Origin of the sequence: Inquilinus ginsengisoli (assembly GCF_050434925.1) — a bacterium.
Taxonomy (GTDB): Bacteria; Pseudomonadota; Alphaproteobacteria; order DSM-16000; family Inquilinaceae; genus Inquilinus; species Inquilinus ginsengisoli_B.
Genome location: NZ_JBNDJK010000001.1, coordinates 6,663,868 through 6,721,538, shown reverse-complemented (window position 1 = coordinate 6,721,538; position 57,671 = coordinate 6,663,868). Strand labels below are relative to the sequence as shown.

Annotated in this window: 42 protein-coding genes and 1 pseudogene (2 of these 43 only partly in view); 17 read left to right on the top strand and 26 right to left on the bottom strand. The window is 70.9% G+C overall.

The window, feature by feature from the left end:
• Window positions 1-482, top strand: partial view of a creatininase family protein gene (locus QFZ27_RS31745; RefSeq protein WP_429230456.1) — the 3' portion only. The gene continues 256 nt to the left of window position 1, outside the view; only the last 482 of its 738 coding nucleotides appear in the window; its start codon lies off the left edge, out of view; its stop codon occupies window positions 480-482.
• On the opposite strand, the gene QFZ27_RS31740 is transcribed toward QFZ27_RS31745, so the two are convergent.
• Complete coding sequence (locus QFZ27_RS31740; protein ID WP_429230455.1) at window positions 455-2,215, bottom strand: VanW family protein; 1,761 nt, start codon at window positions 2,213-2,215, stop codon at window positions 455-457. The genes QFZ27_RS31745 and QFZ27_RS31740 overlap by 28 nt on opposite strands.
• A 148-nt stretch (window positions 2,216-2,363) precedes the next feature.
• Between QFZ27_RS31740 and QFZ27_RS31735 the strand changes: the two genes are divergently transcribed.
• The 3 genes from QFZ27_RS31735 to QFZ27_RS31725 all read left to right on the top strand — a co-directional run bounded on the left by QFZ27_RS31735 (window position 2,364) and on the right by QFZ27_RS31725 (window position 5,318).
• The gene (locus QFZ27_RS31735; RefSeq protein ID WP_429230454.1) at window positions 2,364-3,320 is read left to right on the top strand and encodes a GlxA family transcriptional regulator; all 957 of its coding nucleotides are present in this window, start codon (window positions 2,364-2,366) and stop codon (window positions 3,318-3,320) included.
• Between the two features lie 107 nt (window positions 3,321-3,427).
• Window positions 3,428-4,351 (top strand): 3-dehydrocarnitine:acetyl-CoA trimethylamine transferase CdhC, encoded by a 924-nt coding sequence (gene cdhC / locus QFZ27_RS31730; protein ID WP_429230453.1) that lies wholly within the window; start codon window positions 3,428-3,430, stop codon window positions 4,349-4,351.
• Window positions 4,341-5,318, top strand: coding sequence for an L-carnitine dehydrogenase (locus QFZ27_RS31725; protein ID WP_429230452.1), 978 nt, complete (start codon window positions 4,341-4,343; stop codon window positions 5,316-5,318). Before cdhC ends, QFZ27_RS31725 begins: the two co-directional genes overlap by 11 nt.
• 51 nt (window positions 5,319-5,369) lie before the next feature.
• Here the strand turns inward: QFZ27_RS31725 and QFZ27_RS31720 are convergent, their stop codons facing one another.
• Complete coding sequence (locus QFZ27_RS31720; protein ID WP_429230451.1) at window positions 5,370-6,476, bottom strand: lipase family protein; 1,107 nt, start codon at window positions 6,474-6,476, stop codon at window positions 5,370-5,372.
• Window positions 6,477-6,553: 77 nt separating this feature from the next.
• A complete protein-coding gene (locus QFZ27_RS31715; RefSeq protein WP_429230450.1) occupies window positions 6,554-7,486 on the bottom strand; it encodes a DMT family transporter in 933 nt (310 codons plus the stop codon).
• A 250-nt stretch (window positions 7,487-7,736) separates the two neighbouring features.
• Here QFZ27_RS31715 and QFZ27_RS31710 point away from each other — a divergent pair, with 250 nt between their 5' ends.
• The 7 genes and pseudogenes from QFZ27_RS31710 (at window position 7,737) to QFZ27_RS31680 (ending at window position 16,824) form a co-directional block, all read left to right on the top strand.
• On the top strand, window positions 7,737-8,144 hold the full coding sequence (locus tag QFZ27_RS31710) for a DUF4259 domain-containing protein (protein ID WP_429230449.1): 408 nt from the start codon (window positions 7,737-7,739) through the stop codon (window positions 8,142-8,144).
• Between the two features lie 104 nt (window positions 8,145-8,248).
• Complete coding sequence (locus tag QFZ27_RS31705; RefSeq protein ID WP_429230448.1) at window positions 8,249-9,346, top strand: hypothetical protein; 1,098 nt, start codon at window positions 8,249-8,251, stop codon at window positions 9,344-9,346.
• Between the two features lie 181 nt (window positions 9,347-9,527).
• Window positions 9,528-10,016: pseudogene (locus QFZ27_RS31700) on the top strand (calcium-binding protein); the annotation flags it as partial.
• A gap of 117 nt (window positions 10,017-10,133) precedes the next feature.
• Window positions 10,134-11,021, top strand: coding sequence for a M10 family metallopeptidase C-terminal domain-containing protein (locus QFZ27_RS31695; RefSeq protein ID WP_429232515.1), 888 nt, complete (start codon window positions 10,134-10,136; stop codon window positions 11,019-11,021).
• Window positions 11,022-11,299: 278 nt separating this feature from the next.
• On the top strand, window positions 11,300-12,544 hold the full coding sequence (locus QFZ27_RS31690; RefSeq protein ID WP_429230447.1) for a glycerate kinase type-2 family protein: 1,245 nt from the start codon (window positions 11,300-11,302) through the stop codon (window positions 12,542-12,544).
• Window positions 12,545-12,822: 278 nt separating this feature from the next.
• A complete protein-coding gene (locus QFZ27_RS31685; protein WP_429230446.1) occupies window positions 12,823-15,474 on the top strand; it encodes a beta strand repeat-containing protein in 2,652 nt (883 codons plus the stop codon).
• Between the two features lie 138 nt (window positions 15,475-15,612).
• Window positions 15,613-16,824, top strand: coding sequence for a CHRD domain-containing protein (locus tag QFZ27_RS31680; RefSeq protein ID WP_429230445.1), 1,212 nt, complete (start codon window positions 15,613-15,615; stop codon window positions 16,822-16,824).
• A gap of 54 nt (window positions 16,825-16,878) precedes the next feature.
• Here the strand turns inward: QFZ27_RS31680 and QFZ27_RS31675 are convergent, their stop codons facing one another.
• The gene (locus tag QFZ27_RS31675; RefSeq protein ID WP_429230444.1) at window positions 16,879-18,903 is read right to left on the bottom strand and encodes a tetratricopeptide repeat protein; all 2,025 of its coding nucleotides are present in this window, start codon (window positions 18,901-18,903) and stop codon (window positions 16,879-16,881) included.
• Window positions 18,904-19,055: 152 nt separating this feature from the next.
• Here QFZ27_RS31675 and QFZ27_RS31670 point away from each other — a divergent pair, with 152 nt between their 5' ends.
• The gene (locus QFZ27_RS31670; RefSeq protein WP_429230443.1) at window positions 19,056-19,841 is read left to right on the top strand and encodes a class I SAM-dependent methyltransferase; all 786 of its coding nucleotides are present in this window, start codon (window positions 19,056-19,058) and stop codon (window positions 19,839-19,841) included.
• A 2-nt stretch (window positions 19,842-19,843) separates the two neighbouring features.
• Here the strand turns inward: QFZ27_RS31670 and QFZ27_RS31665 are convergent, their stop codons facing one another.
• Both QFZ27_RS31665 and QFZ27_RS31660 read right to left on the bottom strand, forming a co-directional pair.
• Complete coding sequence (locus QFZ27_RS31665; RefSeq protein ID WP_429230442.1) at window positions 19,844-20,611, bottom strand: alpha/beta fold hydrolase; 768 nt, start codon at window positions 20,609-20,611, stop codon at window positions 19,844-19,846.
• A gap of 4 nt (window positions 20,612-20,615) precedes the next feature.
• The gene (locus tag QFZ27_RS31660; protein ID WP_429230441.1) at window positions 20,616-21,035 is read right to left on the bottom strand and encodes a GNAT family N-acetyltransferase; all 420 of its coding nucleotides are present in this window, start codon (window positions 21,033-21,035) and stop codon (window positions 20,616-20,618) included.
• Between the two features lie 99 nt (window positions 21,036-21,134).
• Here QFZ27_RS31660 and QFZ27_RS31655 point away from each other — a divergent pair, with 99 nt between their 5' ends.
• Both QFZ27_RS31655 and QFZ27_RS31650 read left to right on the top strand, forming a co-directional pair.
• A complete protein-coding gene (locus QFZ27_RS31655; RefSeq protein WP_429230440.1) occupies window positions 21,135-21,698 on the top strand; it encodes a GNAT family N-acetyltransferase in 564 nt (187 codons plus the stop codon).
• A gap of 13 nt (window positions 21,699-21,711) precedes the next feature.
• Window positions 21,712-22,530 (top strand): TylF/MycF/NovP-related O-methyltransferase, encoded by an 819-nt coding sequence (locus QFZ27_RS31650; RefSeq protein WP_429230439.1) that lies wholly within the window; start codon window positions 21,712-21,714, stop codon window positions 22,528-22,530.
• A gap of 12 nt (window positions 22,531-22,542) precedes the next feature.
• Here QFZ27_RS31650 and QFZ27_RS31645 read toward each other — a convergent pair whose 3' ends face one another.
• The 16 genes from QFZ27_RS31645 to QFZ27_RS31570 form a co-directional block, all read right to left on the bottom strand.
• The gene (locus tag QFZ27_RS31645) at window positions 22,543-23,322 is read right to left on the bottom strand and encodes an SDR family oxidoreductase (RefSeq protein ID WP_429230438.1); all 780 of its coding nucleotides are present in this window, start codon (window positions 23,320-23,322) and stop codon (window positions 22,543-22,545) included.
• Between the two features lie 90 nt (window positions 23,323-23,412).
• Window positions 23,413-24,261, bottom strand: coding sequence for a TIGR01459 family HAD-type hydrolase (locus QFZ27_RS31640; RefSeq protein ID WP_429230437.1), 849 nt, complete (start codon window positions 24,259-24,261; stop codon window positions 23,413-23,415).
• Between the two features lie 2 nt (window positions 24,262-24,263).
• Window positions 24,264-25,523 (bottom strand): FGGY-family carbohydrate kinase, encoded by a 1,260-nt coding sequence (locus QFZ27_RS31635; RefSeq protein ID WP_429230436.1) that lies wholly within the window; start codon window positions 25,521-25,523, stop codon window positions 24,264-24,266.
• Window positions 25,524-25,525: 2 nt separating this feature from the next.
• Window positions 25,526-26,578, bottom strand: a complete 1,053-nt coding sequence (locus QFZ27_RS31630; RefSeq protein ID WP_429230435.1) for a class II aldolase/adducin family protein — start codon at window positions 26,576-26,578, stop codon at window positions 25,526-25,528.
• 220 nt (window positions 26,579-26,798) lie between these two features.
• Entirely contained in the window at window positions 26,799-28,349 is a 1,551-nt protein-coding gene (locus tag QFZ27_RS31625) for a glycerol-3-phosphate dehydrogenase (RefSeq protein ID WP_429230434.1), read from the bottom strand.
• Window positions 28,350-28,355: 6 nt separating this feature from the next.
• Window positions 28,356-29,012, bottom strand: coding sequence for a class II aldolase/adducin family protein (locus QFZ27_RS31620; protein ID WP_429230433.1), 657 nt, complete (start codon window positions 29,010-29,012; stop codon window positions 28,356-28,358).
• Between the two features lie 17 nt (window positions 29,013-29,029).
• Window positions 29,030-30,067, bottom strand: a complete 1,038-nt coding sequence (locus QFZ27_RS31615) for a 2-hydroxyacid dehydrogenase (RefSeq protein ID WP_429230432.1) — start codon at window positions 30,065-30,067, stop codon at window positions 29,030-29,032.
• Window positions 30,064-31,623 (bottom strand): FGGY-family carbohydrate kinase, encoded by a 1,560-nt coding sequence (locus QFZ27_RS31610; protein WP_429230431.1) that lies wholly within the window; start codon window positions 31,621-31,623, stop codon window positions 30,064-30,066. Before QFZ27_RS31610 ends, QFZ27_RS31615 begins: the two co-directional genes overlap by 4 nt.
• 280 nt (window positions 31,624-31,903) lie before the next feature.
• Complete coding sequence (locus tag QFZ27_RS31605) at window positions 31,904-33,046, bottom strand: ABC transporter ATP-binding protein (RefSeq protein ID WP_429230430.1); 1,143 nt, start codon at window positions 33,044-33,046, stop codon at window positions 31,904-31,906.
• Window positions 33,047-33,054: 8 nt separating this feature from the next.
• On the bottom strand, window positions 33,055-34,137 hold the full coding sequence (locus QFZ27_RS31600) for an ABC transporter ATP-binding protein (RefSeq protein WP_429230429.1): 1,083 nt from the start codon (window positions 34,135-34,137) through the stop codon (window positions 33,055-33,057).
• A 5-nt stretch (window positions 34,138-34,142) separates the two neighbouring features.
• On the bottom strand, window positions 34,143-35,003 hold the full coding sequence (locus QFZ27_RS31595; protein ID WP_429230428.1) for a carbohydrate ABC transporter permease: 861 nt from the start codon (window positions 35,001-35,003) through the stop codon (window positions 34,143-34,145).
• Between the two features lie 337 nt (window positions 35,004-35,340).
• Window positions 35,341-36,264: a carbohydrate ABC transporter permease gene (locus QFZ27_RS31590; protein WP_429230427.1), complete on the bottom strand. Its 924-nt coding sequence runs from the start codon at window positions 36,262-36,264 to the stop codon at window positions 35,341-35,343.
• 118 nt (window positions 36,265-36,382) lie between these two features.
• Window positions 36,383-37,819, bottom strand: a complete 1,437-nt coding sequence (locus QFZ27_RS31585) for an extracellular solute-binding protein (RefSeq protein WP_429230426.1) — start codon at window positions 37,817-37,819, stop codon at window positions 36,383-36,385.
• 30 nt (window positions 37,820-37,849) lie between these two features.
• Window positions 37,850-38,833: a sugar-binding transcriptional regulator gene (locus tag QFZ27_RS31580; protein ID WP_429230425.1), complete on the bottom strand. Its 984-nt coding sequence runs from the start codon at window positions 38,831-38,833 to the stop codon at window positions 37,850-37,852.
• A gap of 143 nt (window positions 38,834-38,976) precedes the next feature.
• Entirely contained in the window at window positions 38,977-42,450 is a 3,474-nt protein-coding gene (locus QFZ27_RS31575) for an AAA family ATPase (protein WP_429230424.1), read from the bottom strand.
• Window positions 42,451-42,453: 3 nt separating this feature from the next.
• Window positions 42,454-43,695: a metallophosphoesterase family protein gene (locus QFZ27_RS31570; RefSeq protein ID WP_429230423.1), complete on the bottom strand. Its 1,242-nt coding sequence runs from the start codon at window positions 43,693-43,695 to the stop codon at window positions 42,454-42,456.
• A gap of 120 nt (window positions 43,696-43,815) precedes the next feature.
• On the opposite strand from QFZ27_RS31570, the gene argG reads away from it, so the two are divergent.
• Window positions 43,816-45,159: an argininosuccinate synthase gene (argG, locus tag QFZ27_RS31565; RefSeq protein ID WP_429230422.1), complete on the top strand. Its 1,344-nt coding sequence runs from the start codon at window positions 43,816-43,818 to the stop codon at window positions 45,157-45,159.
• Between the two features lie 73 nt (window positions 45,160-45,232).
• Here the strand turns inward: argG and QFZ27_RS31560 are convergent, their stop codons facing one another.
• Together QFZ27_RS31560 and QFZ27_RS31555 are read right to left on the bottom strand one after the other, a co-directional pair.
• On the bottom strand, window positions 45,233-46,465 hold the full coding sequence (locus tag QFZ27_RS31560; RefSeq protein ID WP_429230421.1) for an MFS transporter: 1,233 nt from the start codon (window positions 46,463-46,465) through the stop codon (window positions 45,233-45,235).
• Window positions 46,462-49,449 carry a hypothetical protein gene (locus QFZ27_RS31555; protein ID WP_429230420.1) on the bottom strand — a complete coding sequence of 996 codons (2,988 nt, stop codon included), beginning with the start codon at window positions 49,447-49,449 and terminating at the stop codon, window positions 46,462-46,464. The genes QFZ27_RS31560 and QFZ27_RS31555 overlap by 4 nt, the downstream gene beginning before the upstream one ends.
• 170 nt (window positions 49,450-49,619) lie before the next feature.
• On the opposite strand from QFZ27_RS31555, the gene QFZ27_RS31550 reads away from it, so the two are divergent.
• Together QFZ27_RS31550 and QFZ27_RS31545 are read left to right on the top strand one after the other, a co-directional pair.
• Window positions 49,620-51,881: a calcium-binding protein gene (locus QFZ27_RS31550; RefSeq protein WP_429230419.1), complete on the top strand. Its 2,262-nt coding sequence runs from the start codon at window positions 49,620-49,622 to the stop codon at window positions 51,879-51,881.
• A 35-nt stretch (window positions 51,882-51,916) separates the two neighbouring features.
• Window positions 51,917-54,433, top strand: a complete 2,517-nt coding sequence (locus tag QFZ27_RS31545; protein WP_429230418.1) for a beta strand repeat-containing protein — start codon at window positions 51,917-51,919, stop codon at window positions 54,431-54,433.
• A 6-nt stretch (window positions 54,434-54,439) separates the two neighbouring features.
• Here QFZ27_RS31545 and glgB read toward each other — a convergent pair whose 3' ends face one another.
• Together glgB and treS are read right to left on the bottom strand one after the other, a co-directional pair.
• A complete protein-coding gene (gene glgB / locus QFZ27_RS31540; protein WP_429230417.1) occupies window positions 54,440-56,632 on the bottom strand; it encodes a 1,4-alpha-glucan branching protein GlgB in 2,193 nt (730 codons plus the stop codon).
• Window positions 56,625-57,671, bottom strand: partial view of a maltose alpha-D-glucosyltransferase gene (treS, locus tag QFZ27_RS31535; protein WP_429230416.1) — the 3' portion only. It continues 2,244 nt past the right edge of the window; only the last 1,047 of its 3,291 coding nucleotides appear in the window; the start codon falls outside the window, past its right edge — the gene reads right to left on this strand; the stop codon is at window positions 56,625-56,627. The genes glgB and treS overlap by 8 nt, the downstream gene beginning before the upstream one ends.

The following is a 57,671-nucleotide window of genomic DNA, read 5'->3' as shown; positions in this document are numbered from 1 at the left end:
TGCTGGTGATCCGCGACTACGTGATGGCGCTGGCCGAGCACGGCTTCGACCATTTCCTGTTCGTCAACGGGCATGGCGGCAACATCGCCACCATCCAGGCCGCCTTCTACGAGATCTACTCCGAGCGGCGCGCGCTCGGCAGCCCGTCGATCCGCTGCCGCCTGGTGAACTGGTGGGACAATGCCGGGGTGCAGCGCCTGTCGAAGGAGCTGTACGGCGTGGCCGAGGGCAGCCACGCCACCGCCAGCGAGGTGGCGGTCACCCAATACCTGTTCCCCGACCACATCAAGTCGGCCGAGCTGGACCCGCCGATCGCGCCCACGGGCCGGTTCTACGACGCCGTCGATTACCGCCGCCGCTTCCCGGACGGCCGCATCGGCTCCAACCCCGGCCTGGCGACGCCGGAGCATGGCAAGCAGTTCTACGACGCAGCGGTGGCGGCGATCTCCGGCACCTATGCGGAGTTCCTGGCCGAGACCTGATGCTGCCGTGACACGTCGCCAAGGGCCTGCAGCAGGGCTTCGCGCAGGGCCGCGGCATCGTCTTCCGGGACCAGGGTGACGCCCGGCCCCGCGTCGATGCCGCAGGCGGCGGTGGCGATCACCGGGATGCCCAGCGCCATGGCGCGCAGCAGCGCCCGCGGCTGGTGCTCGACGATCGCCGGCAGCACCACCGCGGCGACCGGGTCGGGCCAGGCGCCGGCGGGCAGGGGCCGCGCCGCGACATTGCGCCAGAACGGGCCGGCCTGCTCGCGCGCCCGGCCGGTCACGGCCAGGTCGATGTCCAGCCCCTCGACCGCGTCGCGCAGGGCATAGGCGCCCTTGCGGCCCAAGGCCGAGGCCGGGAACAGGATGGTGCGGCCGCCGATCGCGGGCCGTGGCGCCGCGGCGACGTCCGGCAGCGCCCAATCCAGATGCACCGCCCGGTCCCCGAAGCGCCCGGCGATGCCGCCATGCGGGGTGTAGAGACGCGCGGCCGCAGCCAGCGCCTCGGTCTCCGCCGCGACGATCTCTTCCGGCGCCCGGAAATCGCCCAGCGTCGGGCTCTCCGGATAGCGGGCCAGCGCCCGGTCCAGCCGGGCCTGCAGCGCCGCCAGCGGCCAGCGCTCCATCAGCACGTCGAAGCTGCGGCCCTGCAGGCAGCCGAGGCGCCAGAGATGCGGCAGTAGCCCCTGGCCGACCACCAGATGGGTGTGGCGATAGGACAGGCAGCTTGCATAGGCCTCGGCCAGCCGCCGGTCGAAGCCCAGCATCGCCCGGGGCAGCGCTCCGCCCGCCGCCGGCAGGCGGCGCAGCGCCCGGGAACGGGCCAGCGCGACCAGGGTGGCGCGGCTCTCGCTGCCTGGCAGCTCCGGCCAGGCATAGCGGGCGCGCCAGCGCATCGGCAGGAACAGCCGATCCTCCGGCCCGGCCTGGGCGCGCAGCAGCGCCGTGAATTCCGGCCAGCTTCCATCGACCAGCCAGGCGGTCGGCCGCCGCGTGATCTCCGGACCCTGCGGCAGGTGATGGCTGCACTCCTCACGGACGCAGCCGACGCAGTCAGCGGCGGCCCCGCGCGGGACGGGGAAGGGGACCACGATGCCGGCAGCGGGGGCGGCGGTGCTGCGGAAGCGGATCTCCAGCTCCGCCCCGCTCATCCGCGCCTCGATGCGGAAGGCAGCGCGGCTGCGGAAGCGCAGGTCGACATAGTTCCAGAACACGGTGGCGTCGCGCCCGGCGGCGGCGCGCGAGCCCGGCACCAGCCGGCTGTGGGCGTGGCGCTCGACGATCTCGAAGCCGGCGGCCAGCGCCGCCTCATACAGGCCGTTCGACAGCTGGCACAGCCCGCCCCCGGTGCTGGCGACCAGGCAGCCTTCGCGCAGCTCGCGACCGGCGACGAAGCCGCGCCGGCGCGTGGCCCGGCCGATCTGGCGCCAGAAGCTGAACACGGCGCCGGCCGGCACCTCGACACCATCGAGGGCGGGCAGGGCCAGGCGCAGATTGTGGATCTTGCCGGCGGTCAGCCCGTGCTCGGCGGCCCCGCCCGGCCCGGACCACAGCGGCGAGCGGATCTCGGCGACGATGGCGGCCTCGCGCAGCCCGTCCGCGCGCGAATGGCGCGCCGGCCGGCGGCGGATCTCGCGCAGGGCCCGCCCGCGGCGCAGCAGCGCCGCCTTGATCCCGAAGACCAGCGCGTCCCAACGCGACGGGACCTTGTGATCCGCTGGCGCTGTCATTCTGGCTGCTGCTCCCGACACCGGCGACAGGGGCAGTGAAGCAGCGGAAGATGGCCGGACGATGTCGGGCCGATGGCGACTGCACGCATGGCCTTGACCTCTGGCCCCGCCGGCTTGATGAAAGGCGACGCTTCCGATCGGGCCCGCCATGACCGACGCCCCCCGCCGCATCGGCATCCTGCTGCTGCCGCAGTTCTCGATGATGGCCTTCGCCTCGGCGCTGGAGCCGCTGCGCGTCGCCAACCGGCTGTCGCGGCGTCAGGTCTATCACTGGACCATCTTCTCCGCCGACGGCCTGCCGGTGCCGGCCTCGAACGGCCTGCCGCTGCCGGCCGATGCCGTTGCCGGCAGTGTCGACGACCTGCCGATGCTGATCGTCTGCGCCGCCTTCGAGCCGCTGGCCGCTGTCACCCCGGCGCTGATCCGCTGGTTCCGCCGGCTCGACCGCGCCGGCGCGGTGCTGGGCGGCATCGACACCGGCTGCTTCGCGCTGGCCGCCGCCGGTCTGCTCGACGGCTATCGCGCCACCGCGCATTGGGAGGCGCTGGACGGCTTCGCCGAGCAGTTCCCGCGGGTCGAGGCGCGCGCCTGCCTGTTCGAGACCGACCGCCGCCGCCTGACCTGCGCCGGCGGCACTGCCGCGCTGGACCTGATGCTGCAGATCATCCGCATGGACCATGGCGCCCGGCTGGCGGCGGCGGTGTCGGAGCAGTTCATCTACAACACCCTGCGCCATGCCGAGGACCGGCAGCGCCTGTCGGTGCCGCGGCAGCTCGACATCCGCGACAGCCGCCTGGCCCGGATGGTGGAGATCATGGAGCGCAACGTCGCCAATCCGATCGCGGTCACCGCCCTGGCCCGCACCGTCGACATGTCGCCGCGCCAGGTCGAGCGGCTGTTCGCCCACCATCTCGGCAAGGGGCCACAGGGCTTCTACCAGTCGCTGCGGCTGCAGCGGGCGCGGTCGATGGTGCAGTATTCCGACGACCCGCTGCTGGAGGTCGCGGTCGCCTGCGGCTTCGGCAGCTACGAGCATTTCTGCCGCTGCTACCGCCGCGAATTCGGCGTGCCGCCCAGCCGCGACCGAAGGGCCTCGGCCGCCTAGCGGAAAGCGTCAAGCCGGCGTCGCTCCCGATCAAGGTCCCGATGGTCGCTCGGGCGTAGCCTCGTCCCAGCGGCCGGTGCGCCGGCGATTCGGGGAGGCGGTGGGCCATGGCCCTGCAGACTGACATCAACCGGCGCGTGATCGTGACCTGCGCCGTCACCGGCGCCGGCGACACGGTGGGCAAGCATCCGGCGATCCCGGTGACGCCGCAGCAGATCGCCGATGCGGCGCTGGAGGCGGCGAAGGCCGGCGCCACCGTGGCCCATATCCATGTCCGCAACCCCGAGACCGGCAAGCCCAGCCGCGACCCGGCGCTGTACCGCGAGGTGGTGGACCGCATCCGCTCCTCCGGCGTCGACATCATCATCAACCTGACCGCCGGCATGGGCGGCGACCTGGTGATCGGGCCGCAGGACAACCCGACGAAGTTCGGCGCCGACACCGACCTTGTCGGCGGCATCGACCGGCTGCCGCATGTCGAGCAGTTGCTGCCGGAGATCTGCACCCTCGACTGCGGCTCGCTGAACTTCGGCGATGGCTCGCTGGTCTATGTCTCCACCCCCGACATCCTGCGCAAGCAGGCGAAACGGATCCAGGAGCTCGGGGTGAAGCCGGAGCTCGAGATCTTCGACACCGGCAACCTCTGGTTCGCGCGGAAGATGGTGGAGGAGGGGCTGCTCGACGCGCCGCCCTTGTTCCAGCTCTGCCTCGGCATTCCCTGGGGCACGCCGCCCGACCCGCGGATGATGCTGGCGATGCGCGACATGCTGCCGGACGGCGCGGTCTGGGCCGGCTTCGCCATCGGCCGGCTGCAGATGCCCTTCGTCGCCCAGGCGGTGCTGCTGGGCGGCCATGTCCGGGTCGGGCTCGAGGACAACCTCTATCTCGACAAGGGTGTCTACGCCTCCAACGGCAGCCTGGTCGAGCGGGCGCGGACCATCATCGAGGCGATGGGGTCGAAGGTGATGAGTCCGGCCGAGGCGCGCTGCCATCTCGGCCTCAAGCTGAAGGGGCAGGCCCATGCCGCGTGAGATCCGCACCCTCGGCATCGTCGGCGGCGGCGTCATCGGCAGCGGCTGGGCCGCCCGGGCGCTGGCCCGTGGCCTGGCCGTCGTCGCCTGGGACCCGTCCCCGACCGGCGAGCAGGCGCTGCGCGACGCCGTCGCCAATGCCTGGCCGGCGCTGACCCGGATCGGCCTGGCCGAAGGCGCGAGCCCTGACCGGCTGCGCGTGGTCGGCTCGGCCGAGGCGGTCGCCGCCGAATCCGATTTCGTGCAGGAGAGCGCGCCGGAGCGGATCGAGCTGAAGCGCAAGCTGCACCATGCGATGGCGGAGGCCGCGCCGACGGACGTCATCCTCGGCTCCTCCTCCTCCGGCCTGCTGCCCAGCGAGATCCAGGACGGCGCCCGGCATCCGGAGCGGATCGTCATCGGCCATCCGTTCAACCCGGTCTACCTGCTGCCGCTGGTCGAGGTGGTGGGCGGCAGGCAGACGGCGCCTGAGACGATCAAGGCGGCGTCGGCCTTCTACGCCTCGCTCGGCATGAAGCCGCTGCATGTCCGCAACGAGATCGACGGCTACATCGCCGACCGCCTGCTGGAGGCGCTGTGGCGCGAGGCGCTGCACCTGGTCGCCGACGGCATCGCCACGACCAAGGAGATCGACGAGGCGATCTGCTTCGGCGCCGGCATCCGCTGGGCCTTCATGGGCACCAACCTGACCTATCACCTCGCCGGTGGCGAGGGCGGCATGCGGCATATGCTGGAGCAGTTCGGCCCGGCGCTCGAGCTGCCCTGGACCAAGCTGGTGGCGCCGAAGCTGACCGACACCCTGATCGACCGCATGGTCGAAGGCACGCAGGAGCAGGCCGGCGGCTGGCCGATCAAGAAGATCGAGCGCTGGCGCGACGAGCGCATCATCCGGATCCTGCAGGCGCTGGAGTCGGCCGACCGCGACACCGGCCACCCGACCTATGATCCGCGGCCGGGCCAAGCCTGAGCCGCCGCCCGGCCGGGTCCTCCCTCGGCCGGGCGGCCTTTCAGCCGGGGATCAGCGTGTGCCGCCCGGCGTCGTCTGCCGCAGTTTGGTGAACGCTGCCTTCAGCCGCGCCGCATAGGCCGGATCGCCGGACAGGGTGCGCTGCCGCGGCCGGCGCTCGGCCGCCACCGCGGTCGCCAGCGCCCGCACCCGCACCGATTCGCCCTCCGTCACCGAGGTGCCGCCGAGCAGCTTCATATAGGTCTTGGTGTCGTGCTGCTGCAGCACCTCGTCGAGCCAGGGGCCCAGCGGGGAATCGGGAACGGGCGTCAGCCAGTCGCCCGGCAGCGGCCGGCTGTCCGGAATGTCGGCATAGGAGGCGCCGCAATCCCACAGCCAGAGCGCGTAGCCGAGGATCGCGGTGGCGATGCTGACCGGCGCCAGCAGGCCGGGGCCGGCATTCGCGTAGATCAGCGGGATCTCGGCCAGGTCGGCCATCGCCATGGGCACGATGTCGAGCGTGTTGCGGTAGCAGCTCGCCGTCGGGAAGGCGCTGCGGAAGGCGTCGGCGAAGGCCTGGTTGCCGGCGGTCGGCCCGGCATAGGTGGTCGGCACGATGGCGGGCGACAGGCCCTGCTGCCCCAGCTGCGCCTGCAGCCACGGGGCCAGCACGGTGGCGACGCAGCCGCCCAGGCTGTGCCCGGTCACCTGCAGCGGCACCTGCCGGTTCGCGGCGGCATCGTAGAATCCGGCCAGGAAGCCGACCAGGGACTGCCCGCCCGAGGTCAGGCCGGCGATCCGGGACAGCGCGGCGGCGGTGCCGTCGGCGATGAGGACGCCGGTCGGGGCTGTCCAGGGCGGCGCCTGCTGGGTGTCGGCGTCGAGATCCTCGACGATCTGGTTCCACAGCCCCATCAGCGGCACGTCCCAATCGGTGCCGCGCACGACCACGGCCAGGGACAGGGCCTGTCCGGCCGAGCTGCGGACCGCGGCATAGACCAGATTGGCCTGGGACGGGTCCTGCGCCGGCCCCCAGGCCAGCGACCAGCTGCCGCCGCCCGGCGCCGGCCAGGCCAGCGGGAAGCTGCCGGGAATGGCGGCGGGGTCGAGATAGGAGATCTGGCACAGTTGGAGCAGGCCGATGCTGGCGGCATCGGCCGTTGCAGTCGCAATGGTCATGATGAATTCCTCGAATTAATAATAAAATTAAAGAAACTGACAAATATTATTATAGCAGAGAGATAATATTCTGAAAGCTACTTCACATGCGCCCGCAGGGTCCGGCCGCGGATGCGCTCGCGGTGCATGATGTACAGGCTGGAGGCGATGACGATGGCGGCGCCCAGCACGACGAAGGGCTCGACGGCGTTGCCGAAGAACAGGCTGCCATAGGCCAGGGCCCAGACGATCATGGTGTACTGCATCGGCGCGATGGTGCTGGCCGGGGCCAGCGACAGCGCCCTCACCACCAGGAACTGGGCCGATCCCATCAGCAGGCCGGCGGCGCCGACCCGCAGCAGGTCGAACCAGCTCGGCAGCTTGAACACGAACAGCGCGACCGGCAGGCTGGTGACCAGCAGCCCCAGCATCACCGCCGTCACCATCACGGCGCGCTGCTCGTCCCGGCTGATCTTGCGCATGATCAGCACCACCCCGGCGCCGGTAAAGACCGAGCCCAGGGCCGAGAGGTGCCCCAGCGTCAGCGACTCGAAGCCCGGCCGCACCATCACCAGGATGCCCAGGAAGCCGACCACCACCGCGGCCCAGCGATGGGCGCGCACCTGCTCGCCCAGGATCGGGATGGACAGGATGGTCACCACCATCGGGGTGCAGAAGGCGATGGCGTAGACATCGGCCAGGGGCAGGGCGGAGAAGGCATAGAAGCCGAAGATGGTGCCGATCCCGGCCAGCAGGCCGCGCGCCACGATCAGCCGCGGATGCGCCGCCCGCATCCGGCCGAGGCCGCCGTCGCGGCGCAGCATGATCAGGATCGGGATGCAGGCGAAGGCGACCTGCATGGGGATGATCTGGAAGATCGAATAGCTGGCCGTCAGCCCCTTCACCAGCGCGTCGCTGGACGCGAACATCAGGTTGGCCAGCAGCGAGCACAGCAGGCCGAGCAGCGGGGTCTCGACGCCGGTGATGGTCGCGGGGGCAGGGGGCGCCGTCGGCGCGTGCAAAGGGGCCATCGGGACAGTCTCGTCGCCGCGCCGCCAGAGTCGCATGGTCGTCTCGATCCCCTCCGGGGCGGTGGGTTGCCCGTCCTGCCCCGAATGTCAGACATACGCCTGCTGGCGGAAAACGGGTGGCGAAAGCCGGAAAGGCTGGCATGCGCGCCGGGCGCGGTGCGGGCAAAGAGCGATCCCGGCCCGTGCGAAACCGTTGTCGACGCTGCCCGCGCATCCGAGACTGACGGCCTGCACAAATGAGGACGTTTCGATGGGCACCTGGGGAACCGGAGCATTCGAGAACGACAGCGCCTTGGATTTTGTCCAGGCGATTCAGGACCAGGGGCTGCAGCTCTTGGTTGCGGCATTCGACGACCTGCCCCCTGAGGACGAGTGGCTCGACGTCCAGGGAGAGGATGCCGTCGCGGCCGCGGAGATCGTTGCCGCCGCCTACGGCCAGGGAAAGCCGGGCCTGCCACCGCAGGTGCGGCAACTGGTGGCGCAGCACGGGACGGCGATCCGGGCGATGCCCGGGCTGCCGGCCAAGGCCCTCCAAGCCCTGTCCCGTGTGACGGCCGACAATTCCGAGCTCAAGGAGCTTTGGGCAGAGGTCGGTGACGACCAGGCCTGGATCGCGGCGATAAAGGACCTGGAGCGCCGGCTGGACGCAATCCCCTGAGCGGCCGCTTGGCGTTACTGCCGTGCCGCATGCGCCGGGAAGGGTGGCGAAGTTCGGCGGCATCGCCTATGCCGTCGCTGGCGGGTCGAGGGAAGGATGCTGCGATGATCGAGTTCGCGGTCGATGCGGTGCAGGTCGTGTTCAACCCGGCGGGCGGGCATCTGCACGATGTCGTGATGCGCTGGAACGGGCGGGAGATCCGGCCGCTGCACCGGGCGCCCTGGATCGACAGCGGCGAGGCGCTGCCGGCCGACATCCCGCTCGGCCTGCGCAACCTGGCCGGCGACTTCTTCTGCGCCCCCTTCGCCGACAGCGATCTGGACGGCGCGCCCGGCCATGGCTGGACCGGCAACGGCCATTGGAACCTCGACGGCATCGACCGGGAGGCCGGCGGCGTCACCGCGCGCTTCACGCTGCGGGAAAAGGTGTTCGGCGCCACCGTGCGCAAGGCGGTGACGCTGCGGCACGGCCAGCCGATCGTCTATCAGCGCCATGTCTTCGAGGGCGGCGCCGGGGCGCTGCCGATGGCGCATCACGCCATGATCCGGGCGCCCGGCGGGGCGGCGCTCAGCTTTTCGCCCAAGGCCTTCGGCACCACCCCGCCGACCCCGGTCGAGCCCGATGCCGCGCGGGGGCGCTCGGTGCTGGCCTACCCGCAGCGCTTCGTCGGGCTCGACGCGCTGCGCCTGGCCGACGGGCGCACGGTCGACGCCTCGCGCTACCCCTTCGCCGACAGCCATGAGGACATCGTGCTGCTGGCCGAGACGCCGGGCTCGCCGCTCGGCTGGTCGGCGGCGCTGGCGGCGCGCGAGGGCTTCCTGTTCTTCGGGCTGAAGAACCCGCGCCGGCTGCCCTTCACCATGCTGTGGATGAGCAATGGCGGCCGCGACTATCCGCCCTTCTCCAGCCGGCACCGCCATGTGCTGGGGATCGAGGAGGGCTGCATGTACCTGCATCTCGGCCACCGCGCCTCGATGCAACCGAACCCGCTGACCGCCGAGGGCTATCCGACCGCGATCGCGCTGGACCCGGCCGGGCGGGTCGAGATCGCCTACGCCTTTGGGGCGGTGCCGGCCGAGCCGGGCTGGGACCGGGTCGAGGCGATCAGCCACGGCCCCGCCGGTCTAGACCTGCGCATCGCCGGCGGCCCGGGCGCGACGGCCCTGACGCTGCCCTTCGAGGCGGAACGGATCGGGCTGTAGGGGTTAAAGATCGGCTAGATTTTCTGATGAATTTTCACCAATCTGCAAGAAAATATGCCTGGAGGGTATTGTGCCGTTAACGCCATTGATTTCTGGAACCGACGCTAACGAATTCTTTCATGTACCCGGCGACGGTTTTGTTGCTCCCGCCGGCTACGTCGATCGCGCCGTTGCCACGGCGATGGATGATATGATTCTGGCCGGGGGCGGAAATGATATAGTCTATGGTGGGAATGGTTCTGATTACGTGTGGGGTCAGGCCGGAAACGACAAGGTGTTCGGCGGGGCTGGCGATGATCAGATCGCGGGTTTCGCCGGCTCGGACGAGCTCTATGGCGGATCCGGCGATGACATATATTCCGTCGGTAATGATGATGATTACGTCCCTGATGATATAGATTTGATCGTCGAAGGCGTAGGGCAGGGAATCGACCGCGTCTATGTACATGTCCCAAACTATACGCTCACGGCCAATGTCGAAAATGGATCGATGTCATTTCTTCATGGCGCATTGAAAGGCAATGCCCTCGACAATGATCTATTCGCAGGAGGTGGAGATCTCAGCAACAATCATCTCTTCGGTCTTGCCGGCGCTGACACCCTGAATGGCGGCTATGGCGATGACGTGTTGGACGGGGGAGCCGGAGCTGACACTCTTTACGGCAGTCCTGGCTTCGACACGGCAGACTATTCTGCTTCGGCGATTGGCGTGTGGGTCAGCCTGCTTGCGAATGCAGGTCTTCATGGTGATGCCGAGGGTGATACATTGCTCGGAGTCGAAGCCCTGGTGGGATCCGCCAATGCTGACACGCTGATCGGGGATAAGGCGGTAAACCGCCTTGATGGCGGTAGCGGCGACGACGTGCTCCGAGGTGAGGCGGGTGTCGACACGCTCGACGGCGGCATCGGCAGCGACACCGCCAGCTACCACACCAGCGCGGCCGGGGTGATGGTCAACCTTGCAACCGGTGCCGTCAGCGGCGGCGACGCCCAGGGCGATACGCTGATCGGCATCGAGAGCCTCACCGGCAGCAACCAGGGCAATGACAGCCTGGTCGGGAGCGCCGACGCCAACACCCTGTCCGGTTGGGGCGGAGACGATGTGCTCCGCGGCGGGGCCGGGGCCGACCACCTCGACGGCGGCGCCGGTGCCGACACTGCCAGCTACTACACCGGCACGGTCGGGGTGACGGTCAACCTCTCGACCAGCATCGGGTCGGGTGGCGACGCTCAAGGCGACGTCTTGATCGGCATCGAGAATGTCAACGGCTCGACCGCGGCCGACCAGGTCACCGGCAGCGCCGTGGTCAACGCGCTGAACGGCTGGGCTGGGCAAGATGTGCTGCGCGGCGGTGGCGGCGCCGACCGCTTCGTCTTCTCCGCCGCCTCCCACAGCGTCGTCGGGGCGGCCGACCGGATCACCGATTTCAGCCACGCCCAGGGCGATCGCATCGACCTGTCGGCGATCGACGCCAACACCGGCGCCGCCGGCAATCAAGCCTTCAGCTTCGTCGGCACCGGCCTCTACACCCATCATGCCGGCGAGTTGCGTTCCGCTGTCACCAGCCCGGGGGTCACCACCATCGCCGGCGACGTCAACGGCGACGGCGTCTCCGACTTCCACATCCAGCTCACCGGCGCCATCGGCCTCGTCGCTGCCGACTTCGTGCTGTAGCAGCCGGCTTTAGGCCATCCGGGTCGAAGCAATGAAGCGTCACCTCTCCCGCGTACGGCAGGAGAGGTGACGCGAAGATGCTCGACGTCCTGTCAGACCCTGACTCGGCCCAATGCACTTCGCTCTGAGGTTCCGGAACCAGAATTTCGTAGTGAGCCCCAACTTTTCCGCCGCGTGGAACGACATCTAGCAGGCCGGATACGATTCGCTCTTGATCGGCCGCGGGTCCTCGCCTTCGATGGGCCGCCCGCAGCCGCGTCCATAGCAAAGAGACATCCATGTCCGCGTCCGATCGCGCCGTCCTCGAGGCCCTGTTCCAGGCCGCGCTCAGCGCCGCCTATCCGGAGACGCGGATGCAGCATCTGCTGCCGGAGCCGCCGACGGGCCGCACCATCGTGCTCGGCGCCGGCAAGGGCGCGGCGCGGATGGCGCGGGCCTTCGAGACGCTGTGGCCGCATCCCTGTGAGGGGCTGGTCGTCACCCGCTATGGCCACGGCACGCCGACCGAGCGGATCGAGGTGGTCGAGGCCGCGCATCCGGTGCCGGACGCCGCCGGCCGCGCCGCCGCCCAGCGCATCCTCGACCTCGCCCGTACCGCCGGTCCGGACGACCTGGTGGTCTGCCTGGTCTCGGGCGGCGCCTCGGCCTTGCTGTCGCTGCCGGCCGAGGGGCTGACCCTCGAGGACAAGCAGGCGGTGAACAAGGCGCTGCTGCGCTCCGGCGCGCCGATCCAGGAGATGAACGCGGTGCGCAAGGCGATGTCCGCGATCAAGGGCGGGCGCCTGGCCGCGGCGGCGGCGCCGGCGCGGGTCGTCACCTATCTGATCTCCGACGTGCCGGGCGACGAGCCTGGCGTGATCGGCTCCGGCCCCACCGTCGCCGGCGGCGCCGACCCGGAGACGGCGCTGGCGATCCTGCGCCGTTACGAGATCTCCATCCCAGAGACGGTCCAGCGGGCGATCCGCGCCAATGCCGCGCCGGCCGCGCTGCCGGCCGCCGATCTGCACATGCTGGCGACGCCGCAGATGGCGCTGGAGGCGGCTGCGGCGAAGGCGCGGGAGCTCGGCCTGACGCCGGTGATCCTCGGCGACGCGCTGGAGGGCGAGGCGCGTGAGGTCGGCCGGGTCCTGGCCGGCATCGCCGAGCAGGCGCTGCGGCATGGCCAGCCTGCGGCGCGGCCCTGCGTGCTGCTGTCCGGCGGCGAGACCACGGTGACGGTGAAGGGGCAGGGGCGGGGCGGCCGCAATGTCGAGTTCCTGCTGGCACTGACGCTCCAGCTGCAGGGCCGGCCCGGGGTTGCCGCCATCGCCTGCGACACCGATGGCATCGACGGGTCGGAGGACAATGCCGGCGCCTGGGCCGATGCGGCCACGCTGGCGCAGGGCAAGGCGCAGGGGCTCGCGGCAGCCGAGTTCCTGGCGAACAACGACGCCTACAGCTATTTCGCGGCGCTCGACCGGCTGGTGGTGACCGGGCCGACCCTGACCAACGTCAACGATTTCCGCGCCATCCTGGTGCGGTAACTGACGCAGGGGGCTCCTGGACCCGAGGCAGGATAAGCTGCCTCCGGGATGCACTTCGCTCCAAACCGCATTACCGGAGTATGTCGGCTTTGAGATAAGTGCTGTGCGATTGCCGAGGCGGGGCGGGGCGTGTAAAACCCTGAAGCCCGGCATGTGAACCCACGTCCATTATTCGTACAACTCCTATTCGTATGACTTTGTTTTGCTTCTGATTTTCCCGACGGCGTTTCGCCGATCAGGCTGCCGTCGCCAGCAGAATCGATGGGGAGGCTTTCCGTATGACCGTCAATGCCAGTTCGCTCACCCGGATTTCAGTCGACACCGGAGGCACCAGCGCCAACAACATCGCCACCGGCGGCGTGATGTCGGCCGATGGCCGCTATGTCGTGTTCCAGAGCACCGCGACCAACCTGGTCGGCGGCGATGCCAATGGCTTCTTCGACGTCTTCCTGCGCGACACGCAGACCGGCACCACCACGCTGATCTCGACCGCGACCGGCGGGGTCCAGGGCAACAACGTCTCCAGCGTGGCTTCCGTCACCGATGACGGCCGCTACGTGTTCTTCAACAGCACCTCGACCAACCTGGTCGGCGGTGACACCAACGCCGTTCTCGACGTCTTCATGCGGGACACGCAGACGGGCGTCACCACCCGGGTCTCGACCACCTCCGTCGGCGGCGAGGCGAACGGCGCGTCGCAGAATGTCGACGTCACCGGCAACGGCGCCTTCATCGGCTTCCAGAGCACCGCGACCAATCTGGTGGGCAGCGACAGCAACGGCTTCAGCGACGCCTTCGTCAAGAACCTGTCGACCGGCGCGGTCACCCGCGTCTCGGTGGCGGATGACGAGTCGCAGGCCAACGGCAACTCCCTGGTGGCCCGGCTGTCCGACGACGGCAACCGGGCGTCTTTCGTCAGCACTGCCAGCAACCTGACGGCGAATGACAGCAACGGCGCCATCACCGACATCTTCGTCCGCGACATCGCCGCCGGCACCACCACCCTGGTCTCGGTCTCCACCGGCGGCGGGGCGGGTGACTTTGCGTCCTCCGGCGCTTCGATCTCCGGCAACGGCCGCTACGTCGTGTTCCAGAGCGACGCGACCAACCTGGTGGCCGGCGACACCAACGGCACCACCGACATCTTCGTCCGCGACCTGCAGACCAACACCACCACCCGGGTCTCCACCGCCGGCGACGGCAGCCAGTCCACCGATCTCTCGGGCCAGGCGGTGATCTCCGCCGACGGGCGCTACGTCGTGTTCTTCAGCCTCGCCAGCAACCTGGTGCAGGGCGACACCAATGGCCTCCGCGACATCTTCCTGAAGGACATGGTGACCGGGAATGTGACGCGCCTGTCCGTCGCCGCCGACGGGACCGAGCTGAACGACCTCTCGAACACGCCGCAGATCTCGGCCGACGGGCACTATGTCACCTTCCAGACGCAGGCCACCGATACCGGCGTGGGCGCCGAAGGCAACGGCACCGGCTTCGACGTGTTCAGGGTCTCGCTGGTGGCCGGGGCCGGGGCCGACCGCATGCTCGGCTCCGACGGCAACGACACCATCGACGGGCTGGCCGGCGACGACATCCTCCTCGGTGGCTTCGGCAACGACATGCTCATCGGAAGTGCCGGAGCGGACCAGATCTCCGGCGCCGCCGGCACCGACACGGCGGACTACTCGGCCTCTGCCGCGGGTGTCACCGTCGATCTCATCGCGGGAACCGGCACGGGCGGCGATGCCCAGGGCGACACGCTGTCCGGCATCGAGAACCTGGTCGGCTCGGCCCAGTCGGACCATCTGTATGGCGACAGCACCACCAATGTGCTGACCGGCGGCGATGGCGACGACTCGCTCCGTGGCGGCGGGGGCGCCGACACGCTGGACGGCGGCAACGGCTCGGATTTCGCCAATTATCAGGGCTCGACGGCCGGAGTCGTGGTCAACCTGCTGACCGACACCGCCTCCGGTGGCGACGCCGCGGGCGACCAGCTCAACAACATCGAGCACCTGTACGGATCGAGCCATGACGACCAGCTCACCGGCAGCAACGCCCGCAACATCATCGGCGGTGAGCTCGGCAACGACACCATCGTCGGCAATGGCGGCGACGACGCGCTCTCCGGCGAGGCAGGCAACGACAATCTCAGCGGTGGAGACGGTGCGGACCGACTGGTCGGCGGGGCCGGCATCGACATCCTCCATGGCGGCAACAACGATGACTCGATCGATGCCGGCAGCGAGAACGACCAGGTTTTCGGCGATGCCGGGAACGACGTGCTCCTGGGCGGTACCGGCGACGACAGCCTCGACGGCGGCGACGGCAACGACCTCCTCGAAGGCGCGGCCGGGGCCGATGTGCTCACCGGCGGGATTGGCATCGACACGGCCAGCTACTCCAGCTCCGCCGCCGGGGTGACGGTGAACCTGGCCGCCGACACGGCCTCGGGTGGCGACGCCGCGGGCGACACGTTCAGCAGCATCGAGCAGGTGGTGGGTTCGGGCCAGCAGGACGTGCTGACCGGCGACGGCAACGCCAACACGCTGTGGGGCATGGCCGGCAACGACGTGCTTGCGGGCGGCGGCGGCGCCGATCTGCTGAAGGGCGGTGCCGGCGACGACACCTTCACTTACAATGCCTTATCCGACAGCACGGTCTCAGGCGCCGGCAAGGACATCGTCTTCGACTTCACCGCCGGAGACCAGATCGACCTGTCGGCGATCGACGCCGACGGCAATTCGGGCAACGGCGACACCGCCTTCACCTTCGGCACCGGCGCCTTCACCGGCACGGCCGGCGAGCTGCGGGTGGTGACGGCCGGCGCGATCCAGGTGGTCTATGTCGACGCGACCGGCGACAAGCTGCCGGACTTCGCCATCAACGTCGTTTCCGACCACGCCCTCACCGTGTCGGATTTCGTGCTCTGAGCCTGGCAGGAGGCGCCGCCGGCTGAGCGGCGCCTCCCTCCCCATCCTGCCCGAACCTCGTGGCGTGTCCGAAGCGAAACGGATATGCCCGCGCCGCCGAACAGTGTTCGGGCAACCATGGGAACGGGGAGATTCGCCATGACCACGACCTTCACCGCGATCCTCAACTCCAGCCAGGAAGTCGGGACCGGCAGCACCGAGACCGCGACCGGCACGGCAACGCTCAGCCTGAACACCGCCGGCACGGCTCTGACCTACTCGGTCACGATCTCCGCCGGCATCGATTTCGGCGAACTGATCGACGGCACCCCGCGCACCGCGGACCCGCTCGACGACGCCGTCCTGATGCACATCCACGCCGCGGCGCGCGGCGTCAATGGCGGCATCGTGTTCGATATCCTGCCGACGGCCATGACCGACGATGACGACGACCTGACCATCGTCGAGAACGGCGACGGTTCGGTCACCATCAGCGGTGTCTGGGAAACCACCGACAGCGATCCGCTGGCCGCCGGCGTCGTCACCGGGCTGCAGGGCGGGACCGGGCCGAACGACGTCTCGTTCTACTTCAACATCCACACCGCCCAGTTCGGCGGCGGCGCGATCCGCGGCCAGCTGGTCACCCGCGCCAGCGAGAACGCCGACACCTTCAACGGCACCGCCACCGCCGACGTCATCGACGCCTTCGGCGGCGCCGACAAGCTGCGCGGGGCCGGCGGCGCCGACAGCCTGACCGGCGGGGCCGGCAACGATAACCTGGTCGGTGGGACCGGCGGCGACACCCTCGCCGGCGGCGCCGGCACCGACACGGCGTATTACACCGGCAGCGCGGCCGGGGTGACGGTCAATCTCGGCGCCGGGACGGCCTCCGGCGGCGATGCGGCCGGCGATATCCTGACCGGGGTCGAGCAGCTGGTCGGCTCGAGCCTCGCCGACCAGCTGACCGGCAATGCCGGCGTGAACGGGCTCTGGGGCGATGGCGGCAACGACGTGCTCACCGGGGGCGCAGGGGCCGACGCCCTGAAGGGCGGCGCCGGCGCCGACAGCTTCGCCTACACCAGCACGGCCGACAGCACGGTGGCGGCCGCGGGGCGGGACACGATCAACGACTTCACGACCGGCGACAGGATCAACCTGTCGGCGATCGACGCCAACGGCGCGGGGGCGGGCAGCACCGCCTTCGTCTTCGGCACCGGCAACTTCACCGGCACGGCCGGGGAATTGCGGGTGGTGGCCATTCCCGGCGGCTACCAGGCGGTCTATGGCGACACCAACGGCGACAAGACGGCCGACATCGCCATCGTTGTCCTGTCCGACCACGCTCTGGCGGCGGGCGACTTCGTGCTGTAGCCCTCGGCGGCCCCGCCGACGAGGCGGGACTGTCCTCCATGGCGGGCGGCGAGGTCAGTCAAGCCCGACGCGCTTCGCCGCCTCGCGGAACAGACGCTGGTCCCCGGGCGCGAACTGCATGGCAGTGAGGAAGTCGTCGACCCGGTAATGCGGCTGCGCCCGGCGGATCGCGGCGGCATGGCCGCGAGCCTCGTCCAGGCGGCCGGCCAGCGCCAGGGAGAAGGCCGCGATCGCGCGGATCTGCGCATGCGCGTTCGGGCGCGCGGCGGCCTTCACGCCCCAGTCGGCCGCCTCGTCGAACCGGCCGAGGCGCACCAGCGCCATGGCGCGGGCGCCGAGGAACCCGAACAGCAGGGGGTCGAAGGGGCTGAGCCGGCGCGATCGTTCGGAGGCGGCGATCGCGGTGCCCGGATCGCCGCTCTGGGAGTGCACGAAGGCGAGGGTGTAGTGGCCCTGGGCGAAGTTCGGGCTCAGCTCGACCGCCTGCTCCAGCTCGGCGATCGACCGGTCGTGGTCGCCGCGCAGCCACAATGCCCGGCCCATGGCCCAATGCGCGGTGGGGTCGCGGTCGTCGGCGATCAGGCTTTGCCCGGCGGCTTCGAAGGCCCGCTCGACCTCCGGTCCACGCGGGGCCCAGCCCTGGAAGGCGCTCTGGAAATGGGTGAAGGACAGGCCGGCATGGGCCCGGGCGAAGGTCGGATCCTGCCGCAGCGCGGCCTCGAAGAAGTGCCGGGCCTGTTCGTTGTCGGCCTGGGTGAAGCGGTACATGTGCCACAGGCCGCGGTGATGCGCTTCCCAGGCATCGAGGGAGTTTGGCGGCCGCAGGATGGCGCGGTTGCGCTCGATCGTCTCGATCTCGCTGTCGATCGCCGCGACGATCCGGTTGCCGATCTCCTCGAGCACCAGGAACGCATCGTCCAACGTCTGGTTGAACATCTCCGCCCAGACGATCCGGGCGCTGCGGGCCTCGGTCAGCTCGACCGTCACGGTCAGGCGCCGGTCCTGCCGCCGGGCAAAGCCGCTGACGACATAGTCGACATTCAGCATCCGCCCGGCGTCCTCGGCCCCGATGCGCCGGTCGCGCAGAGCGAACACGGTGCCCTGCGCGATGACGAACAGGCTGCGCAGCTTGGCCAGGCGGGTGGTGACGTCGTGGGCCAGGGCATCCGCCACGCCGTTGTGAGCGCCGGCCGCCGCCGGGTCGGCAAAGGGCATGACCGCGATCGAGGCGCGGCGCGGGGCGGCGGGGGCAACGTCGCCAGGGCTGTTGCCTGAGGCGGCCGCGGCGGGCGGCGAGCGGATGTCGGCGTCGCTGTGCGACCGCGCGGCCTGCCAGGCCTGGCGCAGGATGGCGCCGTCCAGGCCCTCGGCCTCGAACCGGCGGATCGCAGCTGCCAGATGGGATTCGCCCTCGCGGATCCGACCGCGCCGGGCGAGGTCACTTAGCACCAGACGGTGCACGCGCGGATCGAAGGGTGCAAGCTCCAGCCAGGCCTCGAGATGACCGAGCCGCAGCGCGTCCGGGGCGCTGGTGGCGAGCTGCTCCAGCAGGGCGATGCGGCAGCCGTGGAAGCGGCGGCGCTGCGCCGTCAGCCAGCCGGTGAAGGCCGGGCTGCGCTCGATCTCCAGCCCGTCGAGAAACTCCCCGGCGAACCGGGCGGCGAGCGCCTGCAACCGCTCCGGCGCGATCGTGGCGATGCCCTGCTGCACCGCCAGGGCGACCTCGGCGGCATCGATGAAACCGTCCGCCAGGTCGAGCCGGACCGTGTCCCCCGAGGTCTCCAGCCGGGGGCGGCCGGGCTCGTCGACCAAGGTTCGGATCTTGCTGAGGCACCAGCGCAACTCGCCGCGCGGGTCGCTGGGGCCGTCCCACAGCAGCTCGCACAGTTGGCCGCGCCCGACCGGATGGGGCGCCAGGGCCAGATAGGCCAGGAGGGCGCGCACCTTGCGCGACGCCGGCAGCGCGACGGCGACGCCGTTCCGGTGCACCGCCAGCGGCCCGAGCAGCCGCAGTTCGACCGGCGGGCCGCTTTGGGCCGCTCCCGCGGATTCCTCGGGAATTCCCACGCCGCCACCCACGCTCGCCTCCACGGGCGGCGGCTACGCTCCTCGGCATGGCAGAGGCCGTGCGACATGGGGTCGACTGCCGTCACCAACGGAGAACGATCATGGCCGCGCCCACCGCAAGCATGACTCAGAACCCACCTGCTGCTCAACCTGACCTCTCGGCTGTGAAGACACGTCAACAGGGGGCGTGGTCGTCCGGCGACTACGCCGTGGTCGGCACCACTCTGCAGATTGTCGGCGAGGAGCTGTGCGAGGCGCTCGACCTCCGCGCCGGCCAGTCGGTGCTCGACGTCGCCGCCGGCAACGGCAATGTCGCCCTGGCCGCCGCCCGGCGCTGGTGCGATGTGACCGCCACGGACTATGTGCCGGCGCTGCTGGACCGCGCCCGCGAGCGTGCCGGCGCCGAGCGGCTGGCGATCCGGTTCCAGGAGGCCGATGCCGAGGCCCTGCCGTTCGCCGATGACAGCTTCGACGTCGTCGTGTCGACCTTCGGCGTGATGTTCACTCCGGACCAGGACCGCGCCGCGGCCGAGCTGCTGCGCGTGTGCCGGCACGGCGGCAAGATCGGCCTCGCCAACTGGACGCCGGACGGCTTCATCGGCCAGCTGTTCAAGACCATCGGCCGGCACCTGCCGCCGCCGGCCGGAATCCGGTCCCCGGCGCTGTGGGGCACGCGCGAGCGGCTGGCGGAGCTGTTCGCGCCCGAGGCGGCGTCGATCGCCTCGGCGCAGCGGCACTTTGTGTTCCGCTACCGTTCGCCGGCGCATTGGCTGGAGGTCTTTCGGGGGTATTACGGCCCGCTGCTGAAGGCCTTCGCGGCGCTGCCGCCGGCCGGACAGGACGCGCTGGAGGCCGATCTCGTTGCCTTGATCGCCCGGTTCAACCGCAGCGGCGACGGCGCCGTGGTCGTGCCCAGCGAATACCTCGAAGTCGTCGTCACCAAGGCCTGAGGTCAGCGCCGCGGCGCATCCCCCAGGAACTCGGCGATGGCGAGGCCCAGCTCCGGCTTCGCCACCGCGCTCATATGGTTGCCGGGGATCTCGGCGTGGCGGCCCTGCGGCAGGGCGGCGGCGAGATCCGCGGCCGAGCCGTTGTCGTCGTCCTCGGCGCCGGCCGCCACCAGGGTCGGCACCGTGATCCGCGCCAGCGCCTCGCGCGGCGTGTCGACCGAGGTGCCGAGCACCTGCAGCAGCGCCTCCGGGTCGCCGCCGACGGTCTTCAGGAAGGCCTCGGCCATCCATTCCGGCGTGCCGCGCTGGAAGCTGCCGAGATTGGTGAGGATCCGGCGGAAATGAGCGTTGCGGCCGCCGGCGCTGACGATGCCGTCGAGGCCCATCCCGGCCACGATCGTCCGTCCCGGCGCGGCGCCGCGCAGCAGCATCCGCACCACCGTCCGCCCGCCCAGCGAATAGCCGCCGAGATCGTAGTCGGCGAGCCCGAGCTGCTCGACCAGCGCCAGCCCGTCATCGGCCAGGATGTCGGGCGGATAAGCAGCGGGGTCGTGCGGCCTGGCGCTGTCGCCATGGCCGCGCAGGTCCGGCATGATCACGCGGTAGCCCCGCGCCGCGATCGCCTCGGCATGGCCGTAGCGCAGCCAGTTGACCGTGGCGGTCGAAAAGAAGCCGTGGATCAGCACCAGCGGCCGGCCCTCGCCGAGCTCGCGATAGGCCAGGTCGACTCCGTCGCGGCCATGGAACGGATGGACGGGAAGCTCGGTCATGATGTCAGCATTCGCGCTTGTAGGAGAAGGCGTCGGCGATCCGCGTCATTCCGGCCCGCTCGTAGAAGCCGACCGCGTCGGGCACCGAGGCCAGGTACAGGCTGACCTGCGGCCCGAGCTGCCGGCGCGCCTCGTCCAGCAGGCCTTTGCCGACGCCGAGCCCCTGGGCGGAGGGCGAGACGGCGAGATCTGACAGATAGCAGCACCAGACCGAATCGGTGACGCCGCGCCCGACCCCGACCAGCGGTCGGCCGGGCTGCTCCAGCCGGGCGGTCACGATCAGGTTGGCGCCCGTGATCATGGCCTGCAGCCGCGGCTCGTCGTCGACCGGTCGGATGCGGCCGAGGCCGGACTCGACCAGCACGCGCCGGAACTCGGCGACGTCCAGATCCTGCTCGCGGCCGTAGCGGATGCGTTCGCTCATGGCTGGGAGACTGCACCATCCCCGCCGGAATTCGGAAGCGGTTTCCGGAGCCGGACCGGCCGCCCGGGTGTTGATCGGACGGCAACCGGGAGAACCGGCATGAACTTCGCCATCCATCCGCTGACGCCGGACCGGTGGCCGGCGCTGGAGGACCTGTTCGGGCCGGCCGGCGCGGTCAATGGCTGCTGGTGCATGCATGGCCGCATCGGCGCCGCCTATCGCCGCCGGCCGCGGCACGAGAACAAGGCCGATTTCCGAGCGGCGGTGCGGCAGGGACCGCCGCCCGGGCTGCTCGCCTTCGCCGAGGACCTGGCGGTCGGCTGGTGCCAGCTCACCCCGCGCGCGGCGCTGCCGGAGCTCGACCGCAACTGGCGCCTCAGGGCCGTCGACGCCATGCCGGTCTGGGCGCTGTCCTGCCTGTATATCCGCAAGGGCTGGCGCCGGCGCGGCGTCAGCGCCGCCTTGATTGAGGGAGCGCTGCGGGCGGCGAAGCGGGCCGGGGCTCCGGCGTTGGAGGCCTATCCCTTCGACGCCACGGTGTCGCCGAGCGCCTCGGGCTCCGGCTACGCCTCGACCTTCGCCCGCCTCGGCTTCCAGATCGTGGCCCGCCGCATCCCGGCCCGGCCGATCATGCGGCACGACCTGGCCGGGATCGGGGGTTGAGCCAGCCATATGCATGGCCAACCAGGTCCGGTCCGGAATTCCGCTTGTCCAGTGGGGGTGCGCACGGCAGCATGCGCGCCTGATCAAGAGTGGGGGTAAGCGGGTGAGCAACTCAGTCATAAGCCGCGTGGTCCGGCGCGCCGAAGGCATGATCGCGTCGGCGCGGCTGTCGTCGCTGACCCGGAATGTGGTGAAGCAGAAGCTGACCTATCTTACGCCGCAGAAGCTGGCGCGGCTGGAGTCGGCCGGATCCACCGTGATCGAAAAGCGGATCCCCGGCGATATCCTCGAATTCGGCGTTGCCCTCGGCGGCAGCGCCATCATCCTCGCCGATTTCGCGAAGAAGGGCGGACGGCAGTTTCACGGCTTCGACGTGTTCGGCATGATCCCGCCGCCCTCCGACAAGGACGATTCCGACGCCAAGTCCCGTTACGAGACGATCGCCAGCGGCGCCTCGGTCGGCATCGACGGCGACAGCTATTACGGCTACCGGCCGGATCTCTTCGGCGATGTCTGCAAGGCCATGGCAGGCCACGGCGTCCCCGTCGACGGGAAGGCCGTGACCCTGCACAAGGGGCTGTTCGAGGATACGCTGCCCCATGCGCCGGTGCAGCAGGTCGCCTTGGCCCATGTCGACTGCGACTGGTACGACCCGGTCAAGCTCTGCCTTGACTATCTCGGGCCGCGGCTGCCGCCGGGCGGAATGGTCGTGATCGACGACTATCACGCCTTTGCCGCATGCCGTAAGGCCACCGACGAGTTCCTGCGCAGCCGGCCCGATTTCGTGCTGGACGACGGCGACAACCCGATCCTGCGCCGGCGCGGAGCCTGACTCCGGCCGGGATCAGAGCGTGCCGGGGAAGGCGCCGCCGTCGATCAGGATGTTCTGGCCGGTGATGTAGCCGGCATGGATGCTGCACAGGAAGGCGCAGGTCGCGCCGAACTCGTCCGGCTGGCCGAAGCGGCCGGCCGGGATCGCGGCGCGGCGCCGGTCCGCCACCGCCTCTGAACTCTGCCCCGCGCGCTGGGCCGCCGCATTGATGCCGCCGCGCAGCCGGTCGGTGTCGAAGGAGCCGGGCAGCAGGCCGTTGATGGTGACGCCCTTGCCGGCCATCTGCCGGGCGACCCCGGCGATGAAGCCGGTCAGGCCGGAGCGGGCGCCGTTCGACAGGCCCAGCTCCGGGATCGGCGCCTTCACCGCGCTCGAGGTGATGTTGACGATACGGCCGAAGCCGCGCGCCGCCATGCCGTCGACCACTGCCTTGGTCAGGAAGATCGGGGTCAGCATGTTGGCGTCGACCGCCTTGATCCAGGCGTCGCGGTCCCAGTCGCGGAAGTCGCCGGGCGGCGGGCCGCCGGCATTGTTGACCAGGATGTCCGGTTCCGGGCAGGCGGCCAGCGCGGCCTCGCGGCCCGCCTCGGTGGTGATGTCGCCGGCGATCGCCGTCACTATGGCGCCGGTGGCGCGGCGGATCTCCTCGGCCGTTGCCTCCAGCGCCTCGGCGCCGCGGGCGGTGATGATCAGCTCCACGCCCTCGCGCGCCAGCGCCAGGGCGCAGCCCTTGCCGAGGCCCTTGCTCGCGGCGCACACCAGGGCCTTGCGGCCCGCCAGTCCCAGATCCATGGTCCGTCTCCTCCCGCCTCTGCGGCGGGTCGTGCTTCGTGCGGGGTGGGCAGGGTGCGACGTCCGGCGGCGGCTGTCACCCCTGATGCGTCACCAGCGGAACGACGGCAGCAGGATGTCGGGAGCGCAGCCGGCGGCGGCGAATTCCCGCGCCATCTCATCCTCTTCCATGCCGGCGTGGATGCCGGTGCGCACCAGTGCGGCGGCGGCGCCGAAGCCGCGGGCGCCGGCGACGTCGTGCTCGACGCTGTCGCCGACACAGACCACGTCGCCGGGCTGCTCCACCCCGGCGGTCGCGGCGGCGTGGCGGTACATCAGCGGATGCGGCTTGCCGACCCAGGTGACGGTGCCGCCCAGCCCTTCGTACATCTCGGCGATGCGCCCGGCGCCGAAGGCGGGGCCCAGCGGGGTCAGCATGATCTTGTCCGGGTTGGTGCACAGCGCCGGCACCCCGCGCGCCGCCGCCGGAGCGAGGAGCGCGCTGTAGTGCTCCAGGGGAACAAGGTGCCCCCGGCTGCCGGCGATCAGCACCAGGTCGGCGGCGTCACCGGTCTCGGCCTCGGCGAAGCCCAGCGTCTCGGCGAAGCCGCGATCCTCGCCGCTGGAGATGACGAGGCAGCGGGCGCCGCTGCCGGGCGAGACCGGCAGGGCGCCGCTCTGCAGCAGGGCCAGGGCGACGTCGCCGGAGGTGACGAAATGGTCGTAGCTGTCGCGGGCGAAGCCTAGCGTCTCCATCCGCCGGGCGTTGTAGGCGGCGGACCGGCCGGAATTGGACAGGAGCACGATGTGCCGGCCGGCATCCTTCAGCCGGCGCAGCGCCTCGATCGCGCCGGGATAGGGGTGGCGGCCGTCATGCAGCACGCCGTACTGGTCGATGAAGAAGGTGCCGAAGCGGTCGACCAGCGCGCCGATGCCGTCCACCCGTTCGATTTCCGGCATCGCTATCCTCCGAGTCCAGCCAAGGCCAGCCGGGCTGTACCCTCTGCCACGTCCTCCGACAAGGCCGGCAGGAAGGGCACGCCCAGCTGCCGGCGGCGGATCTCGGTCCAGCCGGCATTGGCGGCGCCGCCGCCGACGCTGCGCAGCGAGGTCATGGCGGGCGCGCCGAGATCCGCCAGCAGGCGATAGGCCCGGCCCTCGATCCCGGCGATGCCTTCCAGCACGGCCTGGAAGAAGACCGCCTCGTCCTCCGGCCGCGGCTCCAGCACCGGCGCCAGCGCGGGATCGGCCACCGGGAAGCGCTCGCCCGGGCGCGGCAGGGGGTAATAGGACAGGCCGGTCGGGCGGTCCGGCCGCAGCGAAGCGGTCAGCGCCGGCAGCCGGTCGCGGCCGAACAGCTGGGCGATCACCGCCCCGCCGCTGTTGGAGGCGCCGCCGACCAGCCAGCGGTCGCCCATGCGGTGGCTGTAGACGCCATGCTGCGGAGAATCGACCGGTCGATCGGACAATAATTTGATCACCAGCGTCGATCCCAGTGCGGTGACCGCGTCGCCCACGGCATCCGCCCCGGTGGCGAGGAAGGAGGCGCAGCCATCGGTGGTGCCGGCCACGACCAGCGCGCCGGCCGGCAGGCCGAGGGCGACGGCGTCGGCATCCACCTTGCCTGTCGGCGTGCCGGGCGCCACCGCTTGCGGCAGGGCGGTTGGGTCGACACCGAGCCCAGAAATCCAGTCCGGCCAGCGCCGCGCCACCGGGTCGTAGCCGGTCTTCAGCGCGTTGTTCTCGTCGGTGACGTCGAAGCGGCCGGACAGGCGGCCGGCGATCCAGTCGGCCTGGTGCAGCACCCGCACCGCGCCCGGCCGGCGCAGCAGGACCAGGGCGCGGGCGAGGGCGGAGCTGCGGCCGCGGGCGGCACTGCCGGCCGGCGCGGCGGCATCGATCCGCGCGACCACCGCCTCGTCCGGGCAGGGGTCGTTGTACATCAGCGCCGTCCCGACCGGCCGGCCCGCCGCATCGGTCACCAGCACGGTGCCGGAGGTGCCGTCGACCGACAGGGCGCCGACCTGGGACAGGTCGGCCTCCGCCGCCAGCCGGCGCAGCGCCGCGACGGTGGCCAGCCACCACATCTCCGGGTCGCGCGGTTCGAGGCCGGGACCGTCGGTCGCCATGGTGCCGCGGCCGACAGGGCGGCCGGCGGCATCCACCGCCACCGCCCGCACGCCGGAGGTCCCGACATCGATGCCGATCGCGCGCGCCGTCATGCTCACCCCTCCCGCCGGCTCAGCGACTGCCGGTATTGCTCCGCATCCCACTGGGTCAGCTCGTCGATCTGCGGCTGGGTGAAGGCCCGCACCGAAGTGCCGGCCGGCACCCGCCCGGCGACGTCGGCCAGGCAGCGCGCCATCTCATCCGCCCCGCGCAGCACGCCCTGGTGCAGCACCACACCACGGCCCGGCACGCCGACGATCGCCGGCGCGCGCGGCCCTTCGCCCAGCGCCGCCAGCTCGGCCGGCGTGCGGGCGGTGGCCAGGGCTGCGCCCAGGAAGATGACATGATCGGGATAGAAGGCGCCGGCGGTGGCCAGCGCCAGGCTGGCGGAATCGGTTGCCGCGTCATGCGCCACCGGGTCCTGCGGCAGCCGGTAGGGTGTGCCGCGGACGAACTCGGCCAGTGCCTCCGACTGCGCTGCGGGGGAGTGGCGGCGGGGCATGGCCAGGGCGGCGCAGACCCGGTCCAGCAATTCGCCCGCCGCGGCAACGCCGTCCGCCGCCACCACGAGGCCGTGATTGCCCAGAACCACGACATTGGTGGCGGGCTTGAGCCGCGCCGCGATCGCCTGCGACAGGGTCAGTCCCGGCTTGCAGTAAGGCACGAAGGCCCAGTCCACGCCCGGCACACCGTCCAGCCGCTCGGCCAGCCGCGCCTCGGCGTCGCTGCGGATGGCCAGGGCGATGGTCGAGACGCAATGGACGTGCAGCACGACGGTGAAGGGCAACACCGCATGCACCGTGGTCTCGATCGACGGCCGCAGCCCGCGCGGATTGTGCTCCGCCACCACGAAGTCGCGGGCGGTCTCGGCGGCAGGGTCGCCGTCGCGCATCGCCTGCAGCAGCGGGTCCAGCCGCACCGGCACCAGGATCTCCTCGTCCTCGGCCCGGGCCAGCCAGGTACCGGACGCCTTGATCCACATCGTGCCGTCGCGCTTCAGCGAGGTGTTGCCGCCCGCCGCCTGCACCCGCTCCGGGTCGCGGCCGAGCCTGGCGGACAAGGTGCGCAGGGCGCGGAGATCGGGATCGGTGGCAGGGTCGAGGGTCATGGGCGGGGCTCCCGCAAAATCCACTCTCCCCCTCCCCTCGCGGGAGGGGGTAGGGGGAGGGGGTTGTTTCGGCTCGTGCCGATTTCGGGGTATCGAGAGGGGGATGTGGGTGCGGAAGTTCTGATCACTCGCGCGCGGACGCGCGCAGACCCCTCCCCCAACCCCCTCCCGCAAGGGGAGGGGGAGATTCTTAAGCTGGGTCTGAGAAGCTTTGCGTCCTTCATTGCCCCGCCGCCTGCGCGGCTGGAGCCGCAGCGGCCTCGAGCCATTCGATCAAGGCCGCGGTCTCGGCCGGCGACAGGTGCAGCCCATGCTTAGTGCGGCGCCACAGGATGTCCTCGGCGTCCCCGGCCCATTCCTGGGCCCGCAGCCAAGCCACCTCGCGCTCGTAGAGGAGGGCACCGAAGGAACGGCCGAGATCGGCCAGCGACCGGGCGCCCTCCAGCAGCGCATCGGCCCGGGTGCCGTAGAGCCGGCCGTAATGCAGCGCGAGACCCTCCGGCAGCCACGGATGCCGCCGGCGGAACTCCGCCAGCCAGCGCTCGAAGTCGGCGCCGGGCATGTCGCCGCCGGGCAGCGGCGCCGCCGCGGTCCAGGCCGGGCCCATCGCCGGGAAGAACGGGCGCAGGCGGTCCAGCGCGTGCTCGGCCAGCTTGCGGAAGGTGGTGATCTTGCCGCCGAACACCGACAGGATCGGCGCCCGGCCGCCCTCGTCGTCGACATCGAAGACATAGTCGCGGGTGACGGCCGAGGGGTTGGCGGCGTCGTCGTCGAACAGCGGCCGCACCCCGGCGAAGGAATGCACCACGTCCTGCGGCCCGATCTGGCGCTGGAACGCCCGGTTCAGCACGCCGCAGAGATACTCGATCTCCGCCGGGTCGACCGCCACCCGGTCGGGGTCACCGGTCTGCGGGATGTCGGTGGTGCCGATCAGCAGGTAGCCGCGCTCATAGGGGTTGATGAAGATCACCCGCTTGTCGGTGTTCTGCACCAGATAGGCCTGCGACCCCTCATAGAACTTCGGCACCACGATGTGGCTGCCGCGCACCAGCCGGATCTTCTTGCCGGATTTGAGGCCGGCGGCGCCGGTCAGCACCTTGTCGACCCAGGGGCCGGCGGCATTGGCCACGGCGCGGGCGACGACCTGCCGCTCGGCCCCGCCGCTGGCCGGGCGCAGCACCGCGTGCCACAGCCCGTCGTGCCGCCGCAGCGACACGCATTCGGTCCGGGTCAGGATCTCGGCGCCGCGCTCGGCCGCGCCGAGTGCGTTCAGCACCACCAGCCGGGCGTCGTCGACCCAGCAGTCGGAATATTCGAAGCCGCGGCGGAAGCGGTCCTGCAGCGGCTTGCCCTCGGGGGCGCGGTGCAGGTCTAGGCCGCGGCTGGCCGGCAGCCTCTTGCGGCCGCCGAGATGGTCGTACAGGAACAGCCCCGTCCGCAGCAGCCAGGCCGGGCGCAGGAAGCTGTCATGCGGCAGCACGAAGCGCATCGGCCAGATGATGTGCGGTGCCGCCGCCAGCAGCACCTCGCGCTCGATCAGCGCCTCGCGCACCAGCCGGAACTCGTAGTATTCGAGATAGCGCAGGCCGCCATGCACCAGCTTGCCGCTGCGGCTCGACGTGCCCTCGGCCAGATCGCCCTTCTCGCACAGCAGCACCGACAGGCCGCGACCCACCGCATCGCGGGCGATGCCGGCGCCGTTGACGCCGCCGCCGACCACCAGCAGGTCGACGACGGCTCCGTTCTCCGTCCTTTGCTCCGCTCCCGCCATCGCCGCTCAGGCCGCCTGCTTCGGGCGCGGGCCGTAATCCTTGAACTTCTCGATCACCCGGTCGATCTCGTCGTCCGGCAGGCATTTCGGGCCGCCCAGCATCAGCGTGTAGACATACTGCTTGGCCAGGGTCTCGACCTCGACCGCCAGCCACATCGCCTTGCCCAGCGCCGAGCCGGTGGCGATCAGCCCGTGATTGGCCAGCAGGCAGGCGGTGCGGCCCTGCAAGGCCGCGATCGCATGCTCCGACAGCTCGGGCGTGCCGTAGGTGGCGTAAGGCGCGCAGGGGATCGAATTGCCGCCGCCGCAGGCGATCATGTAGTGCAGCGCCGGGATCTCCTGGTGCCGGATCGCCAGGATGGTCGAATACATGGGGTGGCAGTGGACGATGGCGTTCACCTCCGGCTTGCTGCGGTGGATGTCGAGATGGAAGCGCCATTCGGAGGAGGGGCGGTGATCGCCATGCTCCCAGCTGCCGTCCATCTTCATGGCGACGATGTCGTCCGGCGTCATCTCGTCATAGGGCACGCCGGTCGGGGTCACCAGGATGCCGTCTCCCCAGCGCGCGCTGATGTTGCCGGAGGTGCCCTGGTTCAGCCCGTTGGCGTTCATCTGCCGGCAGGCTTCGACGATCTTGGTGCGCAGCTCGAGTTCGGTGGCCATGGTCGGGTTCCTAAGGGTCAGCAGAGGCGGAGCAGGGGCTCGCCGGCCAGATAGCGCCGGACGTCCTCGGCGATCTGCCCCGCGGCATAGGTGACGGTCTTCACCGAGGCGCCGGCGATGTGCGGCGTCAGGGTGACGTTGGGCAGCTTCAGCAGCGGCCAGTCCTCCGGCGGTGGCTCGACCGCGAAGGTCTCCAGCATCGCGCCGCGCAGCTTGCCCGAAACCAGGGCGTCGTACAGCGCGTCGTAATCGACCAGCGGCCCGCGCGCGGTGTTGACGAACACCGCCCCGTCCTTCATCGCGGCGAAGGCCTCGGCGCCGATCATGCCGGTGGTCTCGGCGGTCACGCGCGGATGCAGCGTCACCACGTCGCTTTCGGCCAGCAGCGTCTCCAGCGCCACCTGCTGTACGCCGTCGGCGCTGTCGGCGGGGTCGAGCTGGACATAGGGGTCGGTCACCAGGATGCGGCAGCCGAAGGCCTTCAGCAGCCGCACCACCTTGGTGCCGACATGGCCGTAGCCGATGACGCCGACCGTCATCTCCGACAGCTCGCGGCCGGTGATGTCGGCGCGGTACAGGTCGCCGCGCCAGTTGCCCTGCGACAGGGCGGTGTGGCCGCGGGTGATCAGCCGGGTTTCGGCCAGGATGGCGCCGATGGTGAACTCGGCCACGGCGCTGGCGTTGCGGCCGGGGGCGTTCACCACCTTCACGCCGCGCGCCTTGGCCGCCTTCATGTCGATGTTGACCGGCCCGCCGCGACTGACGCCGATCAGCTTGAGGTCCGGCAGCCGCTCCAGCATCCCGGCCGAGATCGGCGCCAGGTGGGTGACCAGGATCTCGGCATCGCCGATGAACTCGACGATCTCGTCCGGGTCGCCCATGAACTCCTTCAGCCCGTCCAGCCCCGTGCCGGCATAGCCATGCACCATCGGCTCGTCCGGCCAGGGCTGCTCCAGCGTGCGGATGTCGAGCGCGGCCGGAATTTTCTCCAGCGCTTCCACGAACAGGCTGGGCAGCATGAAACGGTCGCCGATCACGGCGATGCGTCGGATCATCCTCGGGTCCTCAGGTCTTCCAGGGCGTGCCAGACCGGGCGCAGGCTGCGGTAGCTGGCACGGTACTGCGGGAACAGGCGGTCGTATTGCGCGATGAGATCCGGGTCGGGAGCCTCGGCCTCGGCCAGCAGCGGCGTCACCCAGCGGGCGCAGGCGGCGTCGATGTCGGGCAGGATGCCCAGCGACAGGGCGGCCACCATGGCCGCTCCGGCGGCGCCGACCTCCTCGCGCTTGACCAGGCGGACCGGCGCGTTGGTGGCGGCGGCCAGGATGCCGCGCATGGTGGCGCTGCGGGCCGCGCCGCCGGCCAGGCGGATCTCCGCCGGCGTGCCGCCGACCGCCTCGTAGCAGTCGCGGCTGGCGAAGCCGAGGCTCTCATAGATCGAGCGCATCAGGTCGCCGGCGCCGGCGGTGTTGGACAGGCCGATGACCGAAGCGCGGGCGGCGCTGTCGACGAAGGGTCCGCGCTCCCCGGCCTCGGCGATGAAGGGGTGGTACAGCAGCCGCCCCGGCTTCGCCGCCGCGGCCTTGGCGTCGAGCAGGCGGATCAGGTCGGGCCGCTTCGGTAGCGTCGCCCCGGCGGCCGCCGCCACCTCCTCGACCACGCCGCACAGCCAGTCGATGTTCAGCGTCGCCGCCATGTTCGAGACCATGGAGACATAGCTGCCCGGGGCGACGAAGGGCATGGTGTAGCCGACCTCCTCGCCCAAGGTCACCCGGTCGGCCCCGAACACCAGCCGCATATGCGCGCCGGTCGAGCCCAGCACGGTGAAGCCGGCGCGGCCCTCCGGGTCGTAGAGGCCGGAGCCGAGGGCGCCGCACAGCAGGTCGACCGGGGCCAGCACCACCGGCGTGCCGGCGGGCAGGCCGGTCGCGATCGCGGCCTGGGGCGTCAGCACCGAATTCCGGCGCACGCCGTCGACCATCGACGGCAGCAGCCGGGCCTCGTCCTGCAGCCCGAACAGCTCCAGCACCTCCGGCGCGTACTCCCGGCGGCGGTAGTCGCCGAAGGTGAAGGTGCCTTCGGAGACGTCGGTCGCCCGCTCGCCGGTCATCCGGAAATACAGCCAGTCCTTGCAGTGGAAGGCGGTGGCGGCGCGGGCCAGCGCCTCCGGCCGGTGCCGCTTCAGCCACAGCAGCTGGCCGGACTGGTTCGACATGTTCAGCATGGTGCCGGTGAAGCGCTGCACCGCCTTGGCCGTGCCGCTCCGGTGCAGCTCGGCCACGATCGGGCCCGACCGGCCGTCATGCCACAGCATGGCGCGGCCGACCGGCTCGCCGTCGCCGTCGATCAGCCAGGTGCCGTCGCCCTGGCCGGTGACGGCGATGCCGGCCACGCGCAGGCCGCGGGCCTCCAGCTTCGCCGCCAGCTCGCGCAGCACCAGCGCGGCGTCGTCCCAGGTGCGGCCGAACTCCTGCTCCATGCCGGCGCCGTCGACCGGGATCGTGGTGTTCGGCCGCGCCGCATGCTCGATCGGCGTGCCCTCCAGGTCGAAGGCCACCGCCTTGACCACCGAGGTGCCGGAATCGAGGCCGATCAGGACGTCTTTGGTCATGCAACGCCCCCGGATGACGAGCGATCCTGCGTTGCTTTTCCTGCAAACGAGGCCGCTTTACTCTTGTCCCCCCTCCCCTTGCGGGAGGGGGGTAGGGGGAGGGGTCTGCGCGCGTCCGCGCGCGAATGGCCTTGGATCGACCTCGCTATGGAAGCTGGTCTGGAGCAGTCCGGGATTGGTTCGGGCCGTGAGAACCCCCTCCCCCGACCCCCCTCCCGCGAGGGGAGGGGGGACTCGTTTGATTTCGACCCATGCATGCTGATGGAGGCCATGCTTCCGCTCATGCCGCCGCCGCCACTGCAGGGCGGCCGCCGTGGGCGATCGCAATCCCGCTGTCGCTGTCGAACAGGTGCAGCGCCGAGTCCGGCAGGGCCAGCGCCAGCCTTGTGTCGGCCGCCGCCTCAAGCGCCCGGTCGGTGACGATGGTCAGCCGCACGCCGTTGACGTCGAGCGCGATATGGCTCTGGTCGCCCAGCCACTGGTTGGCGGTGACCACGCCCTCCAGCGCCGTCTCGCCCGCGCGGGCGGCGCCGACCCGGATCTCATGGCCGCGGATGCCGAGATGGACGCGGCCAGCTTCAGCCAGGCCGCGTCCGGCATGCGGCAGGCGGAAGGCGGCCTCGCCGGCCTGGCGCTGCACCTCGACCGCCAGGCCGCCATTCTCCCGCACCACCCGGGCCGGGAACAGGTTCATCGGCGGCTCGCCGATGAAGCCGGCGACGAACAGGTTGGCCGGCCGCTTCTTCAGCTCGATGGGCGAGGCGAATTGCTGCAGCTGGCCGCCCTCCATCACCGCGATGCGGTCGGCCAGGGCCAGCGCCTCGGTCTGGTCATGGGTCACGAAGACCGTCGTCATCCTGTGCTCGATCAGATAGTCCTTGATGCGCGCCCGTAGCACGGCGCGCAGCTGCGGTTCCAGCTGGGACATCGGCTCGTCGAGCAGCGAGAGCTGCGCCCGCCGCACCAGGGCCCGGGCCAGGCTGACCCGCTGCTGCTGGCCGCCGGAGATCGCCTGCGGATAGCGGTCCAGGATGTCGCCGATCTCCAGCAGCGCCGCGACATGGGCCACGCGCTGCTGCACCTCTGCCTTCGGGATGCGGTCGCGCAGCAGGCTGAAGCCGATGTTGTCCCGCACCGTCAGCGGCGGGTACAGGGCATAGCCCTCGAACGCCATGGCGACGTTGCGCTCGGCCGGGCGCAAATCGTTGATCACCCGGTCGCCGATCCGGATGGTGCCTTCCGACACGCTCTCGAAGCCCGCGATCATGCGCAGGGTCGAGGTCTTGCCGCAGCCGGAGGAGCCGAGCAGGCCGACCAGCTCGCCATCGCGCAGCGCCAGCGACACGGCGTCGACCGCGCGGATCGGATGGGACAGCCGCGGCCCGTAGATCTTGGAGACGGCGTCGAGCGTCAGGGTTGCCATGGGGCCTCTCAAACGGTCGCGGCCGGCAGGCGGGCGCCGGTCTCGCGGTCGAAACACAGCGCCCGGGCCAGGTCCGGCCGGGCCCAGGCGCGGCGCCGGCCGCGGCCGAGGTCGTCGCCCTGGTCCTCCGGCCGGCTGGCCAGGATCTCGGTGCCGTCGGCGGCGCGCAGCAGCATCACGGTGCGGACATTCAGCGGCGTCACCGCCTCGAGATCGACCGGCACCGCATCCTCGGCCGGCTCGAACCGCACCTCGACATCCTCCGGCCGCAGCCCGACCAGGCAGGGCTTGCCGGCGGGCACCGCGGCCGGCGCCGGGAAGGCGGTGCCGGCGATGCTGATGCGGCCGTCCTGAGCCGCGGTCTCGATCAGGTTGATCGGCGGGTCGCCGAACAGCCGGGCGATCCGCGTGTCCTGCGGCCTGCCGTAGATGCCCGCCGGGGTGTCGACTTGGCGGAAGCGGCCGTCCAGCAGCACGCCGACCCGGTCGCCCAGCGCCATCGCCTCCTTGTAGTCCTGGGTGACGTAGAGGACGGTGGCGCCGACGGCGCGCAGCAGGCGCGGCAGCTCCTGCCGCATCTCGTAGCGGATCTTGGCGTCGACGTTGCGCAGCGGGTCGTCGAGCAGCAGGACCGAGGGCGAGCAGACCAGGCTGCGGGCCAAAGCGGTGCGCTGCTTCTGCCCGTTCGACAGCTGTTTCGGCAGGTGGTCGAGCACATGGCCGATGCGCAGCAGCTCCGCCACCTCCCGCACCCGCCTCCTGATCTCGGCCTCGCCGGTCCGCCGCGCCCTGAGCGGGCTGGCGATGTTCTCGAAGGCCGGCAGATGCGGGTAGAGGGCGAAGTTCTGGAACGCCATGCCGACATCCCGCGCCTCCGGCCCCTGGCCGAGGATGGAGGCGCCGCCGATGCGGATCTCGCCCGCTTCCGGCTGCAGGATGCCGGCGATCAGGCGCAGCAGCACGGTCTTGCCGGCGCCGGACGGGCCGAACACGACGACGAACTCGCCCTGCTCGACCTGCAGGTCGAGGCCGTCGAGGATGCGCGTCTTGCCGAAGCTCTTGCCGAGGCCGGCGATGTCCAGGAAGGCCATGGTCGTCACCCCTTCACGGCGCCGAGGCTCAGGCCCTCGACCAGGTAGCGCTGGGCGTAGAGGGCGAGGGCCAGGGTCGGCAGGATCGACAGCACCAGCGCCGCGGCGATCTGGCCATAGTTGATGCCCGACGCGGTGATGAAGGCCAGCGCCCCGACCGTGACCGGCTGGATCGAGCTCGACCCCAGGATCAGCGCGAAGATGAAGTTGTTCCAGGCGAAGATGAAGGCCAGCAGGGCGGCGGCGGCGATGCCGGGCCGGGCCAGCGGCACCGCGATCTTCAGGAAGGTGCGCAGCCAGGAATGGCCGTCCAGGCGATAGGCATTCTCGATATCCTCGCTGATGTCCTCGAAATAGCCGCGCACGATCCACAGGATCAGCGGCAGGGTGATCAGCTGGTAGACCCAGATCAGCCCGATATAGGTGTCGCTGAGGCCGAGGTCCTGGAAGTACAGCTGCAGCGGCAGCAGCACCAGAAGCGGCGGTGCGAAGCGGAACGACAGCATGGTGAAGGCCATGTTCTCGCCCAGCCGGAACTTGAATCGGGCGAAGGCGTAGGCCGCCGGCACGCCGAGCAGCAGCGACAGCAGCACCGAGCAGGAACTGAGGATCAGGCTGTTCAGCAGGTTCTGCATGTAGTCGATCTTCAGCGCGCCGACATTGGTCGACAGCTCGCCGGCGATCAGCGCGGCATAGTTCTCCAACGTCGGCGTGAAGATGATGCTGGGCGGGCTGCGCAGGATGTCGGCATTGGTCATGAACGACATCAGCGCCACCCAGACCAGCGGGAACAGGAAGAACAGCCCCACCAGGGTCAGCAGCACGCCGCGGAGGATCCGGCCGCCAAGTCCACTTGCATGGTTCATGGCTTCCCTCCCGTCTTCACGCGTTGACGATCAAAAGCGATCCCAGGATTGGAGCGCGTAGCCTCTCCCGCTTGCGGGACCCTTTTGAAGCCCTGCCGTTCGAAGCGATCCGCACTTTCTACTCTCCCCCTCCCCCCGCGGGAGGGGGTAGGGGGAGGGGGTGTCGATGGAGAGAGCCGGCGTGGGATCATCCTGGATTGCTGCCGGATCGCGACGATCCTTCGATATCGGCTCCGGCGGCGCCAAACCCCTCCCCCTACCCCCTCCCGCAAGGGGAGGGGGAGGATGAAAAATCGGCAGCGGATGGTGATGAGAGACATGTACATCCGGGTGCCCGTCACGCCCGGCCATGCGCGCGGGCGCGCAGGCGGAGCCATTGCTTGATGAAGACGTTGCTGAGGGCGAAGGTGATCGCCCACAGCACGATCAGGATCGCGGCCGAACGGCCGATATTGGTGAAGGTGAAGGCCTCGAGATAGGCGCGGATCTGGAACAGCATCAGCCGGTCGCCCGGGCCGCCCTGGGTCATGGCGTAGACGATGTCGAATTGCTGGATGCTGTCCAGCATCCGGAACAGGCTGGCGGTCAGGATATAGGGCAGCAGCATCGGCAGGGTGATGCGGAAGAACACGAAGCTTTTCGGCACGCCGTCCAGCTCCGCCGCCTCGAAGGGCTGGCGGGGCAGGGCGCGCAGGCCGGCCAGCAGCAGGATGGCGATGAAGGGCGTGTAGACCCAGGTGTCGACCAGCACCACGGTGGACATCGCCGAGGCCGGGTCCGACGCCCAGCGGAAATCGGTGAAGCCGAGGCTGCTCACGAAGTAGCTGAGGATCCCGAAATTCGGGTTGGTCATCAGCTTCCACATCAGGCTGGCGATCGCCGGCGCCACCATCAGCGGCAGGATCAGCAGCACGCTCATCAGGTTGTTGATCAGCGAGCGCCGCACCAGCAGCAGCGCGATGCCGAGGCCGAGCAGCAGCTGCACCCCGACGGTCAGCACGGTGTAGGTCAGCGACGCCTGGATCGTGCCCCAGAACCGCCCGTCCGAGAACAGGGCGACGAAATTGTCGAGCCAGATCATCTTTCGCCCGGCCGGGAAGGCCAGGTTGTAGCGCTGCAGCGAATAGTACACGGCGGTGGCGAAGGGGATCAGGATCCCGATCGTCACCAGCAGGGCGGGCAGGCTCAGCAGATAGGGCAGCAGGCCGGGGCCGGCGCGGCGGCGCGTTCGGGGCGCGGTGTCGGCGGTGATGGTTGCCACGGGTCGAGGTCCTCTCGGGGGCGGGCGCTGAGCCCCGCCCCCGCCGGGGGAGAGAGACGGCGGGGGCGGGGCTGCCGCGCGGACCGGCGGGGCGAAGGCCGGTCCGCGCGGGACGGCGTCAGTCGGCCAGGCCGGCATCCTTCAACTGCGTGTCGATGAACTCGGCCAGCTGGTCCAGCCCCTCATCGACCGGGATCTCCTTGGCGTACATCTTCTGCAGGCTGGCCGCCCATTCCGTCGTCAGGTTGAAGAACAGCGGCTGCGGCGTGAAGTAGATCTTCGACCCGGCGGCCGAGGCCTTGTACTGGTCGAGATAGCCCGGATAGCTCTCCAGCCGCTTGTGGAAGTCGGCATTGTCCCAGACCGACTGGCGGACGGGGTTGACCAGGTCGGCCTTGGTGGCGCCGAAGGTGGTGTGCTCGGTACCGCTGGCCCATTGCACGAAGTACCAGCCGGCGTCGGGCTGCTGCGAGAAGGCGCTCATCGCCAGCGACCAGATCCAGACGTTGGGCGTCGGCGCCGCGGCGCCCGGCTTGGCGCTGAACGGATGGTAGGCGATGTTGCCAGCCTCCTTGGTGCCCTTGTTCTGGAAATAGCCCAGGATGTCGGCGTCGAAGATCATCGCCGAGGCGCCGGCGCCCAGGTCGTTGCCGACTTCGTACCAGGTATAGGTGGTCCAGTTCTTCGGCCCGCCCTTCTGGATCATCTCGATCCACAGCTTGGTGAACTCCTTGGCCTCGGCGCTGTTCATCGCCGCCTTCAGCTTGCCGCCGGCGGTGTCGAAATCCTTGCCGCCGTAGTTGGTCAGGCCCGACAGGTAGCCCGGATGGATCGTCGCCCAGCTGCGGCTGCCGCGCACGCCGACGCCGTAGAAGCCCTGGTTCAGCGCGCTCAGCTTGCCCGCCTGGTCGACCATCTCCGGCAGGTCCTTCGGCGGCTTCATGCCGGCGGCGTCGAAGATCCGCTTGTTGTAGGCGACGCTGTTCAGCTCGAAGCCCCAGGGCACGGCCCATTGCTTGGCGCCGTCGCCGCCCAAGGGCTCGCCCGGCACGCCCGACCAGGCGGTGGAGGCGCGCAGGCCCGGCAGCACGTCGTCCCAATTGTAGGCGGCCGCCGTCAGCTCCGGGTTCTTGATGTACTGGTTCATGTCGGCCAGCCAGCCGGCCGGGCCGTACTGCCAGGTCTGGTAGGCGCCGGTCATGAACACGTCGTATTGCGGCGACTTGCTCGACAGGGTGGCGGTGACCTTGTCGAAATAGACATCCTCCGGGAACACGTCGTAGCTGACGTCCAGGCCGGTCAGAGCCTTGAAGTTGTCGAGGTTGGCGATCATCGCATCCGTGTAGGGATGCTTGTTCAGCAACAGGCTGACCTTCTTGCCGGCGAACTTCTTGAAGTCGGGGCCGGTGGCAGCCAGGGCCCTTGTGCCGGCCTGGTTGAGCATGAAGCCGGCCGCGACGCCGCCGAGGCCCAGCTTGGCGGCGCCGGTCATCAGCTCCCGGCGCGACAGCCCTCCGGCGAGATGGCGGTCGAAGATGTCGGTGGTGCGCTTCATCGGTGTGTCCTCCCAGACATTGTGTGTTTGTCAGCTGGTCTCGCGCAGGCCCTGCCGCCGCGGCGGCGGCCGGGCACCCCGGCGCGCGGCCATCGCCACCGCCGCGGATTCGTCGATGATCAGGTCGGTCACCATGCCGCTCGCCAGCGCCGCGGTGATGGCGTCGGCCTTGATCGCGCCGCCGGCGATGGCGACGACGCGGCGGCCCTTCAGGTCGTCCAGCCCGACGCTCAGCGCCCGGTCGTTGACCTCGGAGGCGACGCGCCGGCCCTCGGCGTCGAGGAACTGGCCGACCAGGTCGCCGACCGCGCCCTGGGCCCGCAAATCGTCATATTCCTCGCGGGTCAGCACGCCGGTCTGCAGCATATGCGCCTGCGGCCCCAGCTCGCCGACGCCGACCAGGCACAACGTCGCCCGGTGGGCCAGGGCCAGCACCGCCTGGACGCTCTTCTGCGACAGCATCACCGCCTTGTCGCCCAGGCTGTCGGCGGCCATCGGCACCGGCATGAAATAGCCCTCGCCGCCGGTCTTGTCGGCCAGGCGCTGCACCACGTCGAACGGATTGGCGGAGGATTTGCGGGTCAGGCTGCCCAGCAGCGAGACGAACTTGGTCTCGGGTGCCGCGACCCGCGGCAACCGGTTGACCAGCGCGGCCAGGGTGCGGCCGTGGCTGACGCCGATCACCTTGTCGCCGGCCGTCTCGAGATAGCGGGAGAGATAGGCCGCGCCCTCGGCGCCGAGCGCCTCGAAGGGCTGGTCCTCCTCGTCGATCGCCGGGACGACGCGGCAGAAGCCGAGGCCGTAGCGGTCGATCAGCCCGTCCTCCAGCTTCAGGCATTCGGCCGGGCGGCCGGCGATGTGGACGCTGACCAGCCCCAGCTCCTCGGCCAGCGAGATCAGCCGGTGCACCTTGACCCGCGACACGCCGAGCCGGTCGGCGATCTCGCCCTGGGTCAGGCGGCGCACATAGGACAGCCACGCGGCGCGCGTGGCCAGGCTGACCTGGTCGTCCATCCCGTCTCCAGCCCCGTTGTTCCGGCGTGTAATTTTTTACACTGACTGAACAGAATTTCATCGTGGCGCGGATCGCCGCCGCCGTCAACCCTCGGAGAGGACAGGTTCGCGGGGGTGTTCGAGGACCGGCGAAAGGGAAGCGATCAGCCGAGCGAGATGACGGCCAGCCCGTCGCCAAGCACCCGGGCGGCCGCATCCACCACGTGCTGGTGGTGCGTGAACACCACCATCTGCACCCTGTCGGAAATCGCCGCCAACGCCTTCAGGCCATGCGCCGTCCGCGCCTCGTCGAAACTGGCGAAGATGTCGTCGACGACGAACGGTGCCGGCTCCGCCCGGTTGGCGTAGCCATCGAGATAGGCCAGGCGCAGCGCCAGGTACAGCTGGTCCCGGGTGCCCTCGCTCATGCCCTGGATCGGAACCGTGCGGCCGTCCGGCCGGCGACCGACCAGGCGCGGCGTGTCGCCGTCATCATACTCCTGGACCACGCCGTCATAGCTGTCGCCGGTCAGCATCGCGAACAGCGCTCCGGCCCGGGCCAGGAGCGGATCTTCCTGGCTGGCCCGATGGCGCTCGACCGCGGCGCCGATCATCAGCGCCCCGATCTTGCGCACCGCCCAGTTGCGGGCCGCCTCGACCAGCTCGGCTTCCGCATTCCGCCGCTGCTGCGCCGCGATCTCGGCGCCGACACCCATCTCCAGCTCGGCACGGCGGCGCAGCGCCCGGTCCTGCTCGGCGAAGGTCTCCTGGGCGGCATGGTCGAGGGCCTCGTCCGCCTGGGCGAGGTCCTGCAGACGCGCCTCGGCCGTATCGGCATCGAACTCGGCCAGCGCGGTCCGCAGCGCGGCTTCGTCCAGCCCATCCGATTGCAGGACAAGCTGCGTCCGCTGCTCGGCGATTGCGGTGACCAGGCTATCCTGCTCCGTCCATCGGGCGTGCAGCACGCCGAGGTCCAGACCCGGCGGCAGGCCGGAGGCGAGCTGGTCGCGGCTCCGCTCCGCCTCGGCCAGGGTGTGTCGGGCGTCGGCACGGGCGCGATCCGCCCGGTCCAGATGCTCGATCGCGGCAGCGCGCCGGCCGGCCGCGGCTCTCGCTGCCGTGACGCGCTCGTGCAGGATTGTGACCGCGGCATCCGCCGGCAGGGTGGCGAGATCGGGTGCCAGGCGGGCGATCAGGTCGTCGGCGCGCCGTTCGAACTCCGCGATATCGCGGCGCAGGCCGGCAACGCGCCGGGCACGATTGTCGAGCTCCCGAAGGGTTGCCGGCACTTCGCGCCAGACCGCCAGCGCCGCCTCCGCCCCGTCGATCGACGTCGACGAGGCTTGGCCGATGCCCGGTGCCGACTCGGCCCAGAGGGTGGTCCAGGCCTCCAGGTCGGCGGCCGTCTCGATCTCCGCGGCGCGCAGCGCTTCGATGCGGCGCTGTCCGTCGTCGATGCGCGTCGCCAGGCCCCGCGCCTTGTCCCAGCCATTCGCCAGAGCCTCGAGATGCTGGCGGAGGCGGGCGGCGACCAGGCCCGGCTCCAGCGGGCCGAGAGCAGGCAGGCCGGATGCGGCGGCAATCGCCTGCAGGGTGGGAACGATGTCGTCCACCATCCGATCGATCACGGCCACCCGATCCTGCTGTGCCTCGACCGCGTCGCGGCGCTGCAGCAAGGTCTCCACCGCCGCCACCCAGGCGGTCATCTCGGCCGGCGTTCTGGGCGTGACCGCGAGGTCGGTCCATAGGCCCTGCCATTCATCCGCCGCCTCGCGCCGGCGCGTCTCCACGGCAGCCAGGCGATCCTGCGCTGCCGCGGCCTGCTGCCGGGCCTGGACCAGGTTCCGGGTCTCGACCGCATGCTCGCCGACGCGCGCCGCATCGGCCCGTGCCTCATCCGCCAGCTGGTCGGCCTCGGCCGCAAGCCGTTCGAAGCGGGCGACCGCGCCGGCAAGCGCACCGCCGTGCGGAGCGCCGGGCTCGTCGAACAGGGCTCCGCGCAGCCGCTCCCACACCTGATCACGCTCCTGGCGAAGGGCGGTGATGCGCTCGGCCGACGGCACCGGCCGGCTCGTCGCAAGCGCCTCGAGTTTCGCCTCGATGGCGGTGATCGTGGTCGCCGCCGCGGCGATCTGATCCCGCTCGCGCCGCTCCTGCGTGGCCAGGTCGTCCTCGATGCCGCGGTGTCGTCCGATGGCCTCCGCACCCGGGCGGGGCGCGGAGGCGACGGCATCGAGATCCGTCACCGGCGGCATCAGCCGGGCCGCCGCTTCCGCCAGACCCCGGCGCTCGGTCCGGATCTCCCGGTCGAGCTCGGCCCGGCGGTCGAGCTGCTGCAGGACGGGTTCGATCGCGCCGAGCCGCTGCTGCAGCGGCCGCGGGTCGCTGAGGCCGCCCTGTTCGGCCTGCTGACGCTGAAGCTCGGCGAGGGTGGCCGTCTCGCGTTCGATCGCGGCCCGTTGCCCGCGCCGCGTCTCCGCCAAGGTCCGGCCGTCGGCGATCAGGCGCTGAAGCTGCGCCTGCGCCGCGTCGCTCGGCTGGACTGTCTGGATCGCGCCGGGGTCTTGGCCGAGACGGCCAGCCAGCGCGGCCAGGGTCTGCTCCAGCTCATCGAGCTCCGCCTGGATGCGGGGCAGGTCGCGCCGGCTCGCGGCATAGCCGCCGCTCTCGCCGAAGATCTGCACGACCTGATCGGCGGCTGCGGTCAGGGCCTCGTCCACGACGATGCCGCCGAGGTCCTGCTGCGCCGTGGCCAGGTCCGCCTCCGCCCGCCGCAGCGCCTCCTCGGCCCGGGTGACGGCGTCGAGGCTGTCGCGCAGCGCTTCGGCGGTGCCGCGAGCAAGCTGCGGCAGGTCGGCGAAGCCGTCGAGCCGGGTGAGATGGTCGTCGAGCAGCCGCATCAGCGGGCCGACACGTTTCAGCCGCGCCAGCTGTGATCGCGCCGTGGCGATCCCGTTCCGCTGCACCCTGATGTCGCCGAGGCGGGCGGCAAGGCTGTCGATCGACTCGTTGAGCGCCTTCCAGTCGCCGGCCCTCAGCTCGGAGTCGCGGATCGCCTTGCGCGCGTCTTCGAAGCGATCGAGCGCCTGGTAGAAGCGGCGATCCTTCGACGCGCGCGGGGCAAAGATGGCGCTGGCCTCATCCTCCAGGCTCCGCCGCAGATCGCTCAAGCCCCGCAGGCCGGAGGCCGCGGCGAACAGGCTGGCGCCGGCCTCGCCGTCGCTGCGCAGCATGTCCTCGGCGCCGCGGCGCAGGGTCTCGGCGTTGAGCCCGAAGGCGCGGCAGAACACGTCGCGCGTCAGGCCGCCGAGATAGGGCAGCAGGGCGTCGTCCGCGATCGGGCTGTCGTCGGGCCCCAGCAGCGTGTTCTTGGTGCCCTTGCGCCGACGGAAGCTGAGGCGGCCGCCATCCCGGCCAGTGATCTCGGCGCCGATCCGCAGTTCCTTGCCCTCGTGCAGGAAGTCGTAGCGGGTCACCCGCTCGATGCCGAACAGCAGGTCGGTGATGGCGGCCAGGGCGCAGCTCTTGCCCGCCTCGTTCGGTCCGTGAACGACATTCAGCTTCGCCTCCGGCGGGAAGCTCAGCGTCCGGCCGGTGAAGGGGCCGTAGCGGTCGAGGTCCAGTCGCAGCAGGCGCATCGGTCAGCGCACCGCGCCGGCTGACGCCCGGGCGACCAGCATCGCCCGCGCCTCTTCCAGCAGCGCGCCCAGATCCGAGGTGAACGGCGGCCCATCGCTCGCGATCCCGCCTGGCAGCTTGCTCGCGACGGTGGCGACCAGCTCGGCCGCCCGCGCCTGGAACTGTGGGTCCTGCTCCAGGCTACCGAGCAGAGCGGAGAGGTCGAGCGCGGCCAGGGCGTCGTCGGCCGCGGGGTGGGGATCCACCGTCTCGATCCGCAGGCGTTCGAGCCAGATGTCCTCATGGATCCGGTTGGCGGCGGCCTGGACCTCGTCGGCGATCCGATCCGGATCGGCCGTCAGCCGGCGGTGCAGCGGCGTGCTGCCGGTCAGCCGGACGCGCAGGGCCAGCAGCCGCCCTTCCGCCGCCGCGGCCTCCGGCGCGATGGCCTCCTCGATCCGCCGCAGGGCGCCGGCTTCAGCCTCGACGCCGGTCAGGTCGATGGCGGCGATAGCCCAGCGGGCCCGATCGAGGGCAAGGCGCCTGGTCCCGGCGATGTGGCCGTCGGCGACGTCGACCAGGACGGCACCCTTCGGGCCGCATTCCCGGACGCTGCGGCCCTGCAGATTGCCCGGGTAGACGATCCAGGGGTCGCGCGACAGCTCCTCATACTCATGGACGTGGCCCAGCGCCCAGTACTGGTAGCCGCGCGAGGCCAGGTCCTGGACGGTGCAGGGGGCGTAGGCCGCATGGCCCGGCCGGCCGTCGCAGGAGGTGTGCAGCACGCCGATATTGACCCAGCCGGGCACCGGGTCGGGGTAGCCCAGCGCGTAGTTCTCGGGAACGGCGCGGTCGGGGAAGCCGCGGCCATGCAGGGCGACCTTCAGACTCTCGATCCGGAACGTCCCGGCCCGGCCGGTCGGGAACTCCGAAACGCAGTCGGGAAGCGAGATCGTCTTGGTCACGACGCTCTCGGCGTCGTGGTTGCCCTTCAGCAGGTACAGCGGAATGCCGGCCCGGTCCAGCCGCGCCACCTCGCGGTTGAAGAACAGGCCGATCGACGTGTCGCGCCACTCGCCGTCATAGACATCGCCGGCGATGACGACGAAGGCGACCTCCGCCTCGATTGCCCGGGTGACGAGATCGGAGAAGGCCTCGCGGCTGGCCGAGGCGAAGCGCCGGGCCACCTCCGCGTCCTTGAGGCCGAGGCCCGTCAGCGGGCTGCCGAGATGCAGATCGGCGGCGTGCAGGAATGTGAATCGCATTTGCCCACCTTAGGGCCGGACACGGCAGCATGAAACACCAGGCAGCCCTTAACATTCGCGGGCAACCGGTCTAGCTTGCCGGCGGCCAGGCAGGCCGCAGGCAGAATTCCGGAGCGAGCGGTGGTTGCGAACATTCTCCACGAACTTCCCGTCGGCAAGCGTGTCGGCATTGCATTCTCGGGCGGTCTGGACACCAGCGCTGCGGTGCACTGGATGCGGGAAAAGGGCGCGCGCCCCTGCGCCTATACCGCCAATCTCGGCCAGCCCGACGAGACCGACTACGACGACATTCCGCGCAAGGCCCTCGCCTATGGCGCCGAGACGGCGCGGCTGATCGACTGCCGGACGCAGCTGGTCGCCGAGGGCATCGCCGCCATCCAGTGCGGCGCCTTCCACATCAGCACGGCCGGGGCGACCTATTTCAACACCACGCCGCTGGGGCGCGCGGTGACCGGCACCCTGCTGGTCGAGGCGATGCGCGAGGACGGGGTCGACATCTGGGGCGACGGCAGCACCTACAAGGGCAACGACATCGAGCGGTTCTACCGCTACGGCCTGCTCGTGAACCCGAACCTGCAGGTCTACAAGCCGTGGCTCGACCAGCGCTTCATCGACGAGCTCGGCGGCCGCAAGGAGATGAGCGAGTACATGGCCGCGGCGGGGTTCGAGTACAAAGCCTCCGTCGAGAAGGCCTACTCCACCGACAGCAACATCCTGGGCGCCACGCATGAGGCGAAGGACCTCGAGTTCCTGAGCACCGGGATCAACATCGTCAAGCCGATCATGGGCGTGGCGTTCTGGCGCGACGACGTCGCGGTGAAGGCCGAGACGGTGTCGGTGCGGTTCGAGGAAGGCCGACCGGTCGCCCTGAACGGGCAGAGCTTCGCCGACGCGCTGGCCCTGTTCACCGAGGCCAACGTCATCGGCGGCCGGCACGGCCTCGGCATGTGCGACCAGATCGAGAACCGCATCATCGAGGCGAAGAGCCGCGGCATCTACGAGGCGCCCGGCATGGCGCTGCTGCACATCGCCTATGAGCGGCTGGTGACCGGCATCCACAACGAGGACACGATCGAGCAGTATCGCAGCAACGGCCGCCGCCTCGGCCGGCTGCTGTACCAGGGCCGCTGGTTCGACCCGCAGAGCCTGATGCTCCGGGAGTCGGCCCATCGCTGGATCGCGCGCGCGGTGACCGGCGAGGTGACGATCGAGCTGCGCCGCGGCAACGACTACTCGCTGCTCGACACCACCAGCCCGAACCTGACCTACGATCCGGAGCGGCTGACGATGGAGAGCGGCGCCGGCGCCTTCACTCCGGCCGACCGGATCGGACAGCTGACCATGCGCAACATGGACATCGCCGACACGCGCGAGAAGCTGGCGGTCTACTTCCAGACCGGGCTGCTGGGCGGCGCGGACGGGACCCTGTCGCTGCCGCGTCCGGACGCCGCCAAGAAGCCGTAGCCGATCGCCTTGCGCTGCGACCCGACACGAAGCCCCGTCTCGCGAAGGCGGGGCTTCGCCGTTCCGGATCGGCTCACGCGCGCTCCGCCCGGCCCCGTCCGAGGAGCAGGGCCAGCGATCCGGCCAGAACGACCACGGACAGGGCCGTCCCCAGGCCGAACAGCCAGGCGTAGCCGAAGCGGTCCGCCAGGGTGCCGGACAGCACCGATCCCAGCAGATAGGCCGCATACTGGGCGCAGGCCAGCATGGTGAAGTCGGTGCCGGGCTGGGTGGGCGAGGCCACGGCCATGAACAGGCTGAACAGCACCACCAGCTCGGTGTAGCGGATCAGCGTCTGCAGCGCCGCGGCGCCGAACAGCAGCGGCAGACCGGGCAGCAGCCCGGCGGCGTGCAGCGCGAAGACCAGGCAGGCCAGCACCCTGAGCGTGCCGATCAGCCCGAGCGCGACCGCCGGGCCGCGGCGCTGCAACAGCCAGGCCAAGAGCGCGGTCCCGGCCACGCCGGCGACGGCGGCCGAGGCGCCGGCGAGGGCGGCGATGGCGTCGAGGCCGACATGGGCATCGACCAGATACGGCGCCTCCATCGGCTTCACCAGGCCCTCGCCGGCCCGGAACAGCAGGGCGATCCACAGGATGTGCCGCGCTTCCGGCCGTTGCAGGAAGGCCATGATCCTGGGCCGGGGCCGCGGTGCCGAATCCTCCGTGCCCCGGTGCTCCCGCATCGCCGGCACCGCCGCCAGCGGCAGCAGGCACAGCCCGGCCATGCCAAGTATCATCCCGGACCAGCCGAGTTGATGGTAGAGGATGAGGCCGAGGCTGCCGCCCAGCACCACGCCGGCCGCCGCCGCACCGCTCTGCACCGCATTGCCCGCCGCCCGCCGGCCCGGCGGCAGCGCCAAGGTGGCGTAGCCGTCGGTGGCGATATCCTGGGTCGAGACCAGCATGGCGATGGCGAAGGCGATCGGGATGAAGCCGAGCAGGTCGCCGGGGCGGATCAGCAACAGCGCCAGCACCGCCAGCACCACGCCGGCCTGGGTCAGCACGATCCAGCCGCCTCGGTGCGCCCGGGCGATCGGGCGCATCCGATCGACCAGCGGTGCCCACAGGAACTTCAGCACGCCCGGGATCGCCAGCAGGCCCAGATAGCCGAGCGCCGTACGGGTCACCCCCTCCTGCCGCAGAATCGGCGGCATCGCGGTCAGGAACAGCGAGACCGGGATCGCCTGGGCGAGATAAAGGCCGGCCAGCACCAGAAGCAGCCGGGGCGGCCCGGCGTCGACGGGTCCGGAGGCGGCGACGGTCGTCATTCCGGCACCAGCCCGGCCAGCGGCGGCGGCAGGCGCAGGCCGGGCACTGCGGCGCACAGCCGGCCGGCCCGCAGCGCCGTGGCCGGGTCGGCCGGATCCTGCGCCAGCAGCAGCTCGGTCCCCGCTGTCACCAACAGGGCATACAGCCGGTGGCGCGCCTGAGCCACCGGTGGCAGCCGGATGCCGGGCAGCAGCGGGCCACGGACCAGGCCGACTGCCAGGTCGAAGGCGGCGAGGCGGGCCGCCATCCCGGCCGCCGGGTCCTGGACGGCCGCGAGGGCGGCGCCCAGCCGCGCCACGTCGGTCCGCACCTGGCCCGGCGCGAGGCCGAGACGGTCGTCCTCATGCCGGATCGCTCGCGCGCCGATCAGCTTGCGCAGCCGGTAGACCGTGGTGCGCAGCGCCGGGATGGCACGGTCGCCGTCCAGCTCCGGCCACAGCTGGTCGGCCAGCTCCTCCTGGGCCCAGCCCTCGGCCGGCCCGGCGATCAGGCACCACAGCAGCTCCATCGGCTTGCGCTGCGCCTTGCCGGTGCCCATGGCGACGGGCGCCCCGTCGACCTGCACCGCGAAGCCGCCGAAGGCGCGGATCTCGACCGGGAAGGGCCACAGCGCATGCGCCCCCAATGGCGGCGGCAGGTCCCACAGTGCGATCACCCGCCGCGTCGCGCCGGGCTCGGCGCCGGCAGCCAGGGCTCGGTCGGCCAGTCGGGCCAGGGCCGGGCGGTTCATCCCGGCGATCCGGCGGAAGCCCAGGCGGCCGGCGGCCCCGGCGACGCGGTTCCACGGTTCCACCATATCGTCGCCCTTGGCCAGGAAGGCTTCGGCCAGGTCGGCATGCAGCAGGAAGGTGGCGTTGCCGGTGCGTGCCGCCACCTGGCGCAGCGTCTCGACATGCGGCCGTGCCGCCTCGTCCCCGGCCATCGCGAAGGCGGTCGCCAGCAACAGGCACTGGACCGCGACCTGGTGCGGCCCGCCATGGCGCCGGGCATAGTCCAGCGCCTGCCCGGCCTCGGCGACCGCGGTCGCCGTGTCGCCGGCGCACAGTGCCACCACGGCGCGGAGATGGTGCAGCCCGATGAAATCGGTGCGGCGCCAGCGCTGCCGGGCGCAGGCGGCGTAGCGCTGCAGCATGGAGTCGGCTGCGGCGCGATCGCCCGCGGTCGCCACCGCCTGGACCACGACCCAGAAGGCGTTGGTCAGGCGGTGCGAGACGCGGCGGTCGCCGGCGAAGGCCACCACCTCGTCGGTCAGCCGGCGCAGCATCGCGTCGTCGCCGTCGAGATAGGCCTCGGACAGGGCGGCGTAATACCAGGTCATGACCGACAGGGGCGCCATGTTCCGCTGCCGAGCCAGCCCCTCCAGCCGGCCCAGGAAGGGGCGGGCCGCGGCCAGGTCGCCGCGCCACCAGATCAGGTGGTTGACCAGCACGCTGCCCAGCAGCAGCTGGACTGTCGGCGGCAGGAAAGGCAGGGCCGCCTCGATCCAGCGCCGCGCCTCCCCGGCGTCCGGGTGGTCCGGCCAGCCGATCAGGATCGCCATGCAGCGGGTGATCATCAGGGTCTTGCTGGTCGCCGGCGGCAGCGCGTCGCTTAGCCGCGGCAGGGCGGCGTCGATCTCCTCGACCAGCCGCGGCAGCTCGCGGAAGTCGAAGAAATCGGACAGCACCGCTCGGGCCTCTCCGTTCAGCGCCATGGCGTAGTCCAGCGGCGCCGTTTCCGGTTCCAGCGACCGGCGGATCTCGGCCAAGGCCCGCTGCGCCTCGCGCGGCTCGTAGGGCATCCGGGCATAGGCCAGCCAGATGCGCAGCCGTGGCCGGGCCGCGATCTCAGCCGGGAACAGCTCGATCGCGTCGCGCAGCTCGCGGTTGCGGCCGGCCAACGACATCGTCGCCGCCTGGTCCAGCACCAGCTCCAGCGCCTCGTCCCCGGCGCGGGCGGCCAGCAGCAGACGGGCCGCGGCCAGCACCTCGCCGCGCCGGCCGAGCAGCCGGGCCGCCCCCGCCCTGGCCCAATTCAGCGCCGGCGCCGGCAGTTCCGCCCCGGCCGCCTGCTCCAGCGCCATCTGGAAGGCGTCCTGCTTGCGGAACCCCCCGCCCGGCAGGCGCGAGACCAGCCCGCCAGCGCCGGCCAGGCGGTCCAGCAGCGCCGATGCTCCGTCCCCGCCCAGCTCGGCCCATTCGGTGGCGCCGCCCTCCTGCAGGAACGCCGTGGCCAGCAGCACCCGCCGCTCCGCCGCGTCGTTCCCGCCCGGCGTGCCGACCTGCAACAGGGCGGGCGACAGCGCGGCCAGCACGCCGGGCATCCAGCCGCCGGCCCGGCGCAGGCAGGCCAGGAACAGTGCCTGCGGCAGCGAGCGGCCACCCGGCATGTCGCGCGCGAAATCCGGATATTCGGCGGCGGTGACGCGCAGATCCGTGATCGGTGCCGGCGCGGCGGCCGCGTCGGGCGGGTCGAGCCGCGACAGGCACAGGATCCGGTCCGCCGGCGGCAGCGCCGCAGCCAGCACCGGCAGCAGGGCGATCGTCACCGCCTCGGGCGGCACATGATGGACATCGTCGAAGACGATCAGCCGGGGGCCGGCCGGCCGACCCGGGGGGACTGCGTCCAGCCAGCGCCGCACGGCCCCGGCGATCGCGGCGAAGTCCTCCGGCGTCGGCTCCGGCGGGATGTCGGTGCCGAAGCCATGCGCCAGGCCCAGGAAGCCGCCGAGCGTGGCAAAGAGGCGCAGCGGGTCGGCGTCGGTCTCCTCGACCGCATACCACAGCACCGTGGCGCCGTCGGCCGGGCGCCAGCGCGACCCGGCCCAGGCGGCGGCTAGCGCGGTCTTGCCGGCGCCGGGCGGGGCCGTGACCCACAGCGGGGCCCGCGGCGGCGCCTGGTCCAGCCGATCGAACAGCCGGGTGCGCAGCACCAGCCCCGCGGCCGGCGGCGCGCCCGGCGCGTCCAGGTCGCCGGTGTCTTCCTGCCGACCCAATGCCCGCATCTCCGGCCCCTTGGCCAAGGCGGCTGCCCGGCCATCCGGGCGGCGCCCGGATGATGGGAAAATTTTATCAAGCCGGCAATCGGTGATGCATCTGTGACGGGATCGGGAGGAGCGACCTCGTATGGTGCCGTCCGGCTGCCGCCGGCCGGCACACCAGAGGGAGACATGACATGGCCAACTACACATTTTCCGTCGACGGGCCCGAGACCGGCTCGGTCGGCCCCGGTGAATTCGCCATCGTCAACAATCTCGCCTTCTTCGACACCACCGACACGGTGACCGGGGCGGCGAACGCCACCCTCGGCTTCGGCATCGCCGGCAACCTCGTTCTCTACCTGACCGGCTATGGCGGGATCACCGGCTTCGGCATCGTCAACGCCCAGGCCACCGGCAGCCTCGACCTGACCATCGGCCAGGACTTCTACGACGCCAACCTGGCCGCGGGGGCGCATCTCACGGTCCAGGGCACCGGCAGCACCGTGACGCTCGACGCCAATGGCCTCAACGGCGAGCGTCCGGTGGACCTGATCTCCTTCTCCGCCGGGAACGACGTGCTCACCGGCGGCGGCGGCGGCGACAACCTCTATGGCGGGGCGGGCGCCGACCAGCTCGACGGGGGCGCCGGCTTCGATCTCGCCCGCTACGACAACGCCGCCGCCGGCGTTATTGCCGACCTGCAGACCGGGGGCAGCAAGGGGGATGCCCTGGGCGATGTCTACACCGGCATCGAAGGTCTCGTCGGCTCCGCCTTCGATGACATGCTGACCGGCGATGGCGGGGCGAATGTCCTGTCCAGCGGTGGCGGCGAGGACCGGCTCGAGGGTGGCGCCGGCAACGACGTGCTCCTCGGCGGCGCCGGCACGGACACCCTGACTGGCGGCGCCGGCGCCGATCATCTGGACGGCGGCGACGGCCCTTTCGACAACGCCATCTATGCCCTCTCCCCGGCCGGGGTGACGGTCGACCTGTCGCTCGGCATCGGCCATGGCGGCGACGCAGAAGGCGACACGCTCTCCGGCATCGACGCTGTGAACGGCTCGTTCTTCTTCGATGACACGCTGATCGGTGACGGCGCCGCGAACTACCTCTTTGGTTTGGGCGGCAACGACAGGCTCGACGGCGGCGCCGGCGCCGACCTCCTCGTCGGCGCCGCCACCCCCGACGACACCGGCGACACCGGCGTCGACACGGCGGGCTACTCGACCTCGACGGCCGGGGTGACGGTCGATCTCATCTCCGGCACAGGCCATGGCGGCGATGCCGAGGGCGACAGGCTGAGCGGGATCGAGAACCTGATCGGGTCGGCGCTGGCCGACCGGCTGATCGCCGGGGCCGGGGCGAACGCCCTGACCGGAGGCGCCGGCGACGATGCCCTGCATGGCGGGGCCGGGGCCGATGTGCTGGAGGGCGGCGACGGCGTCGACCAGGCGGATTACCGCGGCTCGGCCGCCGCCGTCGCCGTCGACCTGCTGGCCCACACCGCCGCGGGCGGTGACGCCCAGGGCGATACGCTGACCGGCATCGAGACCCTGTTCGGGTCCAGCCTCGACGACCATCTGACCGGCGACGACGGCCGCACCATCCTCGGCGGCGGCAACGGCGCCGACACGCTCATCGGCAATGGCGGCGACGATGCCCTGGCCGGGGAGGCCGGCGACGACAGCCTCGACGGCGGCGACGGCGCCGACCGCCTGATCGGCGGCGCCGGGCTCGACACCATCCATGGCGGCATCGGCAACGACTCTGTCGACGGCGGCAGCGAGAACGACCAGGTCTTCGGCGAGGCCGGCAACGACAACCTTGCCGGCGGCGCCGGCGACGACCGGCTCGAGGGTGGCGACGGCAATGATGTGCTCGACGGCGGCGCCGGGGCCGACACCCTGGTCGGTGGCGCCGGCATCGACACCATCAGCTACACCGCCTCGGCCGCCGGAATCACCGTCAGCCTCGCCACCGGCACGGCGGAGGGCGACAGCTTCTCCGGCATCGAGCAGGTGCTGGGTTCGGCCCAGGTCGACACGCTGACCGGCGACGCCGTTGCCAATACTCTGTGGGGTCTCGACGGCGACGACGTGCTCGCCGGAGGTGGCGGCGGCGATGCGCTGAAGGGCGGCGCCGGCAACGACCGCTTCGTCTACACCGCCCTGTCCGACAGCGCGGTCTCGGGCCTCGGCAAGGACGCCATCCTCGACTTCGCGACCGGCGACGTGATCGACCTGTCGGCGATCGACGCGGACGGCAACTCCACCAACGGCGACACCGCCTTCACCTTCGGCACCGGCGACTACACCCGCCACGCCGGGGAACTGCGGGTGGTGACGTCCGGAGCGATCCAGGTGGTCTATGCCGACGTCAACGGCGACAAGGTCTCGGACTTCGCCATCAACATCGTCTCCGACCACCCGCTCACCGCCGGTGACTTCGTGCTCTAGGGCCGCCGCCGCGCATCAACCCAGGGAGTCACGTCATGGCCAACTACACCTTCACCGTCGACGGGCCCGAGACCACCTCGATCGGATCCGGCGAATTCGGCACCGTCAACAATCTCGCCTTCTTCGACACCACCGACACGGTGACCGGGGCTGTGGGCGCCACCCTCGACTTCGGCATCATCGGCAATCTGGTCCTGGCCCTGACCGGCTATGCCGGGATCAAAGGCTTCAACGTCGTCAACGCCGTGACCACCGGCAGCGTCGACCTGACCATCGGCCAGGATTTCTACGACGCCAACATCACCGGCGCGGTGGTCCTCACGGTCCAGGGCACCGCCCAGGGCGGCACCGTGACGCTCAACGCCGGCGGGCTGGGCAGGGGCACCTTTGTGGACCTGATCTCCTTCTCGGCCGGGAACGACGTGCTCACCGGCGGGGCCGGCACCAACGGCTTCAGCGGCGGGGCGGGCGCCGACCAGCTCAACGGCGGCGCCGGCTTCGATGTCGCCCACTACGACAACGCCTCCGCCGCCGTGGTCGTCAACCTGCAGACCGGCGTCAACCAGGGGGATGCCCAGGGTGACGTCTACACCAGCATCGAAGCGGCCGTCGGCTCCGCCTTCGATGACACCCTGACCGGCGACGGCGCGGCGAACTTCCTTCACGGCGCGGCCGGCAACGACGTGCTGGTGGGAGGTGCGGGCGCCGATGCGCTGAACGGAAGCAGCGGCGTCGACACGGCGGATTATTCCGCCTCGTCGGTCGCGGTGAGGGTCGATATGTCGCTCGGCACCAGCCTCGGCGGCGACGCCGAGGGCGACGGGCTGACGAGCATCGAGAACCTCACCGGCTCCGCCTTCCGCGACCAATTGACCGGCAACGCCGCGGACAACACTCTCACCGGCGGTGCGGGCGATGACGGCCTGGTCGGGCGTGGTGGCGCCGATCGCCTGATCGGCGGCGACGGCGTTCTCGACGTCGCCTCCTACGCCGACTCCGCCGTCGCGGTGACGATCGACCTGTCGCTCGGCACCGGCCATGGCGGCGACGCCGAAGGCGACACGCTCTCCGGCATCGAAGGCGTGGACGGCTCCTTCTTCGACGACATCCTGAGCGGTGACGGCGGCGGGAATGTGCTCGCTGGCGAAGTCGGCGACGACAGGCTGATCGGCGGCGCCGGCGACGACCTCCTCATCGGCGACAGCGATCTGCCGACGGACACCGGCGATGATGTGCTGGTCGGCGGCGCCGGCGCCGACCGCCTGTATGGCGACTTCCCGGGAGTGCACTCCGATACCGGCATCGACACGGCGGACTATTCCGCCTCGGCCGCCGGGGTCACGGTCGATCTCATCTCCGGCACCGGCCTCGGCGGCGATGCCCAAGGCGACACGCTGTTCCAGATCGACGACCTCGTCGGGTCGGCGCTGGCGGACCGGCTGATCAGCGGGGCCGGGACGAACGCCCTGACCGGCGGCGCCGGCGACGATGCCCTGCACGGCGGGACCGGGGCCGATGCGCTGGACGGCGGCGCCGGCATCGATCAGGCAGACTACCGCGGCTCGACCGCGGCTGTCGTTATCGACCTGCTGGCCCACACCGCCGCGGGCGGCGACGCCCAGGGCGATGGGCTGACCGGCATCGAAAACCTGTTCGGGTCGAGCTTCGACGATCAGCTGTCGGGTGATGACGGCCGCACCATTTTCGGCGGCGGCAACGGCGCCGACATGCTGATCGGCCGCGGCGGCGACGATTCCCTGGCGGGCGAGGCCGGCAACGACAGCCTCAACGGCGGGGCCGGCAACGACCGCCTCATCGGCGGCGCCGGCGTCGACACCATCCATGGTGGCATCGGCAACGACTCCGTCGACGCCGGCAGCGAGAATGACCAGGTCTTCGGCGAGGCCGGCAACGACAGCCTTGCCGGCGGCGCCGGCAACGACCGGCTCGAGGGCGGCGACGGCAACGATGTGCTCGACGGCGGCACCGGGGCCGACACCCTGGTCGGTGGGGCGGGCATCGACACCATCTTCTATGCCGCCTCGGCCGCCGGAGTGACCGTCAGCCTCGCCACCGGCACCGCCGAGGGCGACAGCTTCTCGGGCATCGAGCAGGTGCTGGGCTCCGCCTTCGCGGACACGCTGACCGGCGATGCGAACGCCAACACCCTGTGGGGCCTGGCCGGCAACGACGTGCTCAGGGGAAGTGGCGGCGGCGACATGCTGAAGGGCGACGGCGGCAACGACCGCTTCGTCTACGCCGCCCTCTCCGACAGCGCCGTCTCCGGCCTCGGCAAGGACACCATCGCCGACTTCACGGCCGGCGACCGCATCGACCTGTCGGCGATCGACGCCGACGGCAATCCGGCCAACGGCGATACCGCCTTCAGCTTCGGCACCGGCGCCTTCACCGGCACCGGCGCAGAGCTGCGGGTGGTGACGTCCGGGGGCGTCCAGGTGGTCTACGCCGACATCAACGGCGACAAGGTGCCGGACTTCGCCGTCAACGTCGTCTCCGATCACCCGCTCACCGCCGCGGATTTCGTGCTCTGAGGGCGCTCACTCCCCGCGCAGCACCGTGGTGGAGAGCGGCGGCAGGGAGATCACCAGCCGGTCGTGGCCGTCCGCCTCACGGATGGCCACGGGGGGGCGCTCGGCGGCGATGCCGCCGCCGCCATAGACTCGGGCATCGGTGTTGAGGATCTCGCGCCACTGCCGGCCCTGCGGCACCCGGATGCCGTAATCCGGCCGCGGCACCGGGGTGAAGTTGCACACCACCAGGATCGGCGGGTCGCCCTCGGCGCCCAGCCGCAGATAGGCGAAGACGCTGGCCTCGGCATCGCCGGCCACGGTCCAGGCGAAGCCGGCGGGTTCGGCGTCGCGCCGGTGCAGCGCCGGCTCGGCCCGGTAGATCCGGTTCAGGTCGCGCACCAGCCGCTGCATGCCGCGATGCAGCGGGTCGTCCAGCAGGTGCCAGTCCAGCTGGGCGTCGTGGTTCCACTCCCGCTCCTGGCCGAACTCGCCGCCCATGAACAGCAGCTTCTTGCCAGGCGAGCTCCACATGAAGCCGAAATAGGCGCGCAGATTGGCGAAGCGCTGCCAGGTGTCGCCCGGCATGCGGCCCAGCAGCGACCCTTTGCCGTAAACCACCTCGTCATGCGACAGCGGCAGCATGAAGCGCTCGCTGAAGGCGTAGAGCAGCCCGAAGGTCATCGCGTTGTGGTGGTATTTGCGATGAATCGGGTCCTGCGCAATGTAGCCGAGCGTGTCGTGCATCCACCCCATGTTCCACTTGTAATTGAAGCCGAGGCCGCCCTCCGACACCGGCGCGGTCACGCCGGGCCAGGCGGTCGATTCCTCGGCGATCACCACGGCGTCGGGGTGGCGCTCGGCCACCAGCGCGTTCAGCCGGCGCAGGAAGGCGATCGATTCCAGGTTCTCGCGTCCGCCGTGGACGTTGGGGATCCATTCGCCCGGGTTGCGGCTGTAGTCGCGATAGAGCATGGACGCGACCGCATCCACGCGCAGCCCGTCGACATGGTAGCGGTCCAGCCATTCCAGGGCGCTGGCCAGCAGGAATGCGGCCACCTCGGTGCGGCCGAGATTGTAGATCCAGGTGTTCCAGTCGCGATGGAAGCCCTCGCGGGGGTCGTCGTATTCGTACAAGGCGGTGCCGTCGAAGCGGTGCAGACCATGGGCGTCGCCGGGGAAATGCGCCGGCACCCAGTCGACCAGCACGCCGATGCCGGCCCGATGGCAGGAATCGACGAAGCGGGCGAAGGCCTCCGGCGGCCCGAACCGTGCGGTCGGGGCGAACAGGCCGAGCGGCTGGTAGCCCCAGCTGCCGGTGAACGGGTGCTCGGCGATCGGCATCAGCTCGAGATGGGTGAAGCCCATGCCGGCGACATAGGGCACCAGCCGCTCCGCCAAGCCGTCCCAACTGAACGGCTTTCCGTCCTCGCCATGCAGCCAGGAGCCGGCGTGCAGCTCGTAGATCGAGATCGGGGCGGAGGCGGCCTGCCGCTCGGCCCGGCCCTGCATCCAGTCGCCGTCGGTCCAGCGGAAGGGCAGGGGCAGCGGCACCACCGAGGCGGTGCGCGGCGGCGGCTCGGTCTCGCGCGCCAGCGGGTCGGCCCGTTGCGGCAGCGCATGGCCGTGCCGGTCCACCAGCTCGAACTTGTAGAGGTCGCCGTCGGCGACGCGCGGGATGAACATCTCCCAGATGCCGCCGTGATGGCGCAGCCGCATCGGATGGCGCCGGCCGTCCCAGCTGTTGAATTCGCCGACCACCGAGGCGCGGCTGGCATTCGGCGCCCAGACGGCGAAGCGGGTGCCCTCGACGCCATCGATCGTCACCACCCGGGCACCCAGGCAGCGCCGCACCGCCTCCGGATCGCCGGCAGCCAGAGCGTGCAGGTCGGGATCGTCCAGCAGCACCCCGAAGCCATAGGGATCTTCGGTCTCCTGCACCGCGCCGCCGGGCCAGGTGATGCGCAGCAGATAGGGCTCGTCTTCGTCGAGGACGCCGGCGAACACCCCGGCCGGGTGGACGAGCTTCAACCTTGCCAGGCGGCGGCCATCCATCCGCGCCACCGCCTCGACCTTGTCGGCATTGGGCAGGCAGGCGCGGACCGCGGTGCCGTCCCCGGTCGGGTGGGGGCCGAGCATCGCGAAGGGATCGCCATGGCGTCCTGCCGCGATCGCGTCCAGGGCGGCGGGATCGAGGCCGGTCGGCAGTGCGATATCAGGCATCGGTCAGAACCTTCGCTTCGGCGGCGAGCTGGTCGAGAAGGGCGGCCAGGCCGCGGATCGGCAGGCCGATCCAGCCGGGGCGGTTTGCCGCCTCGTAGCGGATCTCGTAGGCCGCTTTCTGCAGCGAGAACAACGCGATCAGCGCCTCTTCGGCCTCCGGCGTCGCCCAGGGATGCGGCGCCGCCCGCGCGACCGCGCGATAGGCCTCGAGGAAGGCCTGCGACGCCTCGCTTCGATACCGCTGCAGCAGGGCGGTCCGCTGCTGCCGCATCGCCTCGGGGATGGAATCATGCGTGGCGTCGTCGGCCGTGGCCGCGGCATAGTCGATCGACCGCAGCAGGCCGGCGACGTCGCGCAGCGGGCTCGATTTGTGCCGGCGCTCGGCGATCGGCCGGGTCGGCTCGCCCTCGAAATCGATCAGATAGGCGTCGCCCTGCGCCACCAGCACCTGGCCGAGATGGAAGTCGCCATGGACGCGGGTCTGCAGCGACCCCCGTCCGGCGTCTGCCAGGCGCTCGACCAGCCGGGCCAGCCCGTCCTGTCCGGCCAGCAGCCGCTTCGCCGCCGCTTCCGTCGCCGCATCCGGCCAGTCGCGCATCGCCGCGACCGTGGCGATCGCACCGTCGATCTCGACCCGGGCCTCCTCGATCCAGCCGCGCACCGTCCCGGCATCCACCGGCTCCGGCGCGAAGGCGGGGTCGTCGGAGGGCCGGGCCAGAACGGTGTGGATCTCGGCCAGCCGCCGGCCGATCGCCGCGGCGAAACCGGCCTCGTCGGCGAAACCCTCCTCGCCGCCGGCGCCGTCGGTCAGCGTCATCTCGTCCACCGTCCGCCGCAGATTGTCCAGGCTCCAGCCCCAGCCGTCGCCCTGGTTTCGGACAAAGCCCTGGACGATCGCCAGGGTCCGCGGCTCGCCATCGGCGCCGATCCGCACCACCTCGCCGAACAACGGGGCGATGTTGCCGGCGCCATGCTCGGTCAGATAGCGCCCCATCTCGGCTTCGGGATGGATGCCGGGGCGGATCCGCCGGATCACCTT

What these genes read in the sequence shown, in the direction of transcription:
- cdhC (WP_429230453.1), top strand. Translation starts at nt 3,428, where the DNA reads ATGGCCCTGCAGACTGACATCAACCGGCGCGTGATCGTGACCTGCGCC.
- QFZ27_RS31660 (WP_429230441.1), bottom strand. Translation starts at nt 21,035, where the DNA reads ATGAGCGAACGCATCCGCTACGGCCGCGAGCAGGATCTGGACGTCGCC.
- QFZ27_RS31620 (WP_429230433.1), bottom strand. Translation starts at nt 29,012, where the DNA reads ATGGCCACCGAACTCGAGCTGCGCACCAAGATCGTCGAAGCCTGCCGG.
- QFZ27_RS31560 (WP_429230421.1), bottom strand. Translation starts at nt 46,465, where the DNA reads ATGACGACCGTCGCCGCCTCCGGACCCGTCGACGCCGGGCCGCCCCGG.
- QFZ27_RS31550 (WP_429230419.1), top strand. Translation starts at nt 49,620, where the DNA reads ATGGCCAACTACACATTTTCCGTCGACGGGCCCGAGACCGGCTCGGTC.
- QFZ27_RS31735 (WP_429230454.1), top strand. Translation starts at nt 2,364, where the DNA reads ATGACCGACGCCCCCCGCCGCATCGGCATCCTGCTGCTGCCGCAGTTC.
- glgB (WP_429230417.1), bottom strand. Translation starts at nt 56,632, where the DNA reads ATGCCTGATATCGCACTGCCGACCGGCCTCGATCCCGCCGCCCTGGAC.
- QFZ27_RS31705 (WP_429230448.1), top strand. Translation starts at nt 8,249, where the DNA reads ATGATCGAGTTCGCGGTCGATGCGGTGCAGGTCGTGTTCAACCCGGCG.
- QFZ27_RS31585 (WP_429230426.1), bottom strand. Translation starts at nt 37,819, where the DNA reads ATGAAGCGCACCACCGACATCTTCGACCGCCATCTCGCCGGAGGGCTG.
- QFZ27_RS31630 (WP_429230435.1), bottom strand. Translation starts at nt 26,578, where the DNA reads ATGACCCTCGACCCTGCCACCGATCCCGATCTCCGCGCCCTGCGCACC.
- QFZ27_RS31640 (WP_429230437.1), bottom strand. Translation starts at nt 24,261, where the DNA reads ATGCCGGAAATCGAACGGGTGGACGGCATCGGCGCGCTGGTCGACCGC.
- QFZ27_RS31570 (WP_429230423.1), bottom strand. Translation starts at nt 43,695, where the DNA reads ATGCGATTCACATTCCTGCACGCCGCCGATCTGCATCTCGGCAGCCCG.
- QFZ27_RS31665 (WP_429230442.1), bottom strand. Translation starts at nt 20,611, where the DNA reads ATGACCGAGCTTCCCGTCCATCCGTTCCATGGCCGCGACGGAGTCGAC.
- QFZ27_RS31605 (WP_429230430.1), bottom strand. Translation starts at nt 33,046, where the DNA reads ATGGCAACCCTGACGCTCGACGCCGTCTCCAAGATCTACGGGCCGCGG.
- QFZ27_RS31580 (WP_429230425.1), bottom strand. Translation starts at nt 38,833, where the DNA reads ATGGACGACCAGGTCAGCCTGGCCACGCGCGCCGCGTGGCTGTCCTAT.
- QFZ27_RS31710 (WP_429230449.1), top strand. Translation starts at nt 7,737, where the DNA reads ATGGGCACCTGGGGAACCGGAGCATTCGAGAACGACAGCGCCTTGGAT.
- QFZ27_RS31625 (WP_429230434.1), bottom strand. Translation starts at nt 28,349, where the DNA reads ATGGCGGGAGCGGAGCAAAGGACGGAGAACGGAGCCGTCGTCGACCTG.
- QFZ27_RS31615 (WP_429230432.1), bottom strand. Translation starts at nt 30,067, where the DNA reads ATGATCCGACGCATCGCCGTGATCGGCGACCGTTTCATGCTGCCCAGC.
- QFZ27_RS31740 (WP_429230455.1), bottom strand. Translation starts at nt 2,215, where the DNA reads ATGACAGCGCCAGCGGATCACAAGGTCCCGTCGCGTTGGGACGCGCTG.
- QFZ27_RS31610 (WP_429230431.1), bottom strand. Translation starts at nt 31,623, where the DNA reads ATGACCAAAGACGTCCTGATCGGCCTCGATTCCGGCACCTCGGTGGTC.
- QFZ27_RS31650 (WP_429230439.1), top strand. Translation starts at nt 21,712, where the DNA reads ATGGCCAACCAGGTCCGGTCCGGAATTCCGCTTGTCCAGTGGGGGTGC.
- QFZ27_RS31635 (WP_429230436.1), bottom strand. Translation starts at nt 25,523, where the DNA reads ATGACGGCGCGCGCGATCGGCATCGATGTCGGGACCTCCGGCGTGCGG.
- QFZ27_RS31725 (WP_429230452.1), top strand. Translation starts at nt 4,341, where the DNA reads ATGCCGCGTGAGATCCGCACCCTCGGCATCGTCGGCGGCGGCGTCATC.
- QFZ27_RS31715 (WP_429230450.1), bottom strand. Translation starts at nt 7,486, where the DNA reads ATGGCCCCTTTGCACGCGCCGACGGCGCCCCCTGCCCCCGCGACCATC.
- QFZ27_RS31690 (WP_429230447.1), top strand. Translation starts at nt 11,300, where the DNA reads ATGTCCGCGTCCGATCGCGCCGTCCTCGAGGCCCTGTTCCAGGCCGCG.
- QFZ27_RS31685 (WP_429230446.1), top strand. Translation starts at nt 12,823, where the DNA reads ATGACCGTCAATGCCAGTTCGCTCACCCGGATTTCAGTCGACACCGGA.
- QFZ27_RS31680 (WP_429230445.1), top strand. Translation starts at nt 15,613, where the DNA reads ATGACCACGACCTTCACCGCGATCCTCAACTCCAGCCAGGAAGTCGGG.
- QFZ27_RS31720 (WP_429230451.1), bottom strand. Translation starts at nt 6,476, where the DNA reads ATGACCATTGCGACTGCAACGGCCGATGCCGCCAGCATCGGCCTGCTC.
- QFZ27_RS31555 (WP_429230420.1), bottom strand. Translation starts at nt 49,449, where the DNA reads ATGCGGGCATTGGGTCGGCAGGAAGACACCGGCGACCTGGACGCGCCG.
- QFZ27_RS31655 (WP_429230440.1), top strand. Translation starts at nt 21,135, where the DNA reads ATGAACTTCGCCATCCATCCGCTGACGCCGGACCGGTGGCCGGCGCTG.
- QFZ27_RS31595 (WP_429230428.1), bottom strand. Translation starts at nt 35,003, where the DNA reads ATGAACCATGCAAGTGGACTTGGCGGCCGGATCCTCCGCGGCGTGCTG.
- QFZ27_RS31545 (WP_429230418.1), top strand. Translation starts at nt 51,917, where the DNA reads ATGGCCAACTACACCTTCACCGTCGACGGGCCCGAGACCACCTCGATC.
- QFZ27_RS31600 (WP_429230429.1), bottom strand. Translation starts at nt 34,137, where the DNA reads ATGGCCTTCCTGGACATCGCCGGCCTCGGCAAGAGCTTCGGCAAGACG.
- QFZ27_RS31645 (WP_429230438.1), bottom strand. Translation starts at nt 23,322, where the DNA reads ATGGATCTGGGACTGGCGGGCCGCAAGGCCCTGGTGTGCGCCGCGAGC.
- QFZ27_RS31575 (WP_429230424.1), bottom strand. Translation starts at nt 42,450, where the DNA reads ATGCGCCTGCTGCGACTGGACCTCGACCGCTACGGCCCCTTCACCGGC.